We start from the raw sequence: 57,210 nt of genomic DNA on the forward strand, positions 1-57,210 counted from the left end.
AGTTAGATGAAATTTTGAATGTCTCTGACCGTATCGCGGTTATTCACGCAGGGGAGATCGTTGGTATCGTAGATCCGAAAGAAACTTCTGAAAATGAGCTGGGATTATTGATGGCCGGCTATAGTTTAGAAGAAGCGCGAGCAGAATTAGCAAAGGCTGGTGAGACAAATGAATGATCGCTCAGAAAAAATTAGAAATATTTTAGTACCGATTATCTCAGTTATTTTAGGATTTATTCTTGGTGCTATTTTGATGTTAGTATTTGGGTTCAATCCAATCGAAGGCTACAACGCGATGTTCAGTTCGGCGTTCCAAAGTAAAATGTCCTTCGGTGAAATCTTAGTTGGTGCCGGACCGTTGATTTTTACAGCATTAGGATTTTCCGTTGCCAATTCAGCTGGATTCTTTAATGTCGGGCTTTCGGGTCAGGCTTTATGCGGCTGGGTCGCAAGTATTTGGGTAGCCCTAAGCATGCCGGATTCACCGAAAGTCATTGTGGTCCCATTAGCAATTATTGTTGGCGCATTGGCAGGAGCTGTAGCTGCCGCGATACCTGGTTTCCTACGGGCGTTCTTTGGAACCAGTGAAGTTATTGTTACGATCATGATGAACTATGTGATTTTGTATACCGCAAACCATATCGTAAACCATGTAATGTCACCAGATATTATTTCTAATAAAGGGGTCACAAAAGCAGTCGGGCTGAATGCTTCACTGCGCGAGCCTTGGTTGACAAATATTTTTGGCGGTTCACGAGTGAACATGGGCTTTCTTTTAGCATTGATTTTCTTAGTGGTTGTTTGGTTCTTGATGAAACGTACAACACTAGGTTTTGAAATCCGTTCAGTTGGTTTGAATCCTTTCGCATCTGAGTATGCAGGGATGAGCAGTAAACGGACAATCGTGATTTCAATGATTATTTCCGGGGCTTTAGCCGGCTTGGGCGGTGTGGTTTATGGTTTAGGAACATTTATGAACTACTTTGTTCAAGGAACATCTGTCAGCATCGGCTTTGACGGTATGGCGGTTTCTCTACTAGGAAACGGCAGCTCTGTCGGAATTTTATTATCCGCACTGTTGTTCAGTATTTTAAAGCTTGGCGGTCAGGGAATGCAGTTCTCAGGTATTCCTAGTGAATTAGCCAATAGTGTGATTCCATTGATCATCTTCTTCGTAGCGATCAACTATATCGTACGTGTGGGTCTAGCAAAAGTAATGGGTGGTAAAAAAGAAGTTGAGACTGTCCAAGAAATAGAAAGTGCTCCGAACGAAGAATCTGAAAAAGGGGGCAAAGTCTAATGAATATGGATTTATTAGCGTCAATTATTGCTCAGACACTTGTGTATTCTGCACCATTGATTTTAACTGCGCTTGGCGGGGTGTTTTCTGAACGAAGCGGGATTGTTAACGTTGGTTTAGAAGGAATCATGGTAGCAGGTGCCTTCAGCTCTGTCGTATTCAATCTAGCTTTTGCCGATCAGTTCGGTGCGCTGACACCGTGGCTTGGCGTTTTAGTCGGCGGTTTAGCAGGAATGGCATTCTCTCTGCTTCATGCAGTGGCGACAGTTAGTTTCCGCGCAGACCACATTATCAGTGGTACCGTAATGAATCTGTTAGCTCCTCCATTAGCGATCTTCTTGATCAAGGTAATTTATGGAAAAGGGCAAACAGATACGATCCAGCAACAATTTGGCTACTTTGATTTTCCTGGATTAAGCAAGATTCCAGTGATTGGGGAACTATTCTTTAAAAATACTAGTTTACCTGCATATTTCGCGATTCTAGTCGCTGTAATTTCATGGTTTGTCATTTTTAAAACACGTTTTGGTCTGCGTTTACGCTCTGTTGGTGAAAATCCGCAAGCGGCAGACACACTAGGAATCAATGTATACGCATTGCGTTATTCAGGAGTGCTGCTTTCAGGCTTCTTAGGCGGAATGGGCGGAGCAGTCTTCGCGCAATCAATCGCAGGACGTTTCGCTGCAACAACAATCGCAGGACAAGGGTTTATCTCATTAGCAGCGATGATCTTTGGTAAATGGAATCCGTTAGGTGCGATGGGAGCCGCGATTTTCTTCGGCTTCGCGCAAAACTTGAGTATCGCAGGTTCGAATCTACCGATCATCTCACAAATCCCAGATGTATATCTGCAATCAGCACCATATGTATTGACCATCATTGTACTGGTTCTCTTCTTAGGAAAATCAGCCGCACCAAAAGCTGATGGTGTCAATTACATCAAATCAAAATAATTCTTTTGTTTTTACAGGGCGGGACTATGGGACAATGTTTCTTAGTCACGCCCTTTTTTGCGAGTTCCACTTTGCGCTTCAGCGCGATTAGTGGAATCGTATGCGTAGTGAGAATCAAACTGATTTTTTTGGTTTTTGAAAAAATCGATGCCTTAAAACGAATTAGCTGCGAGTTCAATATCTTAAACTTGTGAAATAGTACGAGCTTGGTAATAATTGCTTTCAGTTTACGGAACATTAAGAACCCCATATACTGAAGCAAAGCTGTTCATTTTAGTAAGATAGGCACTTTGTTAAATGAATAAGTAGACTTTGTCTTGCTTATTTAGATATAAATCAATAGAAAGAGGGAATAGAAATGTTTAAGCGCATTCACTTAGTCGTTATGGATTCTGTTGGTATCGGAGAAGCACCAGATGCTGAAAAATTTGGAGATGTTGGTTCAGATACATTAGGTCATATTGCTGAAAAAGCTGGATTGACTATTCCGCATTTGGAGCAGCTTGGCTTGGGGACGATCCGTCCATTAAAAGGCGTAGAGGCTGTCGCAGATCATGATGGCTATGCGACAAAATTAGAAGAAATCTCTGTTGGGAAAGATACGATGACTGGCCATTGGGAAATTGCTGGTTTGAACATCCAAACACCTTTCCGCGTGTTCCCAGAGGGCTTCCCGCAAGAATTGTTAGATAAAATCTCTGAGTTTTCCGGCCGCGGTATTATCATGGGTGCCAACAAACCATACAGCGGAACGGAAGTTATTGCTGATTTTGGCGAAGAACAAATGAAGACTGGCGACTTGATTATCTATACTTCTGCAGATCCTGTATTGCAGATCGCTGCTCATGAAGAGATTATTCCGTTGGAAGAATTGTATAAGATTTGTCAGTATGTCCGTGATATCACGAAGGATGATCCTTATATGATCGGACGAATTATTGCTCGTCCTTACTTAGGCGAACCTGGCAACTTCACTCGTACCAGCAATCGACATGACTACGCACTTGATCCATTTGGAAAAACGGTCTTGGATTCATTGAAGGACAACGGTAAAGATGTGATCGCTGTCGGTAAGATCAATGATATTTTCAACGGACAAGGAATCACAGATGCCGTTCGCACGAAGAGCAATATGGACGGTGTTGATAAATTATTGGATGTAATGAAGAAGGACTTCACCGGCTTGAGCTTTACGAACTTGGTTGATTTTGATGCTTTGTTTGGTCATCGCCGCGATGTGGTGGGTTATGCTCATGCGATCGAAGAATTTGATTTGCGGATTCCAGAAATCTTGGAAGCAATGCAGGATGACGATTTATTGATGATTACTGCCGATCATGGGAATGATCCAACATTTACAGGAACTGACCATACGCGTGAATATGTCCCATTTTTGGTTTATAGTAAAAAAATGGCGGCACAAGGAAAATTGCCGCAGGGCTATTATTCAGATATTGCGGCGACGATTGCGGAAAACTTCGACGTGCCTGCAACTGAAAACGGTGAAAGCTTCCTTAAATTATTAAAGTAAGAAACAGGAAATAGTTAGACACCAAAAAAAGGAAGCACATCCAGCTTTTTATTGTTCATTTGAGGCAAGTCGCTTAGCCGACCATTTTCTGGAACAATGTTAAAAGAGGATAGTTTGATAATATATATGGCGAGAATTAGATTTATTAATAAGAAATAGGAGGATTTTATGACAGACTTACAAGAAAAAATTCAACAGACGGCTAGTTACATCCAGGACAAAGGAGTTGCAGACGCTGCGTTTGGTTTGATCTTAGGATCTGGCTTGGGCGAATTGGCTGAAGAGATTGAAAACCCTGTAGTGATCCCGTACAATGAGATTCCACATTTCCCTGTTTCAACAGTGGTTGGACATGCTGGACAATTAGTTTATGGCCGCTTGGCTGGTAAAAATGTTTTGGCGATGCAAGGTCGTTTCCATTACTATGAAGGAAATACGATGGAGACAGTGACTTACCCGGTTCGTGTCATGGCTGCGCTGGGTATCCATTCAGTGGTTGTGACAAATGCGGCTGGCGGTGTGAATGAAGGCTTCCAACCAGGGAATTTAATGCTGATCACAGACCATATCAATTTCATGGGAACGAATCCTTTGATTGGACCAAATGATGAAAATATGGGGCCACGCTTCCCAGATATGAGTGCGGCGTATACGAAGGACTATCAGGACAAAGCACGGGAGGTTGCTGGAAAACTAGCAATCGGTTTGCAAGAAGGTGTTTATATGGGCTTCACTGGCCCAACGTATGAAACACCAGCAGAGATTCACATGGCTCGTGCAATGGGTGCTGATGCTGTAGGCATGTCAACTGTTCCTGAAGTAATTGTAGCGGCACATAGCGGAATGAACGTTTTAGGCGTTTCTTGTATTACCAACTTAGCCGCGGGCATGCAGGCGAATTTGAATCATGCAGAAGTGGTGGAAACGACGGAACGTGTTAAGGAAGACTTCAAAAAATTGATCAAAGAAACATTGGCAGTTTTATAGAAAGTTTATTACTATAATAAACGTAATGAAAATCAATCCACTATTATGAGGAGGAATACAATGAGCGTTCATATCGAAGCGAAACAAGGGGAGATCGCAGATAAAATTTTGCTGCCGGGAGATCCGTTGCGGGCAAAATTTATCGCGGAGAATTTTTTAGAGGATGCGAAATGCTATAACAACGTGCGCGGGATGTTAGGTTATACAGGAACTTATAAAGGTGAGCGCGTTTCCGTTCAAGGTACAGGAATGGGGATGCCATCTGCTGGGATCTATGCACAAGAGCTGATCCAATCTTATGGTGTGAAAAAATTGATTCGTGTAGGAACTTGCGGAGCGTTGTCAGAGGACGTGCATGTTCGTGACTTGATTATTGCTCAAGGTGCAGTGACAAGTTCATCAATGGTGAAGAAACATTTCCCAGACTTCCACTTTGCACCGATCGCTGATTTTGATCTGATGATGAAGGCCTATGAAGTGGCGAAGGAAAAAGACTTTACCACTCATGTTGGAAATGTGTTGTCAGAAGATACCTTCTACAAGGATGATTTAGCACCAACCTTCAAATTAGCGGAATACGGTGTCTTAGGTGTTGAAATGGAAGCAGCGATCCTATATTACTTGGGTGCGAAATTCAATGTTCAAGCACTAGGCATTATGACAGTCAGCGACCATATGGTGACTGGTGAAGAAACAACCTCGGAAGAACGCCAAAATACGTTTAAAGACATGATGTATGTTGGATTAGAAACGCTTATTGCGAAATAAATTTGAGAAACCGTCCTTCAATTGTGAAGGGCGGTTGTTTTATCAGCTTGTTCCCAAGTTTACTGGACAATGAATCAAGAAATATTCGGTATAATAGATGGAAAGAAACTACAGGAGGCTCAAAAATGAAACTTGTTGTACGAAAACGCATGGTAGGGAATATACCTTTGCTGGAGATTGTTGCGGAAGATAAGATTTATGAACCGCTGCCCTTAATCATTTATTATCATGGCTGGCAAACGGCTAAGGAGTTGGTGCTGACACAAGGGCGGAAGCTGGCGGCAAAGAATTTTCGGGTCTTGTTGCCAGATGCGGCGAATCACGGCGAACGTAAAACGAAAACTTCAGAGATTCCTTCGCTGACTTTTTGGGATAGCATCCAAACAAATCTATACGAGTTTGGTTATCTGATCGATTATTTTGAAAATCTTGGATTGGTGATGGGACAAATTGGTGTCGGAGGGATCTCAATGGGGGGAATCACGACCTGCATGCTGTTGACGCAGCATCCGGAGATTAATGTCGCTGCTTGTGTGATGGGGTCTCCCGCACCAATCAGCTATCGGGACCGAATCAGTATGCATGCTGGCGAGTTAGGTTTTTATTTACCTAAGGATTATCACCAGTTGACTTCCTGGCTGGAGAACTATGACCTATCGTTAACACCGAAAAAAGTAGCGGGACGCCCATTATTTTTCTGGCATGGGACAAAGGATGAAAAGGTTCCTTACCAGCACACGTCTGACTTTGTCGAAGCGAACCAGCAGGATAATATTACTTTCATCAGTGCGGAGGAACGACATTTCGTCCAGATCGCTACGATGGATCAGATCACGGAATTTTTTGCAGATCATTTGCGGAACTGATTCTTTTGAAGGAAACCGTCTACTAATCGGTCAAATCTGGCAAAATCAAGTGAAGTTGGTTTCATTCTATAAAAATTTGGCTTATGATAAATGAATAGAAGAGAACAGGGAGGAAATTTTTAATGGAGAATTTTGATTTTCATGTCACGACAGATATCCGCTTTGGGAAAGATCGTTTGGCTGAGCTGCCGGAAGTATTGAACCAATTTGGCAAACGAGTGCTGATCGTTTATGGCGGCGGAAGCATTAAGAAGATCGGTTTATACGATAAGGTGATGGAGCAGCTGAAGGCGAATGGCAATGAAGTCTTTGAACTAGCTGGCGTGGAACCAAATCCGCGGATTGAAACGGTGCGTCGCGGTGCTGAGATTTGCCGGAAAGAAAATGTCGATGTGGTTTTAGCAGTCGGCGGCGGTTCAACGATCGATTGTGCGAAGGTCGTCGCGGCAGCTACAAAATTTGATGGGGATGCTTGGGATTTAGTACTGCAACGTCGTAAATATCAAGGCGGGGCATTGCCATTAGTGACGATCTTGACTCTTGCTGCAACCGGCAGTGAAATGAACAGTGGAGCTGTGATTTCCAATCTTTCAACACATCAAAAATTAGGAACCGGCAGTAAAGCGATGCTGCCTAAAGTTTCTTTCTTAGATCCGCAAAATACCTTCAGTGTCAATAAATATCAAACTGCTGCAGGCTCTGCGGATATCATGAGCCATTTGATCGAAAACTATTTCAAACGCACAGAAGGAACAGACGTACAGGATTCTGTGTCGGAGGGCTTGATGCGTTCAGTAATCAAAAATTGTCCGATCGCATTGAACTATCCGGAAGATTATGATGCTCGTGCCAACTTGATGTGGGCTAGTACGCTGGCCTTAAACGGCTTGACTGGAAACGGCAAGCCAGGTGCTTGGTCGTGTCATCCGATGGAGCATGAGTTAAGTGCTTTTTACGATATTACTCATGGTGTCGGTTTGGCGATCTTAACCCCCCGTTGGATGGAATATGCCTTAAATGATGAGACGGTCGATAAATTCGCAAACTTTGCATGGAATGTCTGGAATGTTGAAGAAAAGGTTCCGATGCTGGCGGCCCGCATCGGTATCCAAAAATTATACGACTACTTTAAAGCTTGCGGTATTCCGATGACGTTGCCTGAAGTCGGCATTGATGAGGAAAAATTTGACGAAATGGCGAAGCAAGCCGTTGATCACAGCACGATCAAAACGGATGCCTTTGTTCCGTTGGACGAAGCAGCAGTCAAAGAAATCTATACAGCGTGTCTGACAGAAAGCACTTTTGAATAACAGAGAATAACAGAACGGCGACTCATGACGAGTCGCCGTTTTTATTTGGCATAATAAAATGTAAAATCCGAGCAAGTGTTTTTTGCAGGATCTCTGAAACTTTTGGATGGGACAGAAGATAAGTGATAAAGACGCTGCCAGCCACTAAGAGAGCCAAATGAAGTGCCGGATTTTTTTCGAATTGTGTGAATTCTACTAAGGGCGACACTAGATAGACATGGAGCAGATAGATCGCCAAGGTCCGCTGTCCCCATTTTGTGAAAAAATGCGGCTTGTTGTTGACCAGGGCCAGAAAAACAAAGATAAACGCAAATCCTATCACGTATAAAAAGATAATCGTTAACAGGTTTTGCAGTAAAGGGACAGGAAAGAAAGCATAAGCCCGATCCCGCCATAAAAGCTCCGGCGGCAAATTGTTTTTTGTCCAAAAATAGGCATTCACGATCCCAAAGATAATGATGCCAAAACTGATAGCCTTTCTAAAAGGAACCTTGCGGATGCGGGCAACATGATCTGGTGTGGTGAAATAGCCGGCTAAGAAATAGGGCAGGAAGCCCAAGGTTCGAGCCATTGCCATATACGTTCCAAACTCAGTCAGGAAACCCGAAAAAATCCCGACAATAAAGCTTAAAATTAAGATTCTTCGTACTTTTACGAGGTCTGGTAGCAATAAACGCCAGATAAACATACAATATAAGTACCAAAGGGTCCAACCCGGACTCAGGATCATGAATTGATCGATTTTACCGATAGCCAACATGATCAGCGTTAAAATTAGATTTAACAGCAGATAAGGCACTAGGAAGGTTTCCACCGCAGTGGAGCGGCCTTTGGCTAATTTTTTTGAGAAATAACCAGAAATAAAGATAAAAACGGGCATATGGAATAGGTAGATAAAGACGTAGAGAAACTCTCCGATCTTGTTATCTAAACGAAAATATTCCAATGCGTGTCCTAAGACCACGAGCAAAATCAAGATTCCCCGAATATTGTCGAAAAGGTATTCGCGATTCGGTTTTGTGATTGTGGACACCTCCTTCAGATTCCGTTATGCTTAAGAAGCAGACTATGATGGTCTACTTTGTCTATTGTAGCATGAAAAGTCGAGTTCTATGGGATTATCTTGGAATTATTTGGAGGATACAGCGATGCGCTATTCAGCGAAATTTGTCAAAAATGTTTTTAAAGTGATCAATATGAAAAAACTTGTAGGGGCAACGATGGTCGCTCCGCCAAAGCGGCGACGCCTAATTACTCGTCAGCTTTCTCAAACGGATATCCCACAAAAAATCACAGAGATCGATGGGCATCAGTTGATCACGTTATTTCCCGGACACCCGACGAAGCGCCATGTGTTCTATCTGCATGGGGGCGGTTATGCATTAGAGGCTTCCCCGTTTCATAAAGAGATCCAAGAACGGTTCGTTAAGCGCTATAATCTAAAAGTTAGTTACTTTGATTATCCTCTGGCACCGGAAAATACGGCGGAGAAAACCGTGCCTTTAACGGAGATGGCCTTTAGACAATTAACTTATTTGTATCCGGATGACTGCTTTTTCTTGTTTGGTGATTCCGCAGGCGGCGGCTTGGCAATGAGTTTGGCTCAGCATCTGCGCAATATTGCTCTGCCGAAACGCCCAAAAAAAATGGCATTGGCGTCACCCTGGCTGGATGCTTCCTTAAGCGACCCGCGTTCACAGGAGCTTCAAGAAAAGGACGTCCTGTTGGAAAAAGATCTGTTAGCTGAAGCAGGCGAGAACTATGCCGGCGAGCTGCCTTTAACAGACCCAATGGTTTCACCTATCTACGGAAATTTCGATGATTTGGGTGAATTATTGGTAGTGGCAGGAACAGATGAAATTCTGTATCCGGATGTATTACGTCTAAAGGATCGGATCAAGCGCAGTCAGAAAACAACCATGCATTTGGAAGTGGTAGAAGGCATGATGCATGATTTTGTCGTTTACCCATTGAAAGAATCGCTCCCGTATGTTGATCAAATCGGGGAGTTTTACCAGTAATGGCTGCTTCTTGTTAGAAGCAATACACTTGATAGGAGGGGAAGGATGGCACAAAAATCACGTTCACGCGCGCCATGGCAGCAGAAGGTAATCCAAATACTGCCTGTCATTGGTTTAGCGGCGTTTGTTTTTATATTGATCTACACACGACGCTCCGGGATGTTTAGCTCGGTAGCGGATCTGCAGCATTTTATCAGGAATTTTGGTAACTTTGCTATTGTAGCCTTCATCGTCGTGCAAGCGATCCAGCCGATCATTCCTTTTCTGCCTGGTGGGATTGCGACGATTGTTGGAATGCTGATGTTTGGCAATATTCCTGGGATTATATATAGTTATATTGGACTGGTAATAGGAGAAATCGGCCTGTTCTTATTGGTACGACGCTTTGGTCCAAAGTTTGCCCGTCTTGTTTTGTCTGAGAAGAATTTTCAAAAATTTGAAGCGACTTTACAGGGGCATACACAGGACATCAAGAAATTGTTGATCATTTGCTTCATTTTTCCATTCTTACCAGACGACCTGACGTGTCTGGTGGCGGGAATGACCGATCTTTCTTTTCGGGAGTACCTGAAGATCATTTTGCTATTTAAGCTTTGGTCTGTGGGAGCATATGGCTACTTCTGTCTGTTTGTCTTGAACAAAACATTGACTGGTCTTTAGAATAATCAAGAAAGAGAACTGATTTTTTTTAAATCAGTTCTTTATTATAGTGTTTGGGAGGAAATAGCATGATTCATTATGGGATTTTAAGTACCGCACAAGTGGTTCCGCGTTTTGTGGCGGGAGTAAAAGAGAGTAAGGAAGGCACCGTTTCAGCGATCGCCTCGCGAGGAATCGAAAAGGCCCAAAAAATGGCGCAGGAATTAGACATTCCCAATGCTTTTGGCAGCTATGAAGAGCTGTGTCAAAGCGAAGATGTCGATATCGTGTATGTGGCGGTCTATAATAAGGCACATTATGAAGCGGCAAAATTGGCATTATTGAATCATAAGCATGTTTTGTTGGAAAAGCCTTTTACTATGACGCTTGCACAAGCAGAAGAGCTATTTACGATCGCCGAAGAACGCAAACTGTTCTTGATGGAAGCTCAAAAAGCTCTTTTTTTGCCAATCACCGATCAAATTCAGCAAATCATTCAAGCGGGAAAAATCGGTGCCGTTCGATGGTTGGACTCGGTAACGGCGTATCCCAACATTGATCATATTTCTTGGTTTCGTGATCTGAGTGCGGGTGGCGGCATCTTTCGCGGTGCGGGAACCTATCCGTTAGAATACATGCAGCATTTACTAAAGACCTCGCCAGCTGAGTTCAAGGGAACGTTGACTTTTCCAGAAGGGCAATCGGATGCTCAGGCACAAGTAACATTGAGCTTTCCCAATGGCGTGTTGGGCACCATCTTTTTGACGGTTGATTTAGATTTACCCAAACAGATGATCATTTATGGGGACAAGGGCAAAATCATTGTTCCTGATTTTTGGAAGACGGACACTGCTGAGATTGAGTATCTGGATGGCCAGCGGGAAACATTGCATAGCAGCCAGAACAGCGAGTTTGTTTTTGAAGTGGATCATGTGAATGCGTGTTTGAAGCAAGGACGGCTAGAAAGTCCAGTTGTCACAAAGGAGCTGACCTTAAAAACAGTAGCGATGACTGAAGCAATCTATAAAAGCAATCTATAAAAACAATCAAAAGTGATTGTCAAAGGCTACATGGATGTGCTATAGTTTGTCTCATGCGACGAGTCGAGTGGATCTGAAAAATGATCCTTCGATACCAGAGGCACAAGGACGCAAGTCACCTGTCGGATTTCAGGGTGTCGGAAAGAAGCTTAGTGGACGAAGAACCTTTCTATCAAATTTTTGATACTGGTGAACCCCTCTTAGAATTTATTCTAAGAGGGGTTTTTTGGTTTGCCGGAAGGTAACTAAAACGAACATCTTTCGTCTGTCCTGATTGGTTGTTTGAAGCGATATTCCTGCTAAACTCCTAAATAAGGAGGTTGGAATAATATGAAAAAGTTGAATGAACTGATGATTGATAAAAATTTATGCTTTTTACGAAGACAATATCATTACACCTTGGAAGAAGTCGCTGGAAAATTAGGTGTCACACGGCAAGCAGTTTCGAAATGGGAGACGGGAGAATCGATTCCAGATTTAGTCAATACGTTATCACTTGCTGATTTGTATAATGTTACGATCAATGATTTGGTATCTTTTAATGAAGAGACTGCTGGTACAAAAATTCCGCCAAAGGGTAAGCATATGTTTGGAATAGTAAAAGTACAAGAGCGAGGTCAAATCGTGATTCCAAAAGACGCACGGGATATTTTTAATATTAGCAAAGGGGATAATTTTGTTTTGCTGGGCGATGAAACACCAGAATCATTTGGTTTAGCATTGGTTCCAGCAAAATTATTTCTGGGGTTTTCAAATGTTTTGCTGGAACAATTGAGAAGTGAGGAAAGTGATTAGAATGGAGATACTCTTGGAAACGAATCAATTAACGAAACGATATGGGAAGTTTACGGCGTTGGAGGAGGTCTCGATCGAACTGAAACGCGGGGAGATTTATGGCTTGATTGGTAAGAACGGTGCGGGGAAAACAACAATTATGCGTTTGATTGCGGGACTCAGCTTTCCTACAAGCGGCACTATTACGCTTTTCGGTAAAAAGAAGCCTACACAAAAGGAGCGGGAAAAAATCGGTGTGATGATCGAAGCACCGGCTATCGTGGGTGATTTGACGGCAAAAGAAACATTGTTCTATTTTGGCAAATTGAAGGGGATTCGTAAGGATGAACAAATGATTGATCAACTTTTGCTGGAGGTTGGCTTGGAGAATACCGGTAAAAAGAAAACAAAAAATTTCTCTTTAGGAATGAAGCAGCGTTTAGGGATCGCTATCGCATTGTTGAATGAGCCTAAGCTGTTGATTTTAGATGAACCCACCAATGGACTTGATCCAGTAGGTGTCGTAGAGATTCGCTCACTTCTAAGAAATTTGCTGGAAGATAGACAGTTGACGATTTTGCTGTCTAGTCATAATTTGCCTGAAATGTATCAACTAGCAACGGAATATATTATCATCCATAAAGGAAAAATCATTAATCAGGTCAGTTTAAATGCATTGGATAAACAAACGCAGCACTATTTACGGATAGCTTCGAAGCAATCGGAAAAGCTCCAGCAGGTGATCACAAAAACGTATCTTAAGGGTGAATATGCGATCCAGAAAAATCAGGAGGTATATCTTTATCAATATGAAGAGCCGGAGCAGGTCATGAGAAACCTATTCGCAGAAAATATTTTACCGGTGACATTTGTCGAGCAAGAGGATACCTTGGAAGAATATTTCTTATCATTAGTTGGGAGCGATAGCAGATGATTGATTTGATGAAAGCTGATTTTTTTAAAGCACGAAACTCATCGGTATTGTTTGTATTATTTTTCTTTGCTTGTTTCAGCAGTGTGTTCATGTTTGTCAGTGCTCATATTGTGGCGGAAGACATCGAGAAAAGCTCGATACTTCAGCTTGCTTCCTTCTTTTCAGATACACAAATGATTTCTTTATTAGGATGTATTTTTGTGGGGATATATCTGTGTCGGGATTTTGATGAAAAAGCGATTGAGCAAGCGATTGGTTCTGGGAAAAAACGCGGACAAATTATTGCGAATAAAATACTCATCTTAATCTTGTTTGCTTTTCTACTCTACTTGCCGTATGTTGCGGGCAGTATTTTTTTTGGTGCTTCATCGATCTCTGCCGTGGCATTCATCCAGACGGTACCGCTAAAATTTGCGGCAGAAAATTGTTCGCTTCAGTTAAATACTGAGACACTATTGAATATCAGCAAATTATTTTTCTTAAGTGCATTTACGATGGCTGGTCAATTATCGATCACAATACCGTTTGTTTTTTTATTGAGGCGTTCAGTTTCGGTGTTAGCCTCTTCATACTTGCTGCTGCTTTTATTAGGTCCGGTGGCTTCGTTGAACAGCACTGTAAAAGATGGATTGTCTTTTACACCATTTTATCTGAATCCCGCTAAAATGGTCTTGGGTCTTTCCAATGAATTTTTCTTCCAACGGGTTTTAATAAATAGCTGCTTCATTTTGTTAATGGCGGGTATTTCATGGCTCATATTCCGCAAAAGTGAATTATAAACGTGCAACCTCTTAGATATTTTTCTAGGAGGTTGTTTTGCTAGGGGGGAGCCCAGTTTAGAGGAGCTTTTTAAGAGGCAAAAAAGACGATCGAATATGTCGGTCGATCGTCTTTGTCAGTTAGTTTTTAATTTTGGAAAGAGAAACTAACTGAGGACAGTATAGCATAAAAGTAGTTTTTACTTTCGAGGACGTTTATCAGCCAAGCGGCAGTTTAGCCGGCTCATTCTCTGAAATGAACAAAAAGTTAGATTTATGCTCTGAAACTGTGCGTAATTTTAGTTTAATTGCGGCTGTTTATTTTTTTGAATCATAATTTTTCGAACCATCGCTTGAAAATTTTTCAAGTCTTCATACTTGTCTTTGCACTCCAAAAAGAGGATCGGCTTGTTTTTACTATTTTGGACTGGGAAGAATTTATTGGTACTGATGATCAAATCGACGGATTCATCTGCCAGTAAAAAACGATTAGGATCAACAAAGTTCAATTTGACTAGACCGCCAGTACTTTTCGTAAAGAATTTTTTTAGCCAAATAGAATTGAACTCGCCCTTTGAATCGTCGATGAAGATCGATAATTCGTATTCTGTCATAAATTCATTGGCGATGCTCAAGGCCGCGTAAAGAAAGATCGCATAGTCAAGCTGGGAATAGATCAAACTATTTCGCGGACAAATGGTTTCAAAACGCAGGCGTAGGTTTTCTTGAACGATTGCCATGTCCTCGGGATAAAGATTGTAATGCTCGCCGATCGGTACATAGTTGTAAAAGCTTTTGAATAATAGTCGTGTGTGAATGACATACAGCTCCTTTTCCAACTCCTCATAGTCAAATTGGAAGTGGTTAAAGAGCAGGCCGATATTCTGAAAGAAAAACTGATTGGCTTGATAAATATTGGAGTCGATTTCTTTGTGGTACTTTTTAAGCGCTTGATAGAATTTATTGTTTCGATAAAAGACCATTTTTGATTGTAGGAATAATAGCATAAAGCACAATTCATCTTTGAAATTTGGATAGGCCAGCACATTTTCTTCAGTAATAAAATCGAAATGCTGGACGAATTCGTTCCCAATGAGGATCGACTCGATCGGCAGTTCATTGTTTTTGATCTTTTGATCGGCTAAATAGCGAATCAGTGTAATGTCTACTAGATAGTCATATTGAACCTTGGTGATGGGATCGATTTGATCGGCTAATAAAAAACTAAGCTTCTCAAAAATAAAATTTTTCTCTGGTGAGTTTTCAATATTGAAGGGGTGACCATAACCGCCGTACAGCTGCCAAAAGAAACTCAAAAAGAACAGGCGAATGGTTGGCTCCAGCCCGGATAATACCAGCTCGCCATTTCGGATATGAAGATCGATATTCGCTTCTTTAAGGAAATCCCGGACCTCATACACATCCTTTTTCAAGGTCGAATAGCTTAAATTATAGGTATCCATCAAAGAATCCATGGTATTTTCTTTGTTTAGCAGCAGACCTTCAAGCAGCTCGATCTTGATGGAAATATGATAGATGGCTAAGGATAATTCTTTATTTTCAGCGTAGCTGCTTTGAATGATTTGGTAGCTTCGATCTGAGAGAACAAGAGGGGCAGAGCCGATTCGTTTGCCCACCTCATCGGACAGTACCGTTAAGCGGTCCAAATATTTTAATGTCGTTCGTTTCTCAAAGCCGACTTGCTCTGAGATTTCATTGATATCGTGGAAGCCGGGATTCTCTTTTAAATAAGTGAAAATAGCGAAAAGCGCCTGACTTTCAAAATCCAATAATACATCAATGCTCATGAATGAACACTCCTTTTTCATAATAGGGATTCATTTTTAATAGATAGAACTCGTCTGATTTTCATGCCGCATACCATTTTCTTCACAGGCGAAAACGGACCGATTGGCATCCTCCAAGTTCAACAGTATAAGGGGACAGCATTAAAGGAGGACTAAGGACTATGTGAAAGTTGATTTAGAGATGTCTGCGAGGATTCTCTTTTTTTTAGGCTTTATTTGTGAGGTCTATCATTTGCTGCAAAAAAAGGGACGGTTTGTTCCAAAAATTTGCGGTGATTTGCTGCACAATTCAGACCTTTTTCTTTTTTTCTTAAAAAGTGTTTTTATATTGTGAGAAAAGACGAGAGAAAGTGGCGATGAATAAAGGGTTTCTGCCATTATGATGGGAGTATTTCTTTTAATAAACCTTCTAATAGAGGGCTGAAACACGGTTTGACTTTGATTTATATAAGGCTATTATGATGGCTGTAGTTCGGAAGTGCGCACTTCGATTGCAATGAATTTAAAGGATGTGTCACAAATGAATAACGAAGAGAAGACCACCTCTTTAAGCGATCATAACCAGCTTACAGGTGTTCAATTGTTCTCAATGACTACTTCAATGGTCATGACTGTCTACGGGTTTGCGGCTTTTGCTAAACAAGGACCAACAGCTTTGTTCTTTCTATTTTTAGCAGGTATTCTATGGTTTATTCCCGTAACACGTTCCGCTGGTGAAATGGCTTCGATCGATGGTTGGAGCAAAGGCGGGATCTTTACTTGGGGACGTCACATGTTAGGGGAACGTCTTGGTTGGTCAGCACTATTTTATCAATGGATCCATATTACTGTTGGTATGTGTACCATGATGTATTTCATCATTGGTTGTTTATCAATCACGTTCAATGTTCCAGTTATCAATACGAATCCATTGTTCAAATTCATCATTATGATGGTCATCTTGTGGGGCTTGATCTTCGCACAACAACGAGGAACAAAGATCACAGGAAAAATCGCGCAATGGAGTTTTACGATTGGTGTCATTATTCCAGTCTTTCTATTATTGTTTTTAACGATCACTTATTTGGTTAAGGGCAATCCAATGCTGATCAAAATCAATCCGCATACGATCCTGCCATCAAGCTGGAGCGGTAATGTATTAGTTGGATTTGTTCCATTTATCTTAGCCTTTGCGGGTGCTGAAGGATCAGCGACTCACGTAAAAGATTTAAAGAAACCTTCTGTTTATCCTAAAGTCATGATGGCTTTGGCAATTTGTGCGATTGCATCTGATATTATCGGAACAATCTCAATCGGAGCCACGATTCCAAACGCTAAAATCCAATTAAGTACAGGGATTGTTTATGCTTATGGGGCTTTGGTCCAACAATTTCCATGGATCAATGTTGTCTTTATTGAACGTTTAATTGGGCTATTACTTGCGATCGGAATCATCGGCGAAATCAGCAGCTGGGTCGTTGGACCAAATGCTGGGATGTACGAAGCGGCTAAAGAGGGGTATTTGCCAGAACGTTTCGCAAAAACGAATGCTTACGGCGTTGAAACGAATGTTATGGTCTTGCAAGGTGTGATCGTTTCGATCATGGCTGCACTATTGACTTTCGGTGCTGGCGGCGATAAATCAAATCTTTCATTCCAAACAGCGATGAGTTTGACCGTTGCATTGTATACCTTAATGTATATGCTGATGTTCGTTACTTATTTGGTTTTAGTATTCAAACATGACGATTTGAATCGGACATTCCGTGCCGCAAAATCAAAAGTAATGCGTGTCATCATGGGTGTTTTGGGTCTCGTTTTATCAGCATTCGGGTTTATCGTAACATTCTTCCCACCAGCTGCTTACAGTGCACAGCAAAAACATACGTATCTAACATTGCTGTTGACCGCGTTTGTTGTTGTTTTCTTTATTCCATTGATTATGTATCAATTCCATGGAAACTGGACACTTCATCATCATGATAAATCTGGAGATTTACATCACCAAGCTCATTAAGAAGTTTTTATACGTTGAATAAACCAGGAATCCTTATTGTTGATTTTATGCTCCTGTGTTTTAGAAGACCAGTTTCATAGACAATGAGCATTCGCTTCATTTTAGAGTTAAGAAACTAGCACGACCATTTCAATTAAGGAGATTTTTAACATGCATACAGATTATTTAGAAAGTTCATTTTTAGGAAGTAAAGAAGCTGCTCGCAGCATGCCTAAACAAGTGTTGCCTGATGAGGGTATGAACCCAGACACAGCCGAGACGCTCGTCAATCATATTCGTTTAAATGAAGCAAAGGCCGATCAAAACTTGGCAACATTTTGTACCACTCAAATGGAACCACAAGCGGACCGCTTAATGCTTGGATCACTTGAAACGAATGCGATTGACAAATCAGAATATCCAAAAACCACAGCAATGGAAAACTATTCAATTAGTATGATTGCACATATGTGGAATATTGGTGAAGGCAAAGAATTATACAAAGACTTCATCGGAACTTCAACAGTTGGTTCTTCAGAAGGTTGTATGCTAGGCGGTCTTGCTTTATTACACAGCTGGAAACACCGTGCCAAAGCAGCAGGTCTAGATATCGACAACTTGCATGAACACAAACCAAACTTAGTTATCATGTCTGCATTCCAAGTTGTATGGGAAAAATTCTGTACGTACTGGAATGTCGAGATGCGGGAAGTTCCAATGGATGAAAACCATATGTCATTAAATACGGACATCGTTATGGATTATGTGGATGAAAACACCATTGGTATCGTAGGAATCCAAGGGATTACTTACACCGGCGAAGTAGACGATATTCAAAAACTAGATGAACTTGTTTCTGAATACAACAAAACGGCACAACTACCAATTAAGATTCATGTCGACGCAGCATTTGGCGGCTTCTTCGCACCATTTGTTGATGGTTTCAAACCATGGGACTTCCGTTTGAAAAATGTAGCATCAATCAATGTTTCAGGGCATAAATACGGGATGGTTTATCCTGGGATTGGCTGGATTGTTTGGCGTGAAAATACGGAAGAATACTTACCATCAGAAATGCGTTTTGCTGTGCCTTACCTTGGCAGTAGCGTAGATTCGATCGCTATTAACTTCTCTCATAGCGGTGCACACATTGTTGCGCAGTACTACAATTTGATTCGTTTTGGCCGTGAAGGATTCACAGCTATTATGAACAATGTAAGAGAAGTATCAAAACGAATTAATACTGAATTAAAAGCGCTAGGTATTTTTGATATCATTAACGATGGGTCAAAATTACCAATCAACTGCTGGAAAATTGCGGATAATATCGAATTAACTTGGAATTTATACGATTTAGAAGACAAGTTGAAAGAATATGGCTGGCAAGTGCCTGCTTATCCACTTCCAAAAGATCTTGACGATGTTACCATCAGTCGGATCGTCGTTCGCCCAGCTATGACTATGGCTATCTGTGATGATTTCATCGATGATTTACATCGTGCAATTGACGATCTAAATAGTAATCATTTGATTCATCACGCATCTTAACCTATAATAGCATCTGTTATTAAAGCCCTGATAAAGTACCCTTTTTATTAGGGCTTTTAAACTGGAGGGAATCAAATTGAAAAAAGACAAAGTAGAAGTTACCGGCGACGTACGAGTGAGATACGCACCAAGTCCAACAGGTTTTTTACATTTAGGAAATGCGCAATCAGCGTTATTCAACTACCTGTTTGCTAAGCATTATAACGGCACTTGGGTTTTGCGAATCGAAGATACTGACTTGAAAAGAAATGTTCCGCATGGTGAAGAAAGCCAGATGGAGAATCTTCATTGGTTAGGTATCGACTGGGACGAAGGTCCGGATAAACCGAAAGTTGAATTTGCCCCTTACCACCAAAAAGATCGTGTGAACTTGTATCACAAATACGTACAGCAATTACTAGACGCAGGTCTTGCGTACCGCGACTATGCGACTGAAGAAGAATTGAAAGAATTACATGACCAACAAATCGAAGCCAAAATCGCCCCTCATTATGATGGACGCTGGTATGGCGCGACAGAAGAACAAATCAAACAAGCCGAAGCAGAAGGGCGTAAATCTACGGTTCGTCTGCATTTGCCTGAAAACCACGTGTATGGTTGGAACGACATGATCAAAGGCCGCGTGGAATTCAACTCAGACAATATCGGTGGAGATTTTATCATTGAAAAAAGCAACGGCATGGCTACTTATAATTTTGCCGTAGTGATCGACGACTACCTAATGAAGATGACACATGTTTTACGAGGGGATGACCATATTGCGAATACCCCAAAACAAATCGCCGTATACGAAGCACTAGGTATCCCACAACCGCTATTTGGTCATATCACACTGATCTATAGCTTGGATACCCATAAAAAATTAAGTAAACGGGACAAGAATACGCTGCAATTCATCAGCCAATACCGTAAATACGGCTATTTGAATGAAGCGCTGCTGAACTTTATTGCTTTTCTTGGCTGGTCACCAGTTGGAGAAAAAGAACTGTTCACTCGAGATGAATTGATCGAAGCCTATGATATCAACCGAATGTCAGCATCGCCTGCTTACTTCGACCAAAAGAAACTCGATTGGACAAATGCTGAATACATCAAAAAAACTTCTGTAGAAGAATTAACAAGACGGATCATGCTGTTAGTTGATGCCGCAGAAACAGAAGTAGCAGAACAATTAAAAGCCATCGGGATCGAAAATGACCTTGATTTTGTAAAAAAAGTCGTGGATATCTATCATACAGAAGCCAAGACTTTGATGACATTCATGGAAAAAATCTTGTTTATCAAAAATGCCAAACAAGTGACCTTCACTTATACCGACTTGGCAGAATTTGATAGCGAAAGTGTCAAACAAATTTTGACTGCAATGTCAGCAGAATTGAAAAATGCGACAGCACCCGTGGACTATTCAGCAATTATATCCGCTGTTCAAAAAGCGACTGGACAAAAAGGACGCAAGCTGTACATGCCATTGAATGTCGTATTCACCGACAGCAAATCTGCACCGCAAATCACAGATATTCTATCAGTAATGCCGAAGGATACCGTGCAGCATTTGATCGACAATGCATTGGCTTTTTTGAATAAATAAAGTAAAAAACTGCGATTCTCGTTGAGAGTCGCAGTTTTTTTGCCAGTCATTAGACTTTAAAATTTCAGATGCATTTGTTTCTGTTTAAAGATTTTTCCAATTAGAATTGAATGGTTCACTTCATCAATTCGATAAAAGAGTGCATAGCTTTGACCAATTAAGATTCGATACGTCGGAATATCAAAACTATATAAAGGAGAAATATCTTCATGCATTTTAGGAAATAGTTTTAATAATTCTAGTGAGCGATAAATTAATTGAACGAAGTGTTTGATTTTTTCTTCTGAAAGAAAAAGATCGTTTTCCCATTCTGAAATAATCTGTATCAAACTATCTTTAAAAGAGACGGAATAAACGAGCTGATAAGACTCCATCATTCACCCCAACCATATTTGCCAAAGAGCGTAGTCATTTCTTCTTCAGAAACAGTATTATTTGTTTTAAACTCCGCAAAACTCTCTTCGATTAACGCACGATCTTTCTTTTTTGCGACTTCTTGGGCATCTAAGATGAAATAATTTCCCTCTTTTTTAACATCCAAGATATCTCCTTCATGTAATCCCCATTCTTTAGGAAAAATTCCCCCAACGGAATTTCCGATCTTTCGTACTTTGATTTTTCCCATTCAGATCACCTCTTTTTACGAAATTATAACATGTTATAACTGTTTAAGAAAGTTATGATTATCTAGTTGCAACTCAAAAAAGGATTGATATGATGAGAATAGAGCCATTAATATGAAAATGGTATCCGGAATGAAAATCAATCGATTTTAACTAAAATTGAACCATTACTATGAAAGAGGTGAGAGGATGATTGATCAGAGAGCGCTGTTTTTGTATCCGCAGAATCAGCGGGTCATTTTTCGGAATAGGGATTGTTTGTATGTGAAGCCGCATGCGGCATTGCAGCAGTATATCTCTAACTACACGCTGACTTTTCCAGGAAAACAGACGATTTCAGAAGAATACACGATCATTCCTCATGGCTGTGCAACGTTGACCGTTGCTCTGAAAAATCACGTATTCAGCAGTCGGCTATTTGGTCCAGCTACTAGGACAGCGTGTGTGGGCGACCAAGCAGGGACATTCGATCAAATAGTTATCGTGGAATTTCAACCGGCTGGGCTATATTCCTTTTTAGGTTTTAAGCAAAATGAAATTGTTGATCAGAACTTCTCCTTTGATGCAGTCCAGCCTAAGCTGAATCGAGCAATAGTGGAATTGTTGGAAACGGCAGGGAGCGTTCAAGAGCTGTTGACTGGCATCGATCACTTATTTTTGCCGGCCATTTTAGCAGATTGTCCGCCAGAATTAAAGGCTGCAACAAAAACGATCATCCGTCAAACTGGGAATGTTTCTTTAAAGGAGTTGTCGAATGCCGCATTCTACAGTGAACGGCATTTAACACGGCTGTTCAATGAGTATCTGGGAATGAGCACTAAAACCTTCTCCCGACTGGTTCGGGTCAATCAAACGATTCGATTGCTGAATCAGCCGCAAGGAGATATTACTACGGCGTACGAAGCCGCTGGATACTATGATTTTTCTCATTTCAATCGCGATTTTAAGCTGGTAACAGGAAATACACCGCAGGCCTATCAGCAAAAGATGTCCGATTTTTACAGTGAAATCGCAAAGTTCTAAAGGTATAGTTGAGAAAAAGAAAGGCGAGTCGAGTAACGGCTCTGACGGGTGATAGCGATGAATTATAGCGGAATATTATTGGCAGTGAAAGATATGACAAAATCGAAGCAATTTTATGAAGGGGTCATGGAACAAAAAATAGCGATGGATTTGGATAATATCCATGTATCCTTTGAGAGCGGCTTTTCTTTGCAGGCCGATTATGAAGGGCTGCTTGGTGTTCCCTTGAATCCAAAGGAGCAGCCGGATAATTTTCAGCTTTATTTTGAAGTTGAGGATTTGGATAAGTGGGAAGAGCGGCTTTCAAAAGTCGACGGCATCGAGTTTCTGCACCACAGCAAAGAGTATCCTTGGGGACAACGAGTGATGCGATTTTATGATTTTGACAAGTATATTGTGGAGGTCTCCGAAAGTATGGCAAGTGTCGTGAAGCGCTTCTTAGCTCAAGGGCTGTCAGTGGAAGAGACCGCTGAAAAAACAATGTTTCCAGTGGAATTTGTTCAACAGATTGGGACTGATTAGCAGCGAGTAAGGCTGGAAAAAGGTGCTGGGACCTGCGAAGGAAGTTGCAAGACACCAAAGATATGCGTAAAATGACCTTAATAAGAAAATTCTTTTGGAGGTAGTCGCAATGAATGAACATGATATCGTGCCGCCGATCCAGCCAAATGATTTTATCGATCCTGTAAAAAATGAACAGCAAGCGATGCAAAACTTTACGCTTGAAGATAGACAGCAACATGTCGGGATCAAAGAAATCAAGAATAAGAACAATGAAGATATTCTGGTCGTAGTCGCTGAACCCAAACCTGTTTCGATCGATTTGGAAAAGGACCTATTGATGAAGGAAAAGCGACGGGACAAAGGAGTAATCGTCGACTGATCATTAAAGCTAGTATAAAAAACACGATCGCATGATTTTTGCGGTCGTGTTTTTGTTTAAATAAATAATGCTTTATAAAGTGCAATCGCTACGATTGAAGCAATGATCGGTGCTAAAACCGGCACCCAAGAATAGCTCCATTGTGAATCGCCTTTGTTTTTCAATGGCAATAAGGCATGCATGATCCGAGGGCCTAAATCACGAGCAGGATTCAAACCTGGTCCAGTTGGTCCGCCAAAGGATGCGACTAATGTCCAAACCAAGAACCCTAACGCTAAATGCGCTGTTCCCAAATTATCTTGGAAGAAGGGTGCTTTGGTAATGCCAAGTGCACCAAAGAATAAAATGAATGAGCCGAAGAACTCATTTACGAATCCGTTGAATTTAGAACCAACACTATTAATCGTTGAAAAGGTTCCTAAAACATGCAGCTTGTCTTCTGTTTGATCGTAATAAGGTTTGTAGCTGGCTACTACGACTAGTTGACCAACCATTGCGCCAAGAAATTGAACGACGATGTAAGGCAAAACTTCCGCCCAAGGGAACAGGCCGCTAACCGCTAAACCAATTGTAAACGCCGGGTTGATGTGGTTGCCGCTGATACCGCCAAAAATCATTGCAGGAATCATGACCCCGCATCCATAGCCTACGGCAATCAACATCCAGTCACTGCCGTAACCCTTTGTTCCTCTTAAATCAACATTGGCAACTGCGCCATTTCCCAGCATTACTAACAAAGCAGTCCCCAAGAACTCAGCTGCTAACCGAGTAGTCAGTGAATAATCCATAAAAACCTCCTAAGAATAATTGAAATGAAAATGTAAATGAAAATTTCATTTTATATCTTAAGCCCATTCTTTGTAATTAGCAAATGTTAACCTCAGAAAAGCGGAAAATTTCTATAAGAAATGACAACGCTGGTTATTCAAGCAGCTTCACACTGATTTTTAGCAAAAAAAGTGATTAAACAAATCTGCATATCCTGAAGTTCACAGCAGGAGAGAATTGTTCTGAGGAGTTTGAACATAAAAAAATCCCGTTCAATTGAACGAGATTTCTAGTTTATTAACACGAGGTGGCGAAAGTTTGGATTGTTTTCAATCAGCTTATGCGCACCATAGAAATTTTTATCTGAAAAACCATTCAGCTGCGCTGTCAAAATCGATTTTAACTGATCCTTTTCCCATAAATAGACCAGCAGCTCCATGATTTTCCGTGAATACTCAATGCCTTCTTCGCTGGCAAAGGAAGCCTCCAAGAATTCTTCGCAGTAAAAGTTCAGATAGTCTGGATCAAAATTCTTGTTTTTCTTTTTAGTGAAATGCAGGAGTAAAACATTGGCAGTGTCCTTGAATTCAGCAAGGTGGTCGAAGCTTTTTTCCTTTTCGGTATCCAAGTTGATCACGTAGTCAACGGGTGTCATTTCAGCGCCGTTCAGTTCTCTTGATAGATGCGTCGATTGTGAGAATACGACATCGGCGCCCATATTTTTGATCCAAATTTCTGAATTGTTTTTGTTGATCGTCGCCGCGACCTTCAAGCCAGCCCACTTAGCTAGTTGGATGATGGTGGCGCCCAGCCCGTCAGACGTATTCAAAATCAGCAGATTCCCTTGGTTTTTCCCGGGCTTTGGTATTAATTCCAGCTGCTTGAACAGTACTTCAAAGGCTAAGAAAAAGCTGTAGGAAAAAGCAGCTGCCTCATCTGTAGGAAAAGAGTCCGGTAATTTCACGATGGAACGAATATCCGCAATCTGGAAATTGCTGTAGCTGCCGTATTTTCCCACTTTGTTTACGTACAATACCCGATCACCGACATTTAATCGCGGGTTGCTGCTGCCTAGGCGTGTAATGATTCCCACGCCGCCGAAGCCTAAAATATAGGGTTTTTTCGACCCTTTAATTGTTTGGCGAATCTGAGTGTCTAAGGTACTGATAGAAATAGCGGAAATTTTTATCATGACATCATTTTCCCGTAATTTTGGGAGCATGATTTTGTAGTGTTCAAATTTTTTGTCTTCTTTTAAACGAAATTTTTTCTCGAACCCAATCGCGTCTGAAATCATTCGTTTTACCCTCCTCAGAAATAACTTTCTGAATATCCAATAATAAAATGGCTACTTATAATATACTTGATTTAACAAAGAGAGGGAAATAATTTCTTTAAAATATCAAAAGAACTCCGCGGTTTTATCAAAATTTCAACGAGTTATTTGTCAAAAGCGCAGAAGAAGGAAAAAGTCGCAGCTGTTTCACGCAGAAATTATTTGCACTTAGCTTGTGAGCCTGACCTAAGATAGGTAGAATTGATTTATTGAGCAAAAAATAAAGAAGCAGGGGGAATAACATGTTCACTGAAAAAAGTTTTGAGGTTTTTGAAGTTGACGGATTGGATGAGCGAATGGCTGCTATTCGCAAGGAGATTCAGCCGACTTTTCAACAATTAGATGAAGTGTTTCAACAAATGCTGGAGCCATTGTTGGATGAGTCATTGTTTATCCACATTGCTCAGCATCGTCGTCGTACGACTTATCCACCAGAAAATACGTGGTCAGCCTTAAGTCGGCAAAAACGCGGCTATAAGATGGAGCCCCACTTCCAGCTGGGAATCTGGCCGGAGTATGTTTTTATGTGGCTTTCCTGCATTGATCAGCCGAAAAATGAGCAGGCGATCGCACAAACACTGCTGGATAATCCGCAGGCGTTCACTGGGTTATCCCCAGATTTTGTTTTATCCGGTGATCACACGAAGCCTAAAGTGGAGGAGTTATCACCAGAAAGCACAGAGCGGCTGTTGAAAAGATTTCGTGATGTGAAAAAGGGAGAGTTTCAGATCGGACGAATCATTAAAAAAGAAGATCCGATGTGGAAAACACCTGAAGCAGCGCAAGCATTTATGCTGGAGACCTATCGACAATTGGTACCAATCTATCAATTAGCCAATCAAGCAAGTTTTGCACAGGTGGAAAATTAGGGGACATTTTTAATCTTTTATAATTAGTATGAGCTGGACAGCGAATTTTTCGCTGTTTTTTTTATCCGGCGAAGGCGAAAAGAAATAGTTAGGAGGATTGGTTAGTCTGAAGCATTTTTGATAGCGTTAAAAAAATCCAGCGTTTTTGAAGAGCGGGTTATTTTCAAGAGAAGTTTAAAGAAGTTATTGAAAGCGTTTTAAACAAATGTCCATTTCAGTGGACATAAGAAAAAATGTACGACAGTTAAAAAGAGCTATATTAAGGACAAGGAGGTTGACAAAATGCAGCTAAGCAAACGTGAAACACAATTGATCGAATTGTTTATCAAACATGGGATGACACTTACCGCTCAAGAGTTAGCTGAATTTGCCAATGTTTCCACGAAAACGATCTACCGAACGATCAAAAAAATCAATGAAGCTTCGGACGTAGGGGAACTGATTTTAGCAGAAGTCGGCAAGGGGTTTCGTTTAGATTATGACAATTATTTAAAAGAAAGTGTCCGCAAGCGCGGAGAAAATACGGTCCAAGGTCCGTTGGAAAGAAGAAATACGATTTTGCTGACCTTGTTATTCAAATCGCCGAAAAAGGTGCTGATCCAAGAGCTGTTCGCAGAGTACTATGTCAGCTCCACTGTGATTGCGAATGATTTGGTACGGATGACGGAGTTTCTGCTGGATTATCAACTGGCGCTGATTCGCAAGGGGCAGAGGGTCTCAATCGAAGGGACGGAAAAGCATATTCGCAAGGCCGTCAATCATTTGATCAGCGCGAATCGGGTCTGGGAAGAGGATTTTTCCACCCAGCAAGAAAAAATCAGCTCCTATGATATCAACTTTATCACATCCTTGTTGGAGTATATCGAGCGGAAATTGCAGAATGGGATCGCATATCCCTATAACAGCAATATCTTCTCTCATATCTATATTTTGATCAAGCGGGTGCGAGAAGGGGAGATCCACGCGGATACCTGCGCAGAATTACTGGACCCTGATGAAGAGGACTTGATCACGCAGTATGATCAGCTGTATCAGCTTTCTAAAATGGTCATCACGAAGCTGAATCGCTACTTAGCGATCGTTTTGCCAGAAAGCGAGACCTTCTATCTATTCCAGTACTTGATTTCCTCACGGATGGAAAAGGAACCGATCAAATTGAATCGGAAATCCAAAGAGGCATTAGCGATCACCGATTTCTTTGCAACGGAAATGAGTCGTTTGATGGGAATGAAGGTCGATCAACAGCTGAATCGCCAAGATCTGTATGAGCATATCGATCCATTATTGTATCGCTTAAAAAATGAGATCATCGTTAAAAATGATTTGCTGGGAGATATTAAGCTGGAATATCCAGAGGTTTTTCAACAGGTCCAGCAGGTCAGCCAAGCGGCGGAGGAAAAGTATCACTTAAATGAGATTTCTGAAGATGAGATCGGCTTTTTGACCTTATATTTTGTGAAGTATAAGGAAATGATCCATTCAAAAAAACGGGTACTGATCATGTGCAGCAGCGGTGTAGGAACTTCGGAGCTGCTGAAGGTGAAGGTGCGCAAGGCTTTTCCTGAATTAGAGATCGTCGATGTTTTATCGGCACGGAAATTTACCAAGGCACCAGAGAACTATCAGAACATCGATCTGATTTTAACGACAGTCAATTTGACGATCGAAATGATGATCCCAACGATTTTAGTCAATTCAGTATTTACCAAGCAGGATGAAAAAAGAGTGAAAGAGATGTTAGGAGAGATATAAGATGACAGCAGAGCAAATGATGGATGATTTCAGTATCGCCGATGTGATTACTGAAGAGTTGATTCAACTAGAAATGAAAGCGAAAACAAAAGAAGAAGCGATTCACGAACTAACCCGCTTATTGATGGCGAATGGAGACATAGAAGATGAAGACCTATTTGCCGCTGATGTTTTCCAGCGAGAAGCAGAAGGGATGACCGGCATTGGCAACAGTATCGCGATCCCTCATGGAAAATCAGACAGTGTGATCAAGACTTCGCTAGTCGTTGGGAAAGCGGCCACACCGATTGAATGGGAATCACTGGATGAAGAGCCGGTTCGAGTGATTATCTTGTTCGCGGTTAAAAATACCGATGCGAACACAATGCATATCAAGCTGCTGCAAAAAGTCGCGATGCTTTTAGCCGATGAAGACTTTATCGAAAATATGGTCAACGCCCAAACAAAGGCGGAAATGATGGAATTGTTATCAAAGGATCCAATGGAAGAAGATTAAAAAGAAAATGGAGGAATAGATGATGAAAATAGTTGGAGTTGCGGCATGTACGTCAGGAATCGCTCATACGTACATCGCTAAGCAAAAGTTGGAAAAGGCCGCCAAAGCATTGGGACATACTGTCCACATCGAAACGCAGGGAACGATCGGTACGGAAGATGAACTAACCATGGAAGAAGTCAAGGAAGCCGATGTCGTCATTATTGCAGCGGATATCAAGATCGGCGGCAAGGACCGTTTTGAAGGCAAAAAGGTGGTGGAAATCCCAACGAGTATGGTGATCAAGGCACCCAAAGGCCTAATCAACAAAATTGAGGAGGAAGTAATGAAGTAAGTTTAAAAATAAGTATCCAAAGAAACACAGAATCATGTGCAATGAAGTTTAGAGGAATGGTATACGGCATGAAAATAGGACTAATTTTTCTGAGGAAAAATGAATTCCTTAATATGAATAAGGCTGCCAGTTCCACTTTTTCCAGTTTGATTCGTAAAAAAATAAGTATCCAAAGCAACACAGAATTATGTGCAATGAAGTATAGAAAAATGAATAAGGAGATGAATAAAATGTTTAAGAAGCTTCAATTGAAAAAGCATGCTTTGACGGCAATCTCGTACATGTTACCGGTTGTTGTTACGGCAGGGTTGTTGATCGCGATCGGAAACTTGACTGGTGGTGGGGTCATTGAGGATTACAAGGCCGCCTATTCGGTTCCAGATGCGTTAGTCTCGCTTGGGGTATTGGGCATGGGATTGCTGGCACCAGTAATTTCAGGTGCGATCGCGTATTCAATTGCAGATCGTCCCGGGATTGGACCAGGATTGTTCATGGGGTTGATCGCTAATTCCATCGGCGCTGGGTTCTTAGGCGGGATGTTAGGTGGTTACTTGGTTGGTTTCTTCGTACTGTTCCTAGTGAAAAACTTGAAGGTGCCAAAATGGGCACAAGGCCTGATGCCGATGATGATCGTACCGCTCTTATCTACTTTGATTATTGGGTTATTGATGTTCTTCGTCATTGGTGTGCCGATTGTTTGGGCAACAGAAGCTTTGACCGATTTCCTCGTTGGCTTGCAGGGCTCAGGCAAGTTCTTGTTTGGTTCGATTGTGGGTGGAATGGCGGCATTCGACTTTGGCGGGCCAGTCAACAAAGTAGCCTCGCTCTTTGCCGATGGTATGTTGCTGGAAGGTGTGCAGGAACCAGAAGCAGTGAAGGTTTTAGCTTCAATGGTACCGCCATTTGGTGTAACGATCTCTTGGGTTCTATCTAAAATCTTCCGTAAACCAAAATATTCAAAAGAAGAACAGGACAATATCAAAATTGCTTTCCCAATGGGTCTTTGTATGATCACAGAGGGTGTCATTCCGATTGCGGCGGTTGATCCATTACGCGTCATCCTATCTTGTACGGTAGGTGCGGCGATTGGTGGCGGCCTGAGCATGTCATGGGGTGTCGGTTCGCCGGTTCCTTCAGGCGGAGTCTTCATTATTCCAGCCATGACGGATCCGTTGAAATTCACGCTAGCCCTATTGATTGGTTCGGCAGTAACTGGGATTTTATTATTCGCACTTAAGAGAGAACCAGTCGAAAATGATATCAAAGACGATGAAGAAGAGGAAGAGGTTGATTTTTCTTCAATCAAGATTTCATAGGACTGGATTAGGAGGAAGTCATTAGATGTATGTTTCGATGAAAGAAATGCTGCAAAAAGCCAATCGTGAAAAGTATGCCGTGATGGCGATCAACTGCTTCAATCTGGAAACGGCTAAGGCTGTGATTGAAGCGGCAGAAGAAATGCGATCTCCCATCATTGTCGATCTGCTGCAGGATCATTTGCAGGATCATTTGGCTATTCGTTATCTGACCCAACCGATCATCCGAATGGCGAATAATGCTAAAGTCGATGTCGCGATCAACCTGGATCACGGTCAAGATGTCGCGTTTGTTAAGCAGTGTCTGCATGAAGGGTTTTCCAGTGTCATGATGGATGCCTCCATGTATCCGTTGGAAGAAAATATTCGGATCACGAAGGCAATGGTGGAATTAGCGCAGGTTTATAGTGCCAGTGTCGAAGCTGAGGTAGGCGATATGGGTGCTGTAGCCGGTGATCATTTTACTAATGATGAGATGTACACCGATCCGGATGATGCGATTCGCTTCATTCAAGAGACTGGCGTTGATTGTCTGGCACTGTCTTATGGCTCAAGTCATGGGGATTATCCAGAAGGGTACGTACCGGATTTTCGTTTCGATATTGTAGAAAAAATCAAGGCGGCGACCAATCTGCCCCTCGTGCTGCACGGCGGATCGGGTGCTGGAGAGAAAAATATTCTCCGTTCGATCGAGTTAGGGATCAATAAAATCAATGTTGGTTCGGATTTTATGAAGGCTCAGAAGGCCGAAGTCCAAAGGCAATTAAAGGACAATCCAGAGGTGGATTATCCAACGCTTGTTCATCAAACGATGGCAGCAGGAAAAGAAGTAGTCAAACGGTATATCGAACTTTCGGGTTCTAAAAATAAAGCATAAGAATGGAGATCAAGTCAAATGTTAATTAATATGAAGCAAATGTTAGAAATCGCCAAGGAAAACAAATTCGCCGTAGGAGCCTTCAATGTCGCTGACAGCAATTTCTTACGTGTCGTCATTGAAGCAGCAGAAGAAAATGATGCGCCGGCAATCATCGCGGTTCACCCAACAGAATTAGATTTCACGAAAGATGAATTTTTCCAATACGCAGTGGCTCGTGCGAAAAATAGTTCCGTGCCATTTGTTATTCACATGGACCACGGAGACAGCTTAGCCAGCATCATGCGCGCTGTCCACTGCGGATTCAGCTCTGTTATGATCGACGGTTCATTACTGCCGTTTGAAGAAAATATCGCGATCACCAAAGAGGTCGTGGATGTTTGTCACAAGATCGGTGTTTCAGTCGAAGGGGAATTAGGAACGATCGGCAATACCGGAACGTCCGTTGAGGGCGGCGTATCAGAAGTCATCTACACAAAACCAGAAGATGCGGCAGAATTTATCGAAAAAACTGGAATCGACACATTGGCAGTCGCGATCGGAACAGCTCACGGAATTTATCCAAAAGACATCAAGCCTGAGTTGAAAATGGATGTATTGGAAGATATCAAAGGCAGAGTCGACATCCCATTGGTTCTTCATGGCGGGTCAGCCAATCCAGATGAAGAAATCGCCAAAGCAGTTCAAATTGGGATTCAAAAGGTCAATATTTCCTCCGACTACAAGTATGCCTTCTACAAAAAATGTCGCGAGATTCTTTCAACGACGGAATTGTGGGACCCAAATGCGATCTATCCAGAATGTATCGATGCAGCCAAAGCAGTCGTAAAACAAAAGATGGAGTTGTTCAACTCGATCGGTCAAGCAGCGGTTTATCGCAAAGAAAATGTTCAGCCTTGGAGACAAGAGCAAAATTAATCAATGGGGCCAAGGGATTTTCCCTTGGCGCTTTTTGTTAGGAGGAAAACCTATTGTATGGAGGAATTGAAGCAGGCGGCACAAAATTTATTTGTGCTGTGGCAGACGAAAAGCTGCGCATAATAGAAAAAATCAGTATAGCGACAACTGATCCGCAAACGACCTTCAATCAAGTGTTTGCTTTTTTTGACCAGTATCCCATTGATGCGCTAGGGATCGGTTCTTTTGGACCAATCGGAATTCAGCCGAGCCAAGAAAATTACGGTCATATCCTAGCAACGCCTAAAGAGGGCTGGACGAATGTAGACTTTCTTGGCCAGCTGAAGCAGCGCTATAAAGTACCTATCGCTTGGACAACCGATGTGAACGCAGCGGCCTTTGGAGAGATAAAACGGGGAGCGGCTCAGGGAAAACGGAGCTGTGTTTATTTAACAATCGGTACTGGGATCGGCGGCGGTGTCGTGATGGATGAAGCGGTTTTTCAAGGCATCAGCCATCCTGAAATGGGGCACCTTTTTATCAAGCGCGATCCAGAGGACACGTATCAGGGAACCTGTCCCTACCACAAAGATTGCTTGGAGGGGCTAGCTGCCGGTCCAGCATTAGCAGCAAGAAGCGGAATCAAGGGAGAAGACCTGCCGCTGGATCATCCGATTTGGGACCTGCAGGCGAACTATCTGGCTCAGGCGTTGATGACGTATACCTTGGTTTTAGCACCAGAGGTCATTGTCTTAGGCGGCGGTGTGATGAATCAGGATCATCTGCTTAAAAAAATCCAGCAGCAATTCACTGAATTAATGGCGGGCTATATGGAGATTCCGCCAGTCGAAGAATATATCATTCGTTGGGGATTGCCCAATGAAAGCGGCGTGATCGGGACATTGATGCTGGCACAAAAGGAACTAGAAGACAAAAATAATCGCAGTCCTTCGTAAATGAAGGGCTGCGATCTTTTTGTCTTCGTTACTTAGCGAGACACCAAATGGGTGAAAGACAATCTTTTACCAAGCAGGATACCTAAGTACCCAGCAGCCGACGCTTTGATCAGTCCCGGCAGGATAAAGGGGATCATGCCTGCTGAAAATGCCGTATTCCATGGCAGACTGCCGCTAAATTTTAGCCATAATGATCCGAAGAATAAGGTAATGAAGGCGCCGATTACGTTCGCGAAGATCGACCAAAAATAATTGAAGCGGGTTCTTTCGATGATTAAGCCGGTGAAATAGGCTTGGAAAATAAACCCGACTAAAAATCCGCCTGTGGGCCCGAAGTAGTTGACGATTCCAGCGGCACCGCCGGCTAAGACCGGCAAGCCGATCATTCCCATCAATAAATAGAACGCAACCGCGAGAGTTCCTGTTTTTTTACCTAGGATGGTTACAACAAAGCCGACAGCGAAGGTCTGCAAGGTTAGTGGGATAGGCCCAAATGGAATGGTGAACTGGGCTAAAATGCTGATAACTGCCGCAAATAATCCGGCTAAAACAATTTCTCGACTGCTTAATTTCAATAGACTCACTCTTTCGTTAACAATGTATTTTATTTTGGTTAACGAAAGTATACTTGATGGTTAACGAGATGTAAAGAAAAAATTGGTACTTAGTAGAACAAAGTAGTTGACAAGCTGGCTACTTAGTTTTACAGTATAGTCGTACTTGATAATACATAGTACTGGAGAGCTAGCCAAATAGAAAACGATGATAGGTTTGAAAATAAAAAGGGAGTGAGTAAGATGCAGGATGTAATTGATGTTGTTGATTTGGAAAAAGCTTTTTCTGATCACAAGGTTTTAGATAAAATCAGCTTTCACGTACCAACGGGAAGTATTTTTGCTTTATTGGGAACGAATGGCTCAGGGAAAACCACCACCGTTAAGATGATGACTACTTTACTGAAGCCGGATAAAGGAAGCATTACGATCGCTGGTTTAAATATTATGGAGCGGCCGCTGGAGGTTCAAAAGGAATTTAGCTTGACTGGCCAATTTGCTGCAGTAGATGAGGTATTAACGGGACGGGAAAATTTAGTTTTGATCGCAAAGCTTCGCCATATGAAAAATTATTCGCAAAAGATCGATGAGCTGTTAACTGAGTTTGATCTGCAAGAAGCAGCCGATCGTCCGACTCAAACTTATTCTGGCGGAATGCGCCGCAAGCTGGATTTAGCGATGAGTTTGATCGATCCGCCAAAGATTCTTTTCCTGGATGAACCAACGACTGGCTTAGATCCGCAGGCGCGAGCGGCCCTTTGGCAAATGATTCGAGCACTGAAAAGGGCGGGTGTGACGATTTTTCTGACGACACAGTATTTAGAAGAAGCGGAACAATTAGCCGACACAGTAGCCATTTTGAATCAGGGGAAAATCGCGATTCAGGGGACTGTCGCCGAAGTGAAGAAGCATTTGCCAAAGGAAACGCTGGAGTTGACCTTCGCAGATGAGGAAACATTAGCCGCAGCTGAAGGACTTGTTGGCGGAAAGATTAATAAGGAGCTGTTGGCGCTCAATGTCGCTACGAACAGCAATGTTGAAAAAATCACCCAGGTCCTGAATCAATTGCAGGAAGCGAAGCTTGAGGTTTTGACCTTTACGCAAAAGCAAGCGTCATTGGATGATGTTTTCTTTATGGTTGTAGAAAATCGAGAGGAGGAAGAAAAATGAACGTATTTTCAGATACGATGGTATTGACTGGGCGAATGATGAAGCATATGACTCGCAGTGTGGATACGATCATGACCGTAGTACTAATGCCGATCATGCTGATGCTGGCATTTATCTATATTTTTGGCGGGGCGATGACCATTCCGCAAGAGACCTATAAAGGCTTTATCGTGCCGGCAATTTTGTTGTTTACGGTTGCCAGCGGTGTTGGATATACGGCTTTTCGGTTAAACACGGATGTTCAAAATGGGATTTTTGAACGATTCCATTCGATGCCGATTGCCAAATCAGCCATATTGAACAGTCATGTGGTAACTAGTGTAATGTTCAATTTTATTTCTGCGATGATTGTGTTGGTAAGCAGTATTTTGATCGGGTTTCGGCCAAAAGCGGATGTTCTGGGGTGGCTCGCGGCACTCCTTCTGCTGCTGGTTGCGACCTATGCACTTTCATGGATTGCGGTGCTGTTTGGCCTGATCGCTAAGAATAATGAGACGGCGATCGCTTTTTCCTATTTGCTGATTGGTTTGCTGTTCATCAGTTCCGGTTTTGTGCCGACAGAAACGCTGCCAAAGGTTTTAAGAGGCTTTGCTGACTACCAGCCGATGACACCGATCATCAATACTCTGCGTTCAATTTTAACGGAGGGTGTGATTCCATCAGACAGTTGGATTGCTTTTGTATGGAGCATTGGCGCGATCGTGATTTTCCAAGTATTATCTATATATGTCTATCGAAAAAAATTACGTTAGCAGCAATTGGGAAGGGTGATAACGGTGAACGGGATTACGGAGATGCTGAAGGGTGTGCTGGAAGGGATGATTTTGGAGATCATTAATCAACATGAGACCTACGGCTATGAGATCACAAATAACTTACAGAAGTACGGATTTGAAGATATTGTGGAAGGAACGGTCTACACGGTTTTACTGCGGTTGGAGAAGAAACAGTTAGTGACCGTCACAAAGAAAAAATCAACGGTCGGTCCAATGCGTAAATTTTATTCATTGAACGAGGCTGGAGAAAAAGAGCTAGAATTATTTTGGCAGCGTTGGGCATTTATTTCTGGCCAAATGGACAAGCTAAAGGAGAGTAAAAAAGAATGACAGATAAAAATCCTTACAACTATTTCAAACAGATGTTTACAGATAAAGCAGAATACAATAAAAAAATGGCCGAACTAAAGGATTTGCCTCAGGAATATCAAGTGGTTTATAAAGAAATCCAAAAATTTTTATGGGAGTTCACAGCAGGTGATGGCATGGATATGCTGCAGCCGATGTATGAGCTGTTGGCTTTCTTCCAAGAAGGGGCAGGCAACAATATTCCAGTGCTGGAGCTAGTCGGCGAGGATGTCGGAGAATTCGCGGAAAATATGCTCCATGAGATCCAAGCGAAGACGCGAATTAATGAATTGAAGCGGAAAATGAACGAACGTGTTGCAAAGGAAATCAATAAAGGAAAATAACTGGGAGCATTGCCAACGGATTCGCTGGCAGTGCTTTTATTTTTTTATAGCCAAGCATTAAAAAAACGAATGTTCTTCGGTTTTAAGTCGTATCTAGACTTTGTACTTTCGTTGGAAGTAGTGGACCGAGTTTTCCTCTAAAATTTAAAATGTAATCAACAAGAGTACGAATTTTAGACAGGGAAGGAATGGACTTAAGAATGAAAAAAATAATTATTGGTATTGGTGTGTTGGTGATTGCGGGGGCAGGTTTTTTTCTCTATCAAAACACCCAAGCAAATGCAAAAGACGAAACCGCAGTGGAGATGTACCAAGTCGCTAAGCAGACGCCGCTGCATTTAAAGGGACAGGTGCAATCAACGAAAAAGCAAACCGTTCTAGTGGATACTGAAAAAGGGCAGGTGCAAACGATTCATGTAAATGAAGGAGATCATGTGACTCAGGGAACGATCCTAGTAACGTATCGCTGGGGAGAGGTCATTCGGGCAGCGAATGATTCCGTCGTAACGGCTTTGAACGAAGATGCAAAAAATGATCCGCAGCAGGCGTTGATGGTCTTGAAGAGCGAAGAATCTGCCATCAAGGGAACGGTAACAGAATACGATCGTTCAAAGGTCGCTTTGAATGAGCCGATCGATATCAAGTATGCAAACAACGAGAAAACAGTGAAGGGCAAGATCACCTCATTAGCGGAAATGAACAATGAACCGGCAAAAGAGGAAAAAACGAGCTTAGTAACCTATAACTTTACAGCAGTTCCAGATGAAGCCATCCCTGTTGGCTATTCAGTAGAGCTATTGATTCCTCGTAATGAAATTCATCTGCCTTTGAAGAGTGTTGAGGAAAAGGCTGGTGAATCCCACGTTTATACAGTTGCTAAAGGCAAGGCTGAAAAACAGGCGGTAACTGTGGAAAAAGGCAACGGCTATTATATTTTACGTGAAGGTCTGAATGAAAATGACAAAATTGTCAAAGATGCGAAAGGCGTCAAGGATGGGATGGATGTGACGGTTGAATGATTGTAATGGAGAATATCAACAAATTTTATACCGCCGATCAAGAACGAATCCACGTCTTAAAAGACATCAGCTTGACGATTGATGAGCACGAGTTTGTGGCAGTAATGGGGCCATCGGGTTCAGGGAAATCGACGTTGATCAATACGATCAGCTTTCTGGATGGTGATTTTGAAGGAAACTATCGCTTTGAAGGACAGGATGCGTATCGGTTCAATGATGAGAAGCTTTCGGCTCTGCGAAATAAATCAGTTGGCTTTGTTTTTCAGGCCTTCCAGCTGATCGATAATAATACGGTGCTGGAAAATGTGGCGCTGCCGCTGCTGTATGGCGGGATGAAGCAAAAGCAGACTAAGCCGTTAGTTATGGAGGCGTTGCGGAAGGTAGGGATCGCGGATAAATACAATAAGCTGCCGAAGCAATTGTCTGGCGGGCAGCAGCAGCGGGTGGCGATCGCGCGGGCAATCGTCGGGAATCCGAAGTTTATCGTGGCGGATGAACCGACCGGGGCGTTAGACAGTCATACTTCAGAAGAAATCATGTCCTTATTCAAACGGTTAAATGAAGAAGAAAAGGTCACGATCCTGATGGTGACCCATGACCCAGAGGCGGCGGCCTACTGCCAGCGGACCATCACGGTGAAGGATGGCGAAGTCTTGGAAGAAGGTGTTTTGCATGCGGTTTAGCGAAGTATGGAAGACTTCTTTTAGAGCAGTCGGGAAAAATAAACGTCGGAGCTTTTTGACCATGATCGGCTTGATCATCGGGGTATCTGCCGTGATCACCGTCTTTTCAATTGGTCGGGCGTTTGAAGACTATGCCTCCGAATTTATTGGGTTGGATCAATTTGATGGCAGTGTCGGGTATACTTATACGCCGCAAAGCGATGAGTTCTATGAAAATGGGCTAAGCGGCTTTACCGAAGAAGATATCAATACAATTGAAAGTATTCCTGGTGTCCAATCGGTTAGCTATTATGACAATTCTCGCAATGGTATCAAATATGCGGATCAAACCTTTGATGCGATCGGCAGTGACGGCCGTTGGAATTGCTTCAAGCTGATGAAGTCTGAGGGCAGCTCTGTCGTTCATGGACGGGGGATTCAGGCGAGTGATTACTACAATGAAAATCCCGTTGTCGTGATCGATCAAACGGCAGCTAAAGCAATCAAGAAGGAAGAACCAGAGTCTTTGATTGGTCAGAGTATCAAAATTGGCGGTCATTTGTTTGAGGTAGTCGGAATTATGAAGGACCGTAACGGTGGTTCGATCGTTTCTACGCAGGAGGATTATGTGGTCGCAGAATTACCGGAAAATGTTTTCGAAAATTATTTTAATTCTGAGGATCGCAACATGATTCAGGTGAAAATGAATCAAACCGCAAATGTAAAAAGTGTTTCAAAAGAAGCGGAGGAAACACTGAAGAAATATGGTACCTGGAAAGAGCTGGGCAGTTATAAGACGGAGGATTTGGCAGGTCAGGTGGATCAATTGCGGATGCTGCTGACCAGCATCACCTTGCTGATCTCAGTGATCGGCGGTATCTCTCTGTTCATCTCAGGGATCGGAGTCATGAACATGATCTACATCTCCGTATCGGAACGGACTAAAGAAATCGGCGTTAGACGTGCAATGGGCGGAACTAAAGGCAATATTATGATGCAGTTCTTACTAGAGGGGATCTCATTGACATTAGTCGGCGGAACGATCGGATATTTGATCGCGATGCTGCTAGGCTTTGCCATCAGTATGTTCACCCCGCTGTCGGTGCGACCAGATCTATTTACAGTGACGCTGGCCTTTGGCTTGTCAGTTGTGATCGGGATCGTCTTTAGCTGGCTGCCGGCAAAAAGTGCGGCGAAGAAGGATATCGTCTCCTTGCTGCGCTGATCAAAGAATAGAATTAATGGGCAAGAAGATGATGCTGTCACTCTTCTTGCCTCTTTTTTTCTGCAAAATTTCCAAGGGAAAAAAACGAACTACTCATTTCTTTAATCAAAACGTCGTAAATTGGGTAGAGAAATAACGGAAATACTATGGATTTTTTGCTATTTTAGTTATATTTTTGATTTGTAAGTTTTAGCAGGTTTGAAAATGAAAGCGGATTTTTAAAAATAAATGGAACCTATTATCGGGAAATGGAGTGGAGAATATGCAAACTCAAAGACTGGGACAAAGACAGCTGTTCACTATGCTGAGGGGCAACCTTGAAAAAAGAATGATCAAGCAATACAACGAGACGAGGGATGTTTCCTCTGTGATCGAATACGCGGTCGCGATTCTTGTAAGGCATGCTTTGGTGGTCGCTGATTTTTCTTTTATGTGTCGGGATTTAATAAGAGAGCTGTTCTTGACCGCGGCTCCTTGTGCTGCACTGCGTCGTTTTAGTGTGTTTTTTGAAGACTATTTTGAATCAGAGGAGTGGGCGGCAGTCGTTGCCAGACTCTATAAAAATGAAGATGATTACCTTGCCATTACCGAGGAAGCTCGTTTATATAGAAAGTACTTGGAGGATAAGGATCCGACTAGAACAGACGGATTGGCTGATCACCAATTCATCCTTAAATCAATTTTTAAAGGAGGGAATGGCCGAAAGCATACATGGCTATTGAAGGATGCCCATCCAACCAAGAATCTCGAAGAAATTGCGGGAGCATTGCAGATTCTTCCCTTGCTGAGCATTTTTGAGACGAATGGGGTGCGGAAATTTACTGAGTTCGTTGATTTTCTCCGCTATGCCAACATACCTGATCTGCATTATGCAAAAGTTCAGGAAGAGCAGGCGGAATCTGTTGCGGAAGCTCCGGTGAAAGCTGAAGCCAAAGCAGAGAATAAAAAGATGGATACACCGCAAGCGCCGCAGACGGCAGAGTCAGTCAAAAAGGCTAAAAAGGACGTACCAGAAGTAAAACATAATGAGCTCAAAGAACTGCCAGCGACAGCCTCGTCTGATTTGCCGCTAACGAAAGACAGTGTTCCACCGGAGCGGAGAAGAGGGGGCAAAACAGTTCTAGAAGAGGTTTCAGAAGCACCGGAGTCGGCCGATCAGGACTTGCCGCCAGAAAAAGCACCTCGCGGTGACTCGCAAAATACGTGGCAGAAGCTATTCGCCATGGGGGGCCGAAAAAGTAAAGAAAGCTCTTTTGGCAAAAGCATAGAACAGATAGAAAAAGAGCGAGATGAACGAAAGAAAGAACGAAGACTCACCAAGATTATAGGACGCAGAGGGAAAGGTTGAGGAAGATGACCCAATTAGTAGGAACATTTAAAAACGGAGAAAACAAGACACATAGATGGAGCTTCGGCGAGTGGCGCTCCGATCAGTCGCCTAGGGTGATCCAACAGGAGTTGGAGCGCTTGACCGAATTAGCTATCCTTGATGAAGCGGGCATTGAGATTTTTAAAACAGTCGTTGCTGCCGCTTTTGTCCAAACCACGGAAACGGTAATTTTTGGCTTAGAAAGTGAGCCGAGAGAAGAGGATACGGAGGACGAGCTTCAGCAAACGATTGAAGAGCTGTTACCAAAGGAAGCAAAGGGGCAAAAACTGACCTTAACAGAGCAGATCGATCTGCTTTTTGCTCATCAACCGTCTGGATCTCGTTTAAAGGGATTTCGTTTTGAAGCATTGGAGGATTTTCAGATCGAGGAATCGGACGGTCAGCTGCAGGTGATTTTGCGCCGATCGCCAAATGTCCTGTTGTAAAAAGATAAAGCGTTTTATATACTTTAGTAAGGGGCAAGATCGAGAAAGAGGGGAGGGAGTATTTTGACTATTCAACGGTGATTATGAGTAACACTCTGCCTTAGAGTCTCTAAGAATGTGAATTCAAAATTCTCCTCTCCAGCGAACCTTCTTTGCTTGTAATTGTGATTGTTTTCACCTTTGAAGTCGTTTGAGAGCATACGGGAGTATGTTTCTTTTTGCTGCGCAAAAAAGATGGAGAATCCTGGGCTTCGACAGGAATGTTGGGGTCGACAAAAAAATGACAAATGAATGGAGAAAACAATGAAGAAAATAATTATTGGCTTATTAGCGTTGGTCACTTTAGGTTTGGCTGGCTGCGGCGGCAGCGATGAACCGACTGATTCCAGCAAATCAGCGAAGAAGGACAGTACCCCATTTACTGGTGAATACATCGTGAATGCAGATTATGTGAAGAAAAACTTGGATGATATTATTTTAGTGGATGCACGAGGCGAAGAAGAAGCAGGCAAAGGTACGGTCAAAGGGGCAACAGCGATCGGTTGGCAGCAATTGGCATCGGTGGAAGAGGGCGCTTCAGGTGATGAAAAGTGGGGCTTGGTTCTAGAGCCGGCTGAGCTGGGCAAACGATTAGGCGAAAAAGGGATCGCGAAGGATAAAGAAGTCGTATTGTTTGCCAGTGCGCAAAAAGGCTGGGGTGATGATGGACGAATCGCTTGGGAGCTGTTAGCGGCTGGATACAAGGATGTCAAAATCGTTGATGGCGGATTTGCGGCATTGAAAAAAGCGGGTCTTAAAACAGATGTAGAAAGTACCAAGCTAGATCCTGTAGACGTTAAAATTGATTCGATCGATCAGAAGCATATTATTCGGACCGATGAATTGAAGAAAGATTATGACGACTACAAAATCGTCGATGTTCGTGAAGACAAGGAATACAAAGGCGATGTTTTATACGGAGAGGCTAAGGGCGGACACCTGCCCGATGCGATCCACATTCGCTTTACGGATTTGTTTAACAAGGATGGTATGCTGAAGAGCAATAAAGAACTGACGAAGCTTTTTGAGGATGCTGGTTTAGCCAAAGAGGATAAGATTGTCACGTATTGTACCGCCGGGATCCGTTCAGCTTATATGGAATTAGTGATGGATATGTGCGGCTTCAAGCAAGTAAAAAATTATGACGGCTCGTATTATCGTTGGGCAAAAGTCGAGGATGTTGAAAAATAATGTCTAAATTAAATAAACGTACACTTGCTCGTCTTCTATTACTTCTGGTTCTATTACTGGCAGTGATTGGTTTTTACTTTATTCCGGGAGTCCGCTCAAAGGTCACACAGGTCATGATGCTGTTTAGCTCCATGAGTGTGGATAGTATCGTCGGCTATTTGCGTTCCTTTGGTGTTTGGGCAGTAGTAATTTCCTTTCTGCTGATGATGTTTCAATCGATCATCGCTCCGTTGCCTGCCTTTTTGATCACATTTGCCAACGCAGCAGTTTTTGGCTGGTGGCAAGGAGCGCTGCTTTCCTGGACGAGCGCGATGGCAGGTGCATTGGTCTGCTTTTATATCGCACGGATTGCAGGACGAGATCTGGTGGAACGTTTGAATAAGAATTTTTCGCTAGAGACATTGGATGCGTATTTTGACCGTTATGGCAAGCATACGATTTTGATTTGTCGGCTGCTGCCGTTTATCTCTTTTGATTTTATCAGCTATGCGGCAGGGTTGACGGCGATCAAGCCGCTGCCATTTCTGATCGCAACAGGGATCGGGCAATTGCCGGCGACAGTCGTTTATTCTTATGTCGGCAGTAACTTGACCGGCAGCACGAAGACCATTTTGTTTGGTTTATTGAGTATGTTCGCTTTGTTTATCGCCGTCTATGTTTTCAAGCAGATCTACCAGAGCAGACAAGAAAAGACGAACAAGTAAAAAAACAGGTTCCCATCTCAATCATTGAAATGGGAACCTGTTTTGTTTAAAGACTGGCGTCAGCTGCTGCAGCTGGCGTTTTTGCTTCGTTTTCATTGTGCTGCTCTACGTAGTGATTGTACAGCGTATCCAAGAATTGGATCTCAGTCACATTTTGGTATGGCATGATGTAGAAATTTGTCAGTTGGAAGACTGCGATCAAGTTCCAGAAGAAGAAGGAATAACGCAGAATCAAAAATTCCATTTTGTACCCATGCATGATTTGACGGCTTAACAGGATCGCATCTGAAGCGCTCAAGGTGTCATCCTTTTCCAACAGATAGTTGGTCATGGCGTAAGACGCGCTTTTTACGATACCCGGGATGACAAAAAGCAGTGACCACAGGAAGGTGTAGATCGCAATCAGGATATTTGCTTTCAGCACGCGATTTTTTTGCGCTTTAATGAAATAAGCAAAAATCTGTAAGCCGTCTGCGCGGTTGCCTCTTAACGTATGGATCGCACACCACTGCAAAACAGCGGTAGATAAAGCTGCAACTAAAAACATCAGAACTAAAGCCGCGATCATTACTAAAAACCATAAAAAGAGCGAAGCGCCAGAAAATGGTCGAGTGTAGCTGTAGCCATAGTCGTAATAGCCAGAGTAATCATAAGGATTAAATAAGTTCAATAGACTGTTGGTAAAAAAGCGAACATACGCGAATCGGAAAATGAAACCTGCAACGATATTTGCACCGATCAATAAAAGGATCGTCTTGCACCATTCGCCGTATCTGCCGGATAATTTCTTTTGAGCGTGCTTTTTGATCTCTGCTCGTGTGACATTCAAGCCCTCAGCTTTTTCTAATTCTAATTCAAACTGTTCGTTGCTAGTTACTTGAACGAAGGGTTCCTGACTGCCATTTTCATTCGGCACCTCTTGTTCTAAGTTATAACCGCAGCTCGGACAGAACTTCGCCTCTGTTCGTAATTCCGCACCGCAATTGGGACAATATTTCATTTCTCCACCCTTTTCCTTTTTTCATTCAATTTCATCTAATAATTATCATTGATAAGATAACGTTCGTCAACAGCTTATCGATAAAAGAATTTAAAGCCGCAGTATGATGAATAGACTTTACTCTTTTGGGGCTTTGGATTATGCTTTAGTAAAGTTATCTTTACTAGGAGCGAAAGAATTGAGCGTTGTAAACCATATTCGAAAAATAAGAGAAGAAAAAAAGATACCGCAAAAAGAAATGGCGAGGGTGTTGGAAGTCTCGCGCCAGACAATGACTGCGATCGAAAAAGGAAAGTATAATCCCAGCTTGGAGCTCTCGTTGAAGATCGCAGCTTATTTTGATATGCCGTTTGATGAGATATTCTATTTAGAAGAAGGGAAGGGGTAGTAAGTGGGATTTTTTCGTGTGTTAGGAGTAAACAGTTTTATAAGTTGGGTCCTACTGATTTTTGGATTATTATCGATGTATGCCATGGGCTCTTCGCTCTATTTTTTACACAAAGAGATTTTCAAAAAGAACGATGAGCTGGTAAGAAAAATCGTCTTTGATTCCATGGCGATGAGCTTTGTCCTAGTCATGCTGCTGCATATTATTCAAATGATTATCCGCATCGTGCATTTTCAACGTACTGGTCAGGATATCAATTTAGTGGTGACGCCGGGCTTAGCGATCTATCAGCTGGGGGATCCCTCGCTGCACCTCGAGTCTTTTGGTGTGGATATGGGGATCTTTGCGCTGTGTCTTTTCGCCAATCGATTGCGGTACCGGGTTTAGGGAGAAATAAGCAGTAAAAGGGATTCAGAAAAAATGATAAGACGCATTAAATGGCACCCGCACGCTTGCTAACGAAGCTGCGGGTGTTGTTGCAGGCGTAAATACTAAGAATTCTTTTTTCTTAAAAAACAAAAAAAATTACCGCTTTCATTTCTGGGACAATATGATAAACTAGAGTTTGTTCTCATATAAGAACCTTTTATCAAGATAGGTGGTAAGCAACTTGGAAAAACAAAAAAAGATGACGCAATCAGAAAAAATTATGAATCAAATTGCTGATAGGATCATCTCTGGGGAACTAAAGCCGGGAGAGAAGCTGCCCAATGAGCGTTCTTTATCGCTTCAGCTGGGGGTCACAAGAGGACAAGTCAGAGAAGCGCTGAGAGCACTTTCCTTAGTTGGTTTGGTAGTTATAAAGCCCAGTGATGGGACCTTTGTTTCAGATGCTGAACAGCCGGTACCTGAAAATTCGCTCTCATGGATCTTTCAGCGGGAGCTGCATGATCAAGAGGAGCTCTATCATGCGAGGAAGCTGATCGAGACAGATGTGGTCAAACTGGCCTTTACTCATGCCACAAAGGAAAATCTTGAAAAATTAGAAAGCATTACCCAAAAGATGGTAGATGCTGCATCAGAAAATAAGACAGTTGCAGAGTACAATGAACTGCTTGAAGAGTTTGATTCATTTATGGGCAGGATCTGCGGCAGCAGAATCATGGAGAAGCTGATGCAGACGATTATTTTAATCAGAAGAGAAAGTGCCTTGAATATTTTAGAGGTGCCCGGTGCGATTGAAAACAGTATTCACTATCGGCAAAAAATTGAACGTGCTTTTGTTGAAAGAGATCGGAAAAAGCTCACCTATTCATTGAATGAATTTTATAGCAAGTCCAAACAATACGTTGATAAAATGACAAAAGAAAAGTAGGGAGTCAAAATGCCAAAAGTTAAATCAGCAGAAAGAACCTTGCGGCTGTTGGAAGCGATCGCGCATCATTCCAAAGGCTTGAGTTTTTCGGATATCCAGCAAATATTGAATACGCCTAAAAGCTCCACCTTTAGTTTGATCCAAGAACTAGTCGAGAATGATTACCTTTCCTTTAATGATAATGCTAAGAAATACGTGGCAGGCAGTAATTTTATAAAGTTAGCGGCGAACTTTATCGGCAGCGGTGATCTGGTTCAAGAGTTAAAAATACTGACCAATGAATTATCCATTAGAGTGCGGACAACCTCCCATGCCGGTATTTTAGATGGGATAGAAGTAATCTACTTGGCTCGCAGCGAGCACTTTGAAAATTATTCTCTAATGAAACAAATCGGCGGACGTCTGCCGGCTAATTGTACGGCTATCGGAAAAATGCTGCTTTCACAGTATTCAGATGAGACGATTCGGGAGCTTTATCGCGAGGTGCCGTGGCGAATGCTGACGGTCAATTCGAAGAAAAGTGTTGATGAGCTGTTAGAAGAGCTGCGGATCTTCCGAGCACAGGGCTATTCAACGGAGTACCAAGAAGCAAGTGAGTCGTCAAACTGCATCGCGATGCCGATCATTCAAAATGGAAAAATGATTGCATCCTTCAGCTGTACCTTCTCAACAGCTGAGATCGCGTCTATCGACATTGATGATGTCGTAGATACCATGAGAAGCTGTAAGCAGGAGATCGAAAGTCGTCTGGAACTCTTATTGTAGTAATGAAGAAGCAGCTGCCTAGAAATTTCTAGGCAGCTGCTTTTTAGGCCTTCTTTTCACACATTAAAAGATGATCGCAAACCATTACGACTTCTTCACGTTGATTCTTTACAGTGAGTGTCTCATAGACGATCCCCCTATTTTTGCGCTTTGGATGATCTTCCTTTTTAGAAATTGTTGTTGTGGTGGTAATCGTGTCGCCAATGAAGACGGGTTTGATAAATCGCAGATGTTCATATCCATAAGAAAAGGCTGCTGGATTAATCAGGTTGGCGGTCATACCGACTGCAATACTGAAGGTGAGGGTTCCATGAGCGATCCGCTGGCCAAAAGGCTGCGTTTTGCACCATTCCTCGTCCATATGATGGGGAAAGAAATCCCCTGTTTGTCCAGCGTGGGTGACTATATCGGCTTCTGTGATTGTTCTGCCGTAAGATTTTCGTTCGCTGTCTAATTGATAGTCTTCAAAATAGATTGCTTTTTCCATAATTAGGTCTCCTTTATGCCAAAATTCAAATTATCTTCTCCGAGAGTAGGTGCTCCTTTTGGTGAAGTAAAGATCTCTCCATCGATTCTGATGGGACAGCGGGTCGTATAAAAAGGCGTTCCATCGCTGCTGATGATTGTTTGCTTCATGTGCAATTCCTCAAAAAGTCCCGCCTGCTCCATTTGCTGCCAATCAAGGACCTTTGTACACCAGATGTCAGCAGGTTCTAAAATCGCTAACCAGTCTTCAGTAGTTTGGGTGATTAATTTTGCTTGCAGCATTCTTTTTATCTCGTCACTGTCGTGTTCGACTGAATGGGAAGCCATAAACGCTGTCAGTTCTGGATAGTCCAATAATTCTGCCAGCTTTTCAATGGGACACATAGCGATTGCGAGATGTCCGTTTATGGTTTCATAAATGCCGTACGGTGCGTCGATGTACGGATTTGCATTGTGAAATCCGCTGCGTACCGGCAGCTCATTTCCGTTATTCAAAAAGGTCGTAAAGGATTCAAATTGCAGATCCATCAAGGAAGTGAGAAGCTCTGTCTGGATGACACACCCTTCACCAGTTTGCTGGGCATTGAATATTCCTGCTAAGACACCCTGACATAGATGCTCTCCGGCCGCTAGATCAGCCATGGAAAGTCCAAAGGGGAGCGGTGCCTGCTCTTTGTCTCCGTTCAGATAGCAGATTCCTGACATTCCTTGTACCAGCAAGTCTTGTCCCGGCCAGCTGCTCCAAGGGGAGGCTTCGCCGTAGCCCGTTATCTCGCCATAAACGATTTTCGGGTTAATTTGATGGATCGAGTCAGCATCCAACTTTAATTTTTTTGCTACACTTGGCCGAAAATTCACTAAAACCACATCCGCCGTTTTGACTAGTGCTTGAAACGATTGTTGCGCAGAGGCTTCTTTTAAATTCAATTCAAGTCCCTGCTTATTCCGGTTGATCGCATGAAAAAGAGAGCTGTCGTTGTCTATTTTAAAATTAGAAACGTATAGCTGCCGGCAGATATCACCGCTGTCTTTTTTTTCCACCTTGATAACCTCAGCGCCTAGATCAGCAAGCTTCAAACCAGCCGAAGGAGCGGAAAGAAACTGGCTGCAATCTAAAACTCGAATTCCTTCCAAAGGTTTATTCATTTGTGCTCCCTCCCAGTTCATTCATAATTTTGTCATGGTCCTGATCCAATAGAGGAGCTGGTTTTGCAGCAGGGTTTCTGCTGCCGTTTACTCGAATCGGACAGCCAGTCGTATGGACCGATCCTTCAGGAGTTGTCAGCTGTATATCAAAGTTTAGTGCTTTAAAGCCCGCTTGCTTTATTAATTCCTGCCAATTGTAGACGGGTGCGGCCCAGTAGCCGCCAGACAATAGAATAGCTGCCCATTCGTCAGTGGTTTTATTAACAAGCTTCTCCGCTATCAGCTGTTTGATTTCATCTCTTGAAGTGAAAGCAAGGGTTTCTTTTTCGTATTCAGCCAATTGGGGAAGACCGATCAAGCGGCCCAAAAGGTTCAAAGAGCCCATTGCAATGGATAAGTAACCATCCTTGGTTTGATAGATTCCATAGGGTGCCGCTAAGTAGGCGTGTGCATTATTGAAGTTTGATCGTTCCGGTAATTTTTGCCCATCATTAAAGTAGGAAGTAAGGACTTCAAACTGCAGCGAAATAGCCGATTCTAACAGACTGACTTCGACCAGTCCGCCAGTATTGGTTTTATTTCTGCGGATCAGGCAGCTCAAAATACCTTCAGCTAAATGGATTCCTGCGAATGAATCGGCAACAGAAAGAGCAAAGGGTGTCGGCGGTTGATCAGCATTGCCGTTTAAAAAAGTAAGGCCGGAAAGTGACTGGGCTAATAAATCCTGACCAGGTTTTGCAGCCAAGCTGGCAGCTATTCCATACCCCGTTACAGTACCGTAAATGAGCTTTGGATTAAGCTGCTTCACCGTATCGTAATCAAGTCCGAGCTTTTTCATTACTCCCGGCCGATTGTTTTCGATCAGCACATCCGCTTTTTTTATCAGCTCTAAGGTAGTTTCTTTGTCTTTCGGATCTTTCAAATTCAGCGCAATGCTTTCTTTGTTGCGGTTGATGGTATGAAAAAGCAGGCTGTCGCTGCCGACTTTCTGCTTTTTCAGTACTAAATGACGAGAGCTGTCACCGACAGCGGGGCGTTCGACCTTAATGACCCTCGCGCCTAAATCAGCTAGGCGCAATGCGCAGGAGGGCCCAGCCAAGAACTGACTGAAATCCAGCACTGTGATTCCGTTTAAAAGTGTCACTAAAATCAGCTCCTTGCTTGATGTAAAGATTCTTGGTACAAAGCGTCCATTTTGCCTAAAACCTCTTTCGGATTCCCGCCATGCATGGCGTATTCCCGCACGAAGTGGCCGGCATGATCCTGAAAATGCAGATAGCCATTGTAGCGAGGCCGCAGATAAGAGTTGTCCAGAGTCTGAAGGGTATTCTCAAAAAAGTTTTCACAGCGCCGATTTGTTTCTGGACTGAGCCAAGCCTTCCGATGCCCAGGTTGTCCGCCGGCATCAAAAAAGAGTGTTTCTTGGATTAACGGCGAAGCGGTGTATTCGGCATACCGGCAGGCCAGCTCGCTGTTTTTTGAGGCTGAGGAAACGGCCAAGCCTGTTCCGCCAAGTACAGTTTTCAGCGGCTCATCATTAAAGGTTACGGTGTCGGTCGCCACAAGCAGATGCTTTCCATATCCTGCTTTCGAATAGTTGGTGTAGCCATAGGCATAAGGACAATAAACGATATCTTCGTTTTCCGCCATGTAATTATGTACATTGATCGGGTCCCACTGAAGGATATCTGCTCGGCATAAGCTGACAATCTCGCGAATAGATTCTAAGGCGATTATTCCGCTTTCCTCATCCATCACTTTCCCATTTTCAAACATAGGGGCTTTGAGAGTAGCACCGAACATATAAAAATCCATCAAAAGATTGATCGGGATTCCTGCGATTGCGACTTTATTCTGCCGTGCGAGAGCCAGAACCTCTTGCCAATTTTTAGGAAGGGCCTGATCTGAGAAAAATTGTTGATTGTAAACGGCAATAGGAGTAGCTGCATCGACAGCTAATGCTGATTGAAAGCCGTCAAAATTATAAGAAAGGTGAGACATTCCTACAGAATTCCGTTCTTGATCTGCTAAAAAATCAGCTGACAGATGAAGAGACAGGTCGGCCAGAATTCCGCTCTTTTGAGCAAATCCGGCCCAAGGGTGATCGATGATCAAAAGATCGTATTGATCAGCAAGATTCTGAATCGGCGCATCCGCAAATTCCTGTAACGAGCGTTTTTCCCACTCAATGTCAACGCCAGGGTTTAATTCACAAAAACGTTGAGCCGTAGCAACAACAGATGTAAAACCGCGACTGTGGTTCCAAGTAATTCCTTTAAGCTTTGTCATAATTATTCCTCCATCGCTTTATTGGTACTACCAATATATCAAATTTATCTAAAAAATCAAGCGTTTCCAAAGAAAGAAAAAAGTTTATTATTTATCTGTCAAAAAATTGAAAAATAAAAATTACCTATATAAAGTCATTCTTTTGCCGACAATTACGAATAGATAGAGCAATAAAAATTTTAAAAAATAGGTTGACTTATTTTTATTAAGCGGTTACATTCTAAGTATAAAGTTCATAAAAGAGAAATAGGTTCATAAATATGAACTAGAAGGGCGGTTTTGTTTTGAAGATGGATTTGAAAGGAATTTATGCAGCGATGTTGACACCTTTAACAGAAGAAGGAGGTGTAGATGTTCCGGCACTTGAACGAATGATTGCTTTTTATGTCGACAAGGGGATCTCAGGTGTTTTTGCGGTCAGCTCTGTTGGTGAAGCGGCGCATTTTGATACGAAGGAAGCGCGGACTATTTTAGAAACAGTCAAAGCAGCCAGCGAAGACAAGCTGCAGTTGTTTGCAGGTGTCACCGCGACTACCAGCAGCACTGCCGTCGAGGTGGGGAAAATAGCTGAGGAGCTGGGCTACGATGGGATCGTATCGGCACCGCCATATTTCTACCAGCCTAGTGATGATGCGATTTTAGCTTACTTTGAGGACATCAATGATCAGGTCGATTTGCCGCTGATTGTATACAATGTGCCTTTATTTGCACCAGCATTGAGTAAGGAGCTGCTAGTAGAGGTAGCAAAACTCACAAACGTCGTTGGCGTAAAAGAATCTAGCGGGAATCTAGTTGATGTGCTGCATATTTTAGATATGTTGAAAGACGAGCAGCTAGACACCTCCTTCTTGATTGGAAGAGAAGAGATGTATTTAAGCTCATTGATCGCAGGAGCCGATGGCTGTATGGTGGCTACAGCTGGGATCATTCCGGAAGCCTATCAAAAAATCGAAGAATTGTATTTGGCAGGAAGAATCAGTGAAGCAGCAGAAGTGCAGCAGGCGATTTTACCCTTGCTGAGAGAATGCTTCAAAGTCAATTTCCCGGCTGGCTTCAAAGTCGCTTTAGCGGCCAGAGGACTAGATACGCCGTTATATGTGAAGCGAAAAATGTCCGAACAGGAGCAGCAGGAATTAGCCCGTTCAGCAGAAACGATTAAACAGGAAGTGGCAAGGATTTTGGCGTTTGTCGGTACTTATTAACAGGTATTAGGAGGAATAAAAATGGTCGGAGCTTTTACAGTACTATTGTTGGCATGTTTTTTTCAAGGAAGTTTTGGGATTTGCTTTAAGAAATACCAACCCTTTTCTTGGGAGGCTTTTTGGACACTCTTTTCCATTATTGGTGTTTTGCTGATCCCTCACATTTGGGCCTTTATCGAGGTGCCTAATTATATGAGCTATATTCTGAATACGCCGATCGATAAGATCTTTTTCGGCGCATTGATGGGCTTTTTCTGGGGAATCAGTTCGATCGCATACAGTAAAGCGATTGATATGATCGGTGTTTCGCTCGTGACAGGGATCAACTTAGGCCTGTCTTTACTGCTGGGAAGCTTTGTGCCGATGTTTATTCTTGGAACCTTCCCGTCGACGAAGGCGTTGATCATGCTGATTTTGAGTATGGCTGTTTTGATGGGTGGCGTACTGGTCCTTTCTAAAGCCGGCTTTATGAAAAATGACAGTGATGAAGAAAATGACGAAGCAGCGGCAGAGGATTCTGCGCCTAAGAAGAATTCCAAGTTTATGGTCGGTTTTCTCTTAGCGCTTGCTTCTGGTGCAGGATCAGCGGCGATCAATATTGGTGCCTCAGCAGCGAATTATCCGGTTCAGCTAGCGATCGATTCAGGCGTATCGCCAGTCAGTGCCAGTCTGTTGTCATGGGTGATTGTGTTTGCCGGCGGATTTATCGCGAATTTTATCTATGCTGTAATTGTGCTGGTTAAAAATAAAACCTATACTGATTATAAAAAGCCGGGTGCTGGAAAAGCCTATTTCAAGGTTTTAGTTACTTCATTTGTTTGGTTCGCAGCTTTAGCGGTCTATGGAAAAGCGACTCACCTGCTAGGCGATCTAGGTCCGATCGTGGGTTGGGTTGGATTTAACGGCTTGGCCTTGATCATTGCCAATATGTGGGGATTTAGAGATGGGGAGTGGAAAGGATTTCCGAAGGCACAACGGATCGCTGTCATCGGAAATGCCATCATCGTCATTTCATTAGTTTTTGTCGCTTTAGCAAATTCACTGTAAAGATAAAAATCTAGGAGGAACAACATGGTTAACTCTATCAAGGAATTGAATTATGTACCAGAAGTACCGGAGAGCCCTCGGAATATTGTGCTTATCGGAGCTGGCGGAATCGTATCCGGCTCTCAATTGCCAGCATATCAGATGGCTGGTTTCCCAGTGGTGGGAATTTATGATCTCGATTATGAAAAGGCTAAACAAGTTGCGAAGGATTTTGACATCCCTCATGCCTACAATGAACTGTCAGAGTTGATTGAATTAGCGCAGAAGGAAAATGCCGTATTTGATATTGCGGTCCCTGCGTCTGCCACAGCGGATATTTTGCGTCAGCTGCCAGAGCATGCCGGCGTTTTGATGCAAAAGCCTATGGGTGAGAGCATTGAACAGGCTCAGGAGATTTTGACGATTTGCCGAGAAAAAGCGTTTGTAGCCGGATTGAACTTTCAATTAAGGCAAGCACCTTACATGATCGCAGCCAGAAAATTGATCAATGATGGGCTGATCGGCGAGATCGTCGATATTGATTGGCGTGTCGTTGAATTGCATCCATGGCATCTGTGGGATTTCTTGTTTGAAAAGGAACGAATGGAGATTAATTATCATAGTATCCATTATGTTGATCTGGTTCGCAGTATTGTGGGGAATCCAACGAGTGTTTATTGTAAAACGATGCAGCATCCTAAAATGAAAGCGTTAAAACAAACGCGTTCTGCAATGATTCTTGATTATGGGCCTGATCTGCGGGTAAATCTGCATATCAATCACAACCATGATTATGCGCCGGACTATCAAGAATCGACCTGCAAGATCGAAGGGCTGAAAGGAGCTATTCGCATCACGATCGGTTTGATCCTGGATTATCCGACAGGACGGCCAGATAAGGTAGAGTACATTCTTGATGACGGCAAAGGCTGGCGAGAACTGGAAGTGAAGGGCAGCTGGTTTAATGAAGCCTTTATCGGAACGATGGGCGGCTTGATGAAAAAAATGGACGACTCAACGTATGAGTACATGAATGATATTGAAGATGCGTACCAGACGATGTGTGTCGTCGAGGCGTTATATGCCTCCAGTGATAACGGAGGAACACCAGTAAACTATTAAAAGAGGGAAAAAGCATGGAGAAGATTATTGATACGCATGTTCATACGTGGGATTTGAAGCAGCTGAGACTTCCTTGGCTGGACACGGAAGAGTATTTGGCTCAGACCTTTACCGAAGCAGACTATCAAAAAGCTGTGACTAGTGATCGCTTTACGATAACGGATGCGTTGTACGTGGAGGTCGATTGTGCACCGAATGATCGAGAAAAGGAAAACGACTGGATCATCCATCAGTGTAACTGCGCAACGAGCATCTTCAAGGGAGCGGTAATAGCCGGTGATTTAGCGACCGATCAGTTTAGCGAATCTATCGAAACCTATCGCTCCAGCATTTTAGGGGTCCGACAGGTCTTGCATGTTCCTGAACGGGAGCGCGGCTTTTGTTTGCAGCCCCAATTTATGGAAAATGTTCGCTATTTAGGAGAAATCGGATTGACCTTTGATCTTTGTATGAGAAATGAAGAGTTATCGGATGGCTATGAACTGGCTAAAAGCTGCCCCGGAACCAGTATCATTCTTAATCACATGGGGAATCCCAATATGGAGCTGCTGTCTCAACCGCTAACGGATGAAAAAAAGAAGTATCGTGAAACGTGGTTTGAGAATCTAAAGAAATTGTCTGATTTACCTAATGTATACTGTAAAATCTCGGGTGTTATGGAGACGGAGCAGGCCAGGTTTGAGGATTTTTCCGAGGAAATCCATCAGGTGATGACGCTTTTCGGCGAAGACCGGATTCTTTATGCATCGAATTTTCCTGTTATAGATTTAGGCGGCGGTCTTAATAAATGGACGGACTTTCTTTTAACCTTGACTGCGGAGCGTACCAAAGAGTTTCGAAGGAAGCTGTTCAGCGAAAACGCCCAATCAGTTTACTTAAAACAGAAATAATGGAGGAATTGGACATGACAGTAACAAGATATGGCGCTATTTCTACCTTAAAGCCAGAGTCGAAACAAAAATATATTGAGCTGCATGCGAATGCCTGGCCAAAAGTAAATGAAATGATCAAGAAATGCAATTTGCAAAATTATTCCATTTATCAAATCGACAATACCTTATTTTCTTATTACGAGTATACAGGTGATGACTATGACGCTGACATGGCGAAAATGGCGGCGGATAAAACGACTCAAGAGTGGTGGGACGAGTGTATCCCATGTATGAAGCCCTTAGACGGCTATGGTGACGAAGGTGTTTGGACGACAATGAAGGAAATCTATCATCTGAATTAATTAGGAGGAAAAGAACAAGATGGCGAATCGTATGATATTAAATGAAACTTCTTATCACGGAAAAGGAGCGATCGAATCGGTCCCGGCGGAGTTTCATAAGCGCGGCTTCAAAAAAGCAGTAGTTATTACAGACAAAGATTTGATCCAGTTTAACGTAGCCACGAAGGTTACTGACTTGCTGGATAAGGCAGGAATCACTTATGAAATCTATGATGGGATCGTACCGAATCCGACAGTGGAAAATGTACAAGCCGGAGTAGCTTTTGTTAAAAAAGCGCAGGCCGATGTGATTATCGCGATCGGCGGCGGCTCGCCGATCGATACAGCGAAGGCAATCGGCATCATTGTGGAAAATCCTGAGTTTGCGGATGTGGTAAGTCTAGAAGGCGAGGTAGGAACAAAAAATCCGGCATTACCGATTTTGGCGATCCCGACGACTTCAGGGACGGCTGCGGAAGTAACGATCAACTACGTTATTACGGACAAAGCAAAAAATCGCAAGTTTGTTTGTGTTGATCCGCATGATATTCCGGTCGTTGCCTTTATCGATAGTGAGATGATGATGGGCATGCCGAAAGGGCTTTGCGCTGCAACTGGGATGGATGCCATGACCCATGCGATCGAAGGATTTATCACGAAGGGTGCCTGGGAAATGAGCGACATGCTGCATCTGAAAGCCATCGAAATCATCGGTCGTTCTTTACGTGCCTCTGTCGCGGGAGAAGAAAAAGGGCGCGAAGAAATGGCCTTAGGGCAATATATCGCTGGTATGGGCTTTTCTAATGTAGGCTTAGGCTTGGTTCATGGAATGGCGCATCCTTTATCTGCGTGGTATAACATTCCCCACGGTGTCGCTTGTGCCGCTCTTTTACCAAGCGTGATGAAGTACAATAAAGAGTTTACGGGAGAGAAATATCGTGAAATCGCCAAGGTGTTAAACGTTGAAGGCGCTGAAGCGATGTCCTTAGAAGAAGTCAGAACGGTTGCTTGTACAGCGATTGACCAAATGAGTAAGGATGTCGGAATCCCTGCAACAATCTCTGAATTAGGCGTTAAAGCAGAGGATATTCCTAAAATCGCAGAGGATGCCTTTAAGGATGTCTGCACTCCGGGAAATCCACGAGATACCTCATTAGAAGAGATCATTACGATCTATAACAGCTTGATGTAAAAAATAAGAGACCGCTCCCTGCAATTTTCTAAATGATGATTGCGAGAAGCGGTCTTTTGGTATCAAAAAAACACCCAACCCCCTGCTGAGCAAGGACTTGAGTGTCTGTAAGAAGTCTTACATTAATTTGTTGTAGAATTATAAATTGGTATTATGGCATATTGTGACACGTCATAAAGGTTGTTAAATCAACGTTTTATATTTTTTCTTGAACACTCGATATGATTAGATATCACTTGTAACTAAGCCAAAAACTAAGCCAAAAAAAAAAAAAGAAATGTGGGGCACGTAAGATAGAAAATTAAAATAACTACAATGATACCTTGTGTTTTTCAGCTTTTTTCGAAAAGGTCATAAGAAAAATGCTGCAATCGAAAACGTATTGAGTCTTCAATAACTAAGTCATTTTTTGATGAGCAACTTTATATATTTTAGAGAAACAGTTGCTGATTAGGATTGTTTGAGAAATTTAATTTTGAGATTCAGGATTAAATAAGATAAACTACTACAAATACATAACAACGAATGCCTAAAAGGTAAATTTCTATTTGTTACAATGGGAGTCTTGCAGAAAAAATCATAGAGGATCTTAATTGTACTTGTACGACTGAAGGAATTAAAACATTTAATAAAGATACGCGTACATGGACGATTACACCAGTGAGTGAAATCAAGTTTGTTCCTGCAGCAATTGAGTTTGAGAAATGAGATTTAAATAATTCCACAAACTAAGGTTTGCTATCGTAGCATCCACGCTAAGGCATAAACTACTCCATAGTATGGGGCTATCACAGACTTTTCGACAAAATGAAGACACTGCGACTTAACTTCACAGTGTCTAAAGAAGGACTTCTATTTTCTAAAGCAGTAGTCCATATGATCATTTACAAGTCCTATGGACTGCATGAATGCATAAACGGATGTTGTACCAAGAAATTTGAAACCTCTTTCTTTAAGCTCCTTGCTTATCTTATCAGACAATTCGGTGGAGGCAGGAACATCTTCAATGGTATCCCAATGGTTATTTATGGTTTTACCGGATACAAAATTCCAAATAAAAGAATCAAAACTGCCGAATTCTTCTTGAATTTTCAAGAAAGCTTTTGCATTACTGATTGCTGATTTAACCTTTAACTTATTTCTAATTACACCTGGGTTATTTAAAAGCTCCTCAATTTTACTATCAGAGTATTTTGAAATTTGATTGTAGTCAAAATTATCATAAGCTTCTGTTAAAGTTGTTCGTTTAGCTAAAATTGTAGACCAACTTAGACCAGCTTGCATACTTTC

Annotated in this window: 62 protein-coding genes (2 of these 62 running past the window's edge); 49 read left to right on the forward strand and 13 right to left on the reverse strand. The window is 42.5% G+C overall.

Features of this window, described 5'->3' with window-relative positions; translation table 11 throughout:
* The 8 genes from IGI67_RS13390 to IGI67_RS13425 form a co-directional block, all read left to right on the forward strand.
* Nucleotides 1-176 carry the final stretch of an ABC transporter ATP-binding protein gene (locus IGI67_RS13390; RefSeq protein ID WP_242550204.1) on the forward strand. Its footprint begins 1,360 nt before the window's first position, so the window shows 176 of its 1,536 coding nt (coding positions 1,361-1,536); its start codon lies beyond the left edge, outside the window; its stop codon occupies nt 174-176.
* Complete coding sequence (locus IGI67_RS13395) at nt 169-1,299, forward strand: ABC transporter permease (RefSeq protein ID WP_429958032.1); 1,131 nt, start codon at nt 169-171, stop codon at nt 1,297-1,299. Before IGI67_RS13390 ends, IGI67_RS13395 begins: the two co-directional genes overlap by 8 nt.
* Nucleotides 1,299-2,252 (forward strand): ABC transporter permease, encoded by a 954-nt coding sequence (locus IGI67_RS13400; RefSeq protein ID WP_207107202.1) that lies wholly within the window; start codon nt 1,299-1,301, stop codon nt 2,250-2,252. The genes IGI67_RS13395 and IGI67_RS13400 overlap by 1 nt, the downstream gene beginning before the upstream one ends.
* Nucleotides 2,253-2,610: 358 nt before the next feature.
* Nucleotides 2,611-3,783 carry a phosphopentomutase gene (gene deoB / locus IGI67_RS13405; protein WP_429958033.1) on the forward strand — a complete coding sequence of 391 codons (1,173 nt, stop codon included), beginning with the start codon at nt 2,611-2,613 and terminating at the stop codon, nt 3,781-3,783.
* A 168-nt stretch (nt 3,784-3,951) separates the two neighbouring features.
* Nucleotides 3,952-4,770, forward strand: coding sequence for a purine-nucleoside phosphorylase (locus tag IGI67_RS13410; protein WP_429958034.1), 819 nt, complete (start codon nt 3,952-3,954; stop codon nt 4,768-4,770).
* Between the two features lie 60 nt (nt 4,771-4,830).
* On the forward strand, nt 4,831-5,538 hold the full coding sequence (deoD, locus tag IGI67_RS13415) for a purine-nucleoside phosphorylase (protein ID WP_429958035.1): 708 nt from the start codon (nt 4,831-4,833) through the stop codon (nt 5,536-5,538).
* Between the two features lie 125 nt (nt 5,539-5,663).
* On the forward strand, nt 5,664-6,404 hold the full coding sequence (locus IGI67_RS13420) for an alpha/beta fold hydrolase (protein ID WP_429958036.1): 741 nt from the start codon (nt 5,664-5,666) through the stop codon (nt 6,402-6,404).
* Between the two features lie 122 nt (nt 6,405-6,526).
* Entirely contained in the window at nt 6,527-7,714 is a 1,188-nt protein-coding gene (locus tag IGI67_RS13425) for an iron-containing alcohol dehydrogenase (RefSeq protein WP_429958037.1), read from the forward strand.
* 22 nt (nt 7,715-7,736) lie between these two features.
* Here IGI67_RS13425 and IGI67_RS13430 read toward each other — a convergent pair whose 3' ends face one another.
* Nucleotides 7,737-8,747 (reverse strand): acyltransferase family protein, encoded by a 1,011-nt coding sequence (locus tag IGI67_RS13430; RefSeq protein WP_207107219.1) that lies wholly within the window; start codon nt 8,745-8,747, stop codon nt 7,737-7,739.
* Nucleotides 8,748-8,862: 115 nt separating this feature from the next.
* Between IGI67_RS13430 and IGI67_RS13435 the strand changes: the two genes are divergently transcribed.
* From IGI67_RS13435 to IGI67_RS13460, 6 genes are all read left to right on the forward strand, one after another.
* Nucleotides 8,863-9,735: an alpha/beta hydrolase fold domain-containing protein gene (locus IGI67_RS13435; protein WP_207107220.1), complete on the forward strand. Its 873-nt coding sequence runs from the start codon at nt 8,863-8,865 to the stop codon at nt 9,733-9,735.
* 45 nt (nt 9,736-9,780) lie between these two features.
* The gene (locus IGI67_RS13440; RefSeq protein ID WP_429958038.1) at nt 9,781-10,395 is read left to right on the forward strand and encodes a TVP38/TMEM64 family protein; all 615 of its coding nucleotides are present in this window, start codon (nt 9,781-9,783) and stop codon (nt 10,393-10,395) included.
* Nucleotides 10,396-10,463: 68 nt separating this feature from the next.
* Nucleotides 10,464-11,414, forward strand: coding sequence for a Gfo/Idh/MocA family protein (locus tag IGI67_RS13445; RefSeq protein ID WP_429958039.1), 951 nt, complete (start codon nt 10,464-10,466; stop codon nt 11,412-11,414).
* Nucleotides 11,415-11,744: 330 nt separating this feature from the next.
* Nucleotides 11,745-12,209 (forward strand): helix-turn-helix domain-containing protein, encoded by a 465-nt coding sequence (locus IGI67_RS13450; protein ID WP_429958040.1) that lies wholly within the window; start codon nt 11,745-11,747, stop codon nt 12,207-12,209.
* Between the two features lie 13 nt (nt 12,210-12,222).
* The gene (locus IGI67_RS13455; RefSeq protein ID WP_429958041.1) at nt 12,223-13,122 is read left to right on the forward strand and encodes an ABC transporter ATP-binding protein; all 900 of its coding nucleotides are present in this window, start codon (nt 12,223-12,225) and stop codon (nt 13,120-13,122) included.
* Nucleotides 13,119-13,901 carry a hypothetical protein gene (locus IGI67_RS13460; RefSeq protein ID WP_429958042.1) on the forward strand — a complete coding sequence of 261 codons (783 nt, stop codon included), beginning with the start codon at nt 13,119-13,121 and terminating at the stop codon, nt 13,899-13,901. Before IGI67_RS13455 ends, IGI67_RS13460 begins: the two co-directional genes overlap by 4 nt.
* 278 nt (nt 13,902-14,179) lie before the next feature.
* On the opposite strand, the gene IGI67_RS13465 is transcribed toward IGI67_RS13460, so the two are convergent.
* Nucleotides 14,180-15,688, reverse strand: coding sequence for a helix-turn-helix domain-containing protein (locus tag IGI67_RS13465; RefSeq protein WP_429958043.1), 1,509 nt, complete (start codon nt 15,686-15,688; stop codon nt 14,180-14,182).
* A gap of 520 nt (nt 15,689-16,208) precedes the next feature.
* Here IGI67_RS13465 and IGI67_RS13470 point away from each other — a divergent pair.
* From IGI67_RS13470 to gltX, 3 genes are all read left to right on the forward strand, one after another.
* Nucleotides 16,209-17,684: an amino acid permease gene (locus IGI67_RS13470; RefSeq protein ID WP_207107224.1), complete on the forward strand. Its 1,476-nt coding sequence runs from the start codon at nt 16,209-16,211 to the stop codon at nt 17,682-17,684.
* Nucleotides 17,685-17,834: 150 nt separating this feature from the next.
* Nucleotides 17,835-19,211 (forward strand): glutamate decarboxylase, encoded by a 1,377-nt coding sequence (locus IGI67_RS13475; protein WP_207107225.1) that lies wholly within the window; start codon nt 17,835-17,837, stop codon nt 19,209-19,211.
* 76 nt (nt 19,212-19,287) lie between these two features.
* Nucleotides 19,288-20,799, forward strand: a complete 1,512-nt coding sequence (gene gltX, locus IGI67_RS13480; protein ID WP_429958044.1) for a glutamate--tRNA ligase — start codon at nt 19,288-19,290, stop codon at nt 20,797-20,799.
* A gap of 56 nt (nt 20,800-20,855) precedes the next feature.
* Here the strand turns inward: gltX and IGI67_RS13485 are convergent, their stop codons facing one another.
* Together IGI67_RS13485 and IGI67_RS13490 are read right to left on the reverse strand one after the other, a co-directional pair.
* Nucleotides 20,856-21,173, reverse strand: coding sequence for a type II toxin-antitoxin system RelE/ParE family toxin (locus tag IGI67_RS13485; protein WP_429958646.1), 318 nt, complete (start codon nt 21,171-21,173; stop codon nt 20,856-20,858).
* A complete protein-coding gene (locus IGI67_RS13490; RefSeq protein ID WP_207107227.1) occupies nt 21,173-21,424 on the reverse strand; it encodes an AbrB/MazE/SpoVT family DNA-binding domain-containing protein in 252 nt (83 codons plus the stop codon). The genes IGI67_RS13485 and IGI67_RS13490 overlap by 1 nt, the downstream gene beginning before the upstream one ends.
* Before the next feature lie 187 nt (nt 21,425-21,611).
* Between IGI67_RS13490 and IGI67_RS13495 the strand changes: the two genes are divergently transcribed.
* The 3 genes from IGI67_RS13495 to IGI67_RS13505 all read left to right on the forward strand — a co-directional run bounded on the left by IGI67_RS13495 (nt 21,612) and on the right by IGI67_RS13505 (nt 23,328).
* Nucleotides 21,612-22,445, forward strand: a complete 834-nt coding sequence (locus tag IGI67_RS13495; RefSeq protein ID WP_429958045.1) for a helix-turn-helix domain-containing protein — start codon at nt 21,612-21,614, stop codon at nt 22,443-22,445.
* 57 nt (nt 22,446-22,502) lie between these two features.
* A complete protein-coding gene (locus IGI67_RS13500) occupies nt 22,503-22,967 on the forward strand; it encodes a VOC family protein (RefSeq protein WP_429958046.1) in 465 nt (154 codons plus the stop codon).
* A gap of 109 nt (nt 22,968-23,076) precedes the next feature.
* Nucleotides 23,077-23,328: a hypothetical protein gene (locus tag IGI67_RS13505; protein WP_429958047.1), complete on the forward strand. Its 252-nt coding sequence runs from the start codon at nt 23,077-23,079 to the stop codon at nt 23,326-23,328.
* A 56-nt stretch (nt 23,329-23,384) separates the two neighbouring features.
* Here IGI67_RS13505 and IGI67_RS13510 read toward each other — a convergent pair whose 3' ends face one another.
* Both IGI67_RS13510 and IGI67_RS13515 read right to left on the reverse strand, forming a co-directional pair.
* Nucleotides 23,385-24,116, reverse strand: a complete 732-nt coding sequence (locus IGI67_RS13510; protein ID WP_207107231.1) for an MIP/aquaporin family protein — start codon at nt 24,114-24,116, stop codon at nt 23,385-23,387.
* A 269-nt stretch (nt 24,117-24,385) separates the two neighbouring features.
* Nucleotides 24,386-25,393 (reverse strand): alcohol dehydrogenase catalytic domain-containing protein, encoded by a 1,008-nt coding sequence (locus tag IGI67_RS13515; RefSeq protein WP_429958048.1) that lies wholly within the window; start codon nt 25,391-25,393, stop codon nt 24,386-24,388.
* Nucleotides 25,394-25,674: 281 nt separating this feature from the next.
* Here IGI67_RS13515 and IGI67_RS13520 point away from each other — a divergent pair, with 281 nt between their 5' ends.
* The 8 genes from IGI67_RS13520 to IGI67_RS13555 all read left to right on the forward strand — a co-directional run bounded on the left by IGI67_RS13520 (nt 25,675) and on the right by IGI67_RS13555 (nt 32,929).
* The gene (locus tag IGI67_RS13520) at nt 25,675-26,301 is read left to right on the forward strand and encodes a DUF1054 domain-containing protein (RefSeq protein ID WP_429958049.1); all 627 of its coding nucleotides are present in this window, start codon (nt 25,675-25,677) and stop codon (nt 26,299-26,301) included.
* A 282-nt stretch (nt 26,302-26,583) separates the two neighbouring features.
* On the forward strand, nt 26,584-28,053 hold the full coding sequence (locus IGI67_RS13525; RefSeq protein ID WP_429958050.1) for a BglG family transcription antiterminator: 1,470 nt from the start codon (nt 26,584-26,586) through the stop codon (nt 28,051-28,053).
* A gap of 1 nt (nt 28,054) precedes the next feature.
* Complete coding sequence (locus IGI67_RS13530; RefSeq protein ID WP_429958051.1) at nt 28,055-28,549, forward strand: PTS sugar transporter subunit IIA; 495 nt, start codon at nt 28,055-28,057, stop codon at nt 28,547-28,549.
* Between the two features lie 22 nt (nt 28,550-28,571).
* Nucleotides 28,572-28,883 (forward strand): PTS fructose transporter subunit IIB, encoded by a 312-nt coding sequence (locus IGI67_RS13535; RefSeq protein WP_429958647.1) that lies wholly within the window; start codon nt 28,572-28,574, stop codon nt 28,881-28,883.
* A 230-nt stretch (nt 28,884-29,113) separates the two neighbouring features.
* Nucleotides 29,114-30,199, forward strand: a complete 1,086-nt coding sequence (locus tag IGI67_RS13540; protein WP_207107236.1) for a PTS fructose transporter subunit IIC — start codon at nt 29,114-29,116, stop codon at nt 30,197-30,199.
* Nucleotides 30,200-30,224: 25 nt separating this feature from the next.
* On the forward strand, nt 30,225-31,076 hold the full coding sequence (locus IGI67_RS13545; RefSeq protein ID WP_207107237.1) for a class II fructose-bisphosphate aldolase: 852 nt from the start codon (nt 30,225-30,227) through the stop codon (nt 31,074-31,076).
* Between the two features lie 18 nt (nt 31,077-31,094).
* Complete coding sequence (locus tag IGI67_RS13550) at nt 31,095-31,994, forward strand: ketose-bisphosphate aldolase (RefSeq protein WP_429958052.1); 900 nt, start codon at nt 31,095-31,097, stop codon at nt 31,992-31,994.
* Nucleotides 31,995-32,047: 53 nt separating this feature from the next.
* Nucleotides 32,048-32,929, forward strand: a complete 882-nt coding sequence (locus IGI67_RS13555; protein WP_429958053.1) for an ROK family protein — start codon at nt 32,048-32,050, stop codon at nt 32,927-32,929.
* Between the two features lie 32 nt (nt 32,930-32,961).
* Here IGI67_RS13555 and IGI67_RS13560 read toward each other — a convergent pair whose 3' ends face one another.
* The gene (locus IGI67_RS13560) at nt 32,962-33,504 is read right to left on the reverse strand and encodes a biotin transporter BioY (protein WP_429958054.1); all 543 of its coding nucleotides are present in this window, start codon (nt 33,502-33,504) and stop codon (nt 32,962-32,964) included.
* A gap of 222 nt (nt 33,505-33,726) precedes the next feature.
* On the opposite strand from IGI67_RS13560, the gene IGI67_RS13565 reads away from it, so the two are divergent.
* The 11 genes from IGI67_RS13565 (at nt 33,727) to IGI67_RS13615 (ending at nt 42,776) form a co-directional block, all read left to right on the forward strand.
* A complete protein-coding gene (locus tag IGI67_RS13565; RefSeq protein WP_429958055.1) occupies nt 33,727-34,653 on the forward strand; it encodes an ATP-binding cassette domain-containing protein in 927 nt (308 codons plus the stop codon).
* Nucleotides 34,650-35,405 carry an ABC transporter permease gene (locus IGI67_RS13570; RefSeq protein ID WP_207107242.1) on the forward strand — a complete coding sequence of 252 codons (756 nt, stop codon included), beginning with the start codon at nt 34,650-34,652 and terminating at the stop codon, nt 35,403-35,405. The genes IGI67_RS13565 and IGI67_RS13570 overlap by 4 nt, the downstream gene beginning before the upstream one ends.
* A gap of 24 nt (nt 35,406-35,429) precedes the next feature.
* Nucleotides 35,430-35,759, forward strand: coding sequence for a helix-turn-helix transcriptional regulator (locus tag IGI67_RS13575; RefSeq protein ID WP_207107243.1), 330 nt, complete (start codon nt 35,430-35,432; stop codon nt 35,757-35,759).
* A complete protein-coding gene (locus IGI67_RS13580) occupies nt 35,756-36,121 on the forward strand; it encodes a DUF1048 domain-containing protein (protein WP_207107244.1) in 366 nt (121 codons plus the stop codon). The genes IGI67_RS13575 and IGI67_RS13580 overlap by 4 nt, the downstream gene beginning before the upstream one ends.
* 200 nt (nt 36,122-36,321) lie before the next feature.
* On the forward strand, nt 36,322-37,140 hold the full coding sequence (locus IGI67_RS13585; protein ID WP_207107245.1) for an efflux RND transporter periplasmic adaptor subunit: 819 nt from the start codon (nt 36,322-36,324) through the stop codon (nt 37,138-37,140).
* Nucleotides 37,137-37,823 (forward strand): ABC transporter ATP-binding protein, encoded by a 687-nt coding sequence (locus tag IGI67_RS13590; RefSeq protein ID WP_207107246.1) that lies wholly within the window; start codon nt 37,137-37,139, stop codon nt 37,821-37,823. Before IGI67_RS13585 ends, IGI67_RS13590 begins: the two co-directional genes overlap by 4 nt.
* The gene (locus IGI67_RS13595; protein WP_207107247.1) at nt 37,813-39,027 is read left to right on the forward strand and encodes an ABC transporter permease; all 1,215 of its coding nucleotides are present in this window, start codon (nt 37,813-37,815) and stop codon (nt 39,025-39,027) included. The genes IGI67_RS13590 and IGI67_RS13595 overlap by 11 nt, the downstream gene beginning before the upstream one ends.
* A 262-nt stretch (nt 39,028-39,289) precedes the next feature.
* A complete protein-coding gene (locus IGI67_RS13600) occupies nt 39,290-40,375 on the forward strand; it encodes a hypothetical protein (RefSeq protein WP_207107248.1) in 1,086 nt (361 codons plus the stop codon).
* The gene (locus tag IGI67_RS13605) at nt 40,372-40,842 is read left to right on the forward strand and encodes a hypothetical protein (RefSeq protein ID WP_429958056.1); all 471 of its coding nucleotides are present in this window, start codon (nt 40,372-40,374) and stop codon (nt 40,840-40,842) included. Before IGI67_RS13600 ends, IGI67_RS13605 begins: the two co-directional genes overlap by 4 nt.
* Nucleotides 40,843-41,145: 303 nt before the next feature.
* Nucleotides 41,146-42,072 (forward strand): sulfurtransferase, encoded by a 927-nt coding sequence (locus IGI67_RS13610; RefSeq protein WP_429958057.1) that lies wholly within the window; start codon nt 41,146-41,148, stop codon nt 42,070-42,072.
* A complete protein-coding gene (locus tag IGI67_RS13615) occupies nt 42,072-42,776 on the forward strand; it encodes a TVP38/TMEM64 family protein (RefSeq protein ID WP_207107251.1) in 705 nt (234 codons plus the stop codon). Before IGI67_RS13610 ends, IGI67_RS13615 begins: the two co-directional genes overlap by 1 nt.
* A 46-nt stretch (nt 42,777-42,822) precedes the next feature.
* On the opposite strand, the gene IGI67_RS13620 is transcribed toward IGI67_RS13615, so the two are convergent.
* On the reverse strand, nt 42,823-43,776 hold the full coding sequence (locus IGI67_RS13620) for a DUF975 family protein (protein WP_429958058.1): 954 nt from the start codon (nt 43,774-43,776) through the stop codon (nt 42,823-42,825).
* 178 nt (nt 43,777-43,954) lie between these two features.
* Between IGI67_RS13620 and IGI67_RS13625 the strand changes: the two genes are divergently transcribed.
* From IGI67_RS13625 to IGI67_RS13640, 4 genes are all read left to right on the forward strand, one after another.
* A complete protein-coding gene (locus IGI67_RS13625) occupies nt 43,955-44,164 on the forward strand; it encodes a helix-turn-helix transcriptional regulator (RefSeq protein WP_429958059.1) in 210 nt (69 codons plus the stop codon).
* A 3-nt stretch (nt 44,165-44,167) separates the two neighbouring features.
* The gene (locus IGI67_RS13630) at nt 44,168-44,551 is read left to right on the forward strand and encodes a hypothetical protein (protein WP_429958060.1); all 384 of its coding nucleotides are present in this window, start codon (nt 44,168-44,170) and stop codon (nt 44,549-44,551) included.
* 223 nt (nt 44,552-44,774) lie between these two features.
* Nucleotides 44,775-45,479, forward strand: a complete 705-nt coding sequence (locus tag IGI67_RS13635; protein ID WP_429958061.1) for a FadR/GntR family transcriptional regulator — start codon at nt 44,775-44,777, stop codon at nt 45,477-45,479.
* A 9-nt stretch (nt 45,480-45,488) separates the two neighbouring features.
* Nucleotides 45,489-46,244: an IclR family transcriptional regulator gene (locus IGI67_RS13640; RefSeq protein ID WP_429958062.1), complete on the forward strand. Its 756-nt coding sequence runs from the start codon at nt 45,489-45,491 to the stop codon at nt 46,242-46,244.
* 43 nt (nt 46,245-46,287) lie between these two features.
* Here IGI67_RS13640 and IGI67_RS13645 read toward each other — a convergent pair whose 3' ends face one another.
* The 4 genes from IGI67_RS13645 to IGI67_RS13660 are packed head-to-tail and all read right to left on the reverse strand — an operon-like array spanning nt 46,288 to nt 50,165.
* A complete protein-coding gene (locus IGI67_RS13645; protein WP_429958063.1) occupies nt 46,288-46,731 on the reverse strand; it encodes a MaoC family dehydratase in 444 nt (147 codons plus the stop codon).
* 2 nt (nt 46,732-46,733) lie between these two features.
* A complete protein-coding gene (locus IGI67_RS13650; RefSeq protein ID WP_429958064.1) occupies nt 46,734-47,876 on the reverse strand; it encodes a CaiB/BaiF CoA transferase family protein in 1,143 nt (380 codons plus the stop codon).
* Entirely contained in the window at nt 47,869-49,020 is a 1,152-nt protein-coding gene (locus tag IGI67_RS13655) for a CaiB/BaiF CoA transferase family protein (protein WP_429958065.1), read from the reverse strand. Before IGI67_RS13655 ends, IGI67_RS13650 begins: the two co-directional genes overlap by 8 nt.
* 5 nt (nt 49,021-49,025) lie before the next feature.
* A complete protein-coding gene (locus IGI67_RS13660; RefSeq protein WP_429958066.1) occupies nt 49,026-50,165 on the reverse strand; it encodes an extracellular solute-binding protein in 1,140 nt (379 codons plus the stop codon).
* Between the two features lie 290 nt (nt 50,166-50,455).
* Here IGI67_RS13660 and IGI67_RS13665 point away from each other — a divergent pair, with 290 nt between their 5' ends.
* Genes IGI67_RS13665 through fucO form a run of 6 tightly spaced genes read left to right on the forward strand, consistent with a single transcriptional unit; the run spans nt 50,456 to nt 55,920 of the window.
* Nucleotides 50,456-51,367, forward strand: coding sequence for a dihydrodipicolinate synthase family protein (locus IGI67_RS13665; RefSeq protein ID WP_429958648.1), 912 nt, complete (start codon nt 50,456-50,458; stop codon nt 51,365-51,367).
* A 21-nt stretch (nt 51,368-51,388) separates the two neighbouring features.
* Nucleotides 51,389-52,414: an L-rhamnose/proton symporter RhaT gene (locus IGI67_RS13670; protein WP_429958067.1), complete on the forward strand. Its 1,026-nt coding sequence runs from the start codon at nt 51,389-51,391 to the stop codon at nt 52,412-52,414.
* Nucleotides 52,415-52,438: 24 nt separating this feature from the next.
* A complete protein-coding gene (locus IGI67_RS13675; RefSeq protein ID WP_207107263.1) occupies nt 52,439-53,515 on the forward strand; it encodes a Gfo/Idh/MocA family protein in 1,077 nt (358 codons plus the stop codon).
* A gap of 14 nt (nt 53,516-53,529) precedes the next feature.
* Nucleotides 53,530-54,405 (forward strand): amidohydrolase family protein, encoded by an 876-nt coding sequence (locus tag IGI67_RS13680; protein ID WP_429958068.1) that lies wholly within the window; start codon nt 53,530-53,532, stop codon nt 54,403-54,405.
* Nucleotides 54,406-54,419: 14 nt separating this feature from the next.
* Nucleotides 54,420-54,749, forward strand: a complete 330-nt coding sequence (locus IGI67_RS13685) for an L-rhamnose mutarotase (protein WP_207107265.1) — start codon at nt 54,420-54,422, stop codon at nt 54,747-54,749.
* Nucleotides 54,750-54,768: 19 nt separating this feature from the next.
* On the forward strand, nt 54,769-55,920 hold the full coding sequence (gene fucO / locus IGI67_RS13690) for a lactaldehyde reductase (RefSeq protein ID WP_429958069.1): 1,152 nt from the start codon (nt 54,769-54,771) through the stop codon (nt 55,918-55,920).
* A gap of 852 nt (nt 55,921-56,772) precedes the next feature.
* Here the strand turns inward: fucO and IGI67_RS13695 are convergent.
* Nucleotides 56,773-57,210, reverse strand: the 3' portion of a protein-coding gene (locus tag IGI67_RS13695) for a DNA-3-methyladenine glycosylase I (protein ID WP_429958070.1). It continues 114 nt past the right edge of the window; 438 of the gene's 552 nt are visible here — the last part of the coding sequence; its start codon lies off the right edge, out of view; the stop codon is at nt 56,773-56,775.

Origin of the sequence: Enterococcus sp. AZ196 (assembly GCF_050498845.1) — a bacterium.
GTDB lineage: Bacteria > Bacillota > Bacilli > Lactobacillales > Enterococcaceae > Enterococcus_A > Enterococcus_A murrayae.

Coding starts and splice junctions, on each gene's coding strand:
- IGI67_RS13395 (WP_429958032.1), top strand. CDS start 169: ATGAATGATCGCTCAGAAAAAATTAGAAATATTTTAGTACCGATTATC.
- IGI67_RS13400 (WP_207107202.1), top strand. CDS start 1,299: ATGAATATGGATTTATTAGCGTCAATTATTGCTCAGACACTTGTGTAT.
- deoB (WP_429958033.1), top strand. CDS start 2,611: ATGTTTAAGCGCATTCACTTAGTCGTTATGGATTCTGTTGGTATCGGA.
- IGI67_RS13410 (WP_429958034.1), top strand. CDS start 3,952: ATGACAGACTTACAAGAAAAAATTCAACAGACGGCTAGTTACATCCAG.
- deoD (WP_429958035.1), top strand. CDS start 4,831: ATGAGCGTTCATATCGAAGCGAAACAAGGGGAGATCGCAGATAAAATT.
- IGI67_RS13420 (WP_429958036.1), top strand. CDS start 5,664: ATGAAACTTGTTGTACGAAAACGCATGGTAGGGAATATACCTTTGCTG.
- IGI67_RS13425 (WP_429958037.1), top strand. CDS start 6,527: ATGGAGAATTTTGATTTTCATGTCACGACAGATATCCGCTTTGGGAAA.
- IGI67_RS13435 (WP_207107220.1), top strand. CDS start 8,863: ATGCGCTATTCAGCGAAATTTGTCAAAAATGTTTTTAAAGTGATCAAT.
- IGI67_RS13440 (WP_429958038.1), top strand. CDS start 9,781: ATGGCACAAAAATCACGTTCACGCGCGCCATGGCAGCAGAAGGTAATC.
- IGI67_RS13445 (WP_429958039.1), top strand. CDS start 10,464: ATGATTCATTATGGGATTTTAAGTACCGCACAAGTGGTTCCGCGTTTT.
- IGI67_RS13450 (WP_429958040.1), top strand. CDS start 11,745: ATGAAAAAGTTGAATGAACTGATGATTGATAAAAATTTATGCTTTTTA.
- IGI67_RS13460 (WP_429958042.1), top strand. CDS start 13,119: ATGATTGATTTGATGAAAGCTGATTTTTTTAAAGCACGAAACTCATCG.
- IGI67_RS13465 (WP_429958043.1), bottom strand. CDS start 15,688: ATGAGCATTGATGTATTATTGGATTTTGAAAGTCAGGCGCTTTTCGCT.
- IGI67_RS13470 (WP_207107224.1), top strand. CDS start 16,209: ATGAATAACGAAGAGAAGACCACCTCTTTAAGCGATCATAACCAGCTT.
- IGI67_RS13475 (WP_207107225.1), top strand. CDS start 17,835: ATGCATACAGATTATTTAGAAAGTTCATTTTTAGGAAGTAAAGAAGCT.
- IGI67_RS13485 (WP_429958646.1), bottom strand. CDS start 21,173: ATGGAGTCTTATCAGCTCGTTTATTCCGTCTCTTTTAAAGATAGTTTG.
- IGI67_RS13490 (WP_207107227.1), bottom strand. CDS start 21,424: ATGGGAAAAATCAAAGTACGAAAGATCGGAAATTCCGTTGGGGGAATT.
- IGI67_RS13495 (WP_429958045.1), top strand. CDS start 21,612: ATGATTGATCAGAGAGCGCTGTTTTTGTATCCGCAGAATCAGCGGGTC.
- IGI67_RS13500 (WP_429958046.1), top strand. CDS start 22,503: ATGAATTATAGCGGAATATTATTGGCAGTGAAAGATATGACAAAATCG.
- IGI67_RS13505 (WP_429958047.1), top strand. CDS start 23,077: ATGAATGAACATGATATCGTGCCGCCGATCCAGCCAAATGATTTTATC.
- IGI67_RS13510 (WP_207107231.1), bottom strand. CDS start 24,116: ATGGATTATTCACTGACTACTCGGTTAGCAGCTGAGTTCTTGGGGACT.
- IGI67_RS13515 (WP_429958048.1), bottom strand. CDS start 25,393: ATGATTTCAGACGCGATTGGGTTCGAGAAAAAATTTCGTTTAAAAGAA.
- IGI67_RS13520 (WP_429958049.1), top strand. CDS start 25,675: ATGTTCACTGAAAAAAGTTTTGAGGTTTTTGAAGTTGACGGATTGGAT.
- IGI67_RS13525 (WP_429958050.1), top strand. CDS start 26,584: ATGCAGCTAAGCAAACGTGAAACACAATTGATCGAATTGTTTATCAAA.
- IGI67_RS13530 (WP_429958051.1), top strand. CDS start 28,055: ATGACAGCAGAGCAAATGATGGATGATTTCAGTATCGCCGATGTGATT.
- IGI67_RS13535 (WP_429958647.1), top strand. CDS start 28,572: ATGAAAATAGTTGGAGTTGCGGCATGTACGTCAGGAATCGCTCATACG.
- IGI67_RS13540 (WP_207107236.1), top strand. CDS start 29,114: ATGTTTAAGAAGCTTCAATTGAAAAAGCATGCTTTGACGGCAATCTCG.
- IGI67_RS13545 (WP_207107237.1), top strand. CDS start 30,225: ATGTATGTTTCGATGAAAGAAATGCTGCAAAAAGCCAATCGTGAAAAG.
- IGI67_RS13550 (WP_429958052.1), top strand. CDS start 31,095: ATGTTAATTAATATGAAGCAAATGTTAGAAATCGCCAAGGAAAACAAA.
- IGI67_RS13565 (WP_429958055.1), top strand. CDS start 33,727: ATGCAGGATGTAATTGATGTTGTTGATTTGGAAAAAGCTTTTTCTGAT.
- IGI67_RS13570 (WP_207107242.1), top strand. CDS start 34,650: ATGAACGTATTTTCAGATACGATGGTATTGACTGGGCGAATGATGAAG.
- IGI67_RS13580 (WP_207107244.1), top strand. CDS start 35,756: ATGACAGATAAAAATCCTTACAACTATTTCAAACAGATGTTTACAGAT.
- IGI67_RS13585 (WP_207107245.1), top strand. CDS start 36,322: ATGAAAAAAATAATTATTGGTATTGGTGTGTTGGTGATTGCGGGGGCA.
- IGI67_RS13590 (WP_207107246.1), top strand. CDS start 37,137: ATGATTGTAATGGAGAATATCAACAAATTTTATACCGCCGATCAAGAA.
- IGI67_RS13595 (WP_207107247.1), top strand. CDS start 37,813: ATGCGGTTTAGCGAAGTATGGAAGACTTCTTTTAGAGCAGTCGGGAAA.
- IGI67_RS13600 (WP_207107248.1), top strand. CDS start 39,290: ATGCAAACTCAAAGACTGGGACAAAGACAGCTGTTCACTATGCTGAGG.
- IGI67_RS13610 (WP_429958057.1), top strand. CDS start 41,146: ATGAAGAAAATAATTATTGGCTTATTAGCGTTGGTCACTTTAGGTTTG.
- IGI67_RS13615 (WP_207107251.1), top strand. CDS start 42,072: ATGTCTAAATTAAATAAACGTACACTTGCTCGTCTTCTATTACTTCTG.
- IGI67_RS13620 (WP_429958058.1), bottom strand. CDS start 43,776: ATGAAATATTGTCCCAATTGCGGTGCGGAATTACGAACAGAGGCGAAG.
- IGI67_RS13640 (WP_429958062.1), top strand. CDS start 45,489: ATGCCAAAAGTTAAATCAGCAGAAAGAACCTTGCGGCTGTTGGAAGCG.
- IGI67_RS13645 (WP_429958063.1), bottom strand. CDS start 46,731: ATGGAAAAAGCAATCTATTTTGAAGACTATCAATTAGACAGCGAACGA.
- IGI67_RS13650 (WP_429958064.1), bottom strand. CDS start 47,876: ATGAATAAACCTTTGGAAGGAATTCGAGTTTTAGATTGCAGCCAGTTT.
- IGI67_RS13660 (WP_429958066.1), bottom strand. CDS start 50,165: ATGACAAAGCTTAAAGGAATTACTTGGAACCACAGTCGCGGTTTTACA.
- IGI67_RS13665 (WP_429958648.1), top strand. CDS start 50,456: ATGGATTTGAAAGGAATTTATGCAGCGATGTTGACACCTTTAACAGAA.
- IGI67_RS13670 (WP_429958067.1), top strand. CDS start 51,389: ATGGTCGGAGCTTTTACAGTACTATTGTTGGCATGTTTTTTTCAAGGA.
- IGI67_RS13675 (WP_207107263.1), top strand. CDS start 52,439: ATGGTTAACTCTATCAAGGAATTGAATTATGTACCAGAAGTACCGGAG.
- IGI67_RS13680 (WP_429958068.1), top strand. CDS start 53,530: ATGGAGAAGATTATTGATACGCATGTTCATACGTGGGATTTGAAGCAG.
- IGI67_RS13685 (WP_207107265.1), top strand. CDS start 54,420: ATGACAGTAACAAGATATGGCGCTATTTCTACCTTAAAGCCAGAGTCG.
- fucO (WP_429958069.1), top strand. CDS start 54,769: ATGGCGAATCGTATGATATTAAATGAAACTTCTTATCACGGAAAAGGA.